We start from the raw sequence: 56,440 nt of genomic DNA, 5'->3' as shown, positions 1-56,440 counted from the left end.
TGATTGACCGGAGATGTTCTGAAAAACCCTCAGACGAGCGCGAGGGCATCCACCGGCAGGCCCCGCAGCGAGAACGGCCCTGCGTGCTCGATGCGAACCTGCACCATCTCGCCGATCCGGGCCGGCGCATCGAGGTGCGTGAGCTTCCCGGTGCGCGTCCGGCCGAACGGCTGCCCGTTCCGGATGCCTTCGACCAGGATCTCCTGCACGGTGCCGACGTAGGCACGGTTCAGCTCCTCGGCGATGCGCGCCTCGAGCTGCTCGACCCGGTGCAGCCGCTCCGACTTCACCGCCGCCGGGACGTCGTCCGGCAGCTTCCGCCACGCGATCGTCCCGGGCCGCGGCGAGTAGGCAGCCACGTGCACCTTGTCGAACCGGACTTCCTCGAGCAGCGACAGCGTCTGCTCGAAGTCCTGCTCCGTCTCGCCCGGGTAGCCCACGATGACATCCGTGGTGATGCCGGCGCCCGGCATCAGCTCGCGCACCTCGCGGATCTTCTCGAGGTACTCCGCCCGGGTGTAGCCCCGGCGCATCGATTCGAGCACGGCATCCGACCCGGCCTGGACCGGGAGCGAAAAGCACTCCATCACCTTCGGCAGCTCGGCTACCGCCTCGAGAATCCGGCGGGTCATGTCCTTCGGGTACGACGTGAGGAAGCGGATGCGCTCCAGCCGTTCCAGCTGCGAGAGCTCCCGCATGAGGTCGCCGAGGTCCGGCTGCCCCGGGAGGTCGTGCCCGTACGCCTCGACCGTCTGCCCCAGCAGCGTCACCTCGCGCACTCCGTGGACGGTGAGGTAGGCCACCTCCCGGACGATTTCATCGATCGGCCGGCTGCGCTCCCGGCCGCGACGGTACGGCACGATGCAGTAGGTGCAGAACTTGTTGCAGCCGTGCACGACCGGCACGTACGCCGTCGGCCCCTCCGGCACCGCATACGTCCGCGGCCAGAACTCGCCGCCGAGGTCTTCCGCCGGCTCTTCGACGAGCGCCATGATCGGCTCGAACTGCTGCGGCCGGGCGAATACGTCGACCTGCGGGAACCGCTTTTCCAGCTCGTCGGTCTTGAGGCCGACCATGCAGCCCATCAGCGCGACTTTGATGTCCGGGCGCTCCGCCTTCAGCTGCCGGATGCGGCCCAGCTTGGAATACGCGCGGTCTTCCGCGTGCTGGCGGACGCTGCAGGTATTCAGGACGATCAGGTCGGCCCGCTCCATCCGGTCGACCTGCCGCAAGCCGAGGCGCAGGAAGCCGGCAGCCAGCTTCTCGCTGTCCGCCTTGTTCATCTGGCAGCCGACCGTCCACAGATAGAAGCGCTGCGCCATGGGCCCGTCGGGGCGGGAGAGTGGCGGAGGGGGAGGGATTCGAACCCTCGACCGAGTTACCCCGGAACCCGCTTAGCAGGCGGGCGCACTAGACCACTATGCGACCCCTCCAGTGCCGCCGGGGTCCATTGTACGGCCGCCCCCGGAGACGGTCACGAGCCGGAGCCCCCGCAGACCGTTGCCCGCGGCAGGCTACACTCCCTTCGTGGCCGTCGCCGTCGTCGTCGTCATCTTCACGGTCCGGCAGGAGCGCCTCAACGTGCTCCTCATCGAACGCGCCGCCGAGCCCTGCAAGGGCCAGTGGGCGCTTCCCGGCGGCCTCCTGCTCCCGGGCGAAACGCTCGACGCTGCCGCCCGCCGCAAACTCGAAGACGAAACCGGCGTGTCCGACGTCTTCCTCGAGCAGCTTTACACGTTCGACCGCCTCGGCGAGGGCCGCGCCGAGGTCGTCGTCTCCTACTTCGCCCTCGTCGATATCGGCCGCACCCGCCTGCGGAGCGAAAGCGAATGGCGGCCCGCATGGCATCCCGTGCACCCGCAGCCGCCGACCGCCTTCGAGAACGACCGGGTCATCGCCTACGCGGAAGAGCGGCTCCGGAACAAGCTCGAATACACTAACGTCGTCTACAGCCTGCTCCCGGAACGGTTCACCCTCACCCGGATGCAGCAGACCTACGAGGCCATCCTCGGCGAACGGCTCGACAAGCGGAACTTTCGCCGCCGCGTGGTGGGCCTCGGCATCGTCCGCCCGACCGGACGCTTCGAAAAGCAGGGCGCGCACCGTCCCGCGATGCTCTACGAGTTCACGAGCCGCGAGCCGATGGTCCTCTAGCGAATAGTCGCATTTCGAGTATCCTGCGCCCATGCCGCGCAAAGCCCGCACCGAACCCGGCGCCCCGGGGTTCAGCCTCCTCGCCGCCCTCCTCGCCGGGCCGGCCCACGGCTACGAACTCGTCGCCCGGCTCGAGCGGCTCGGAGCAAGCGAGGTGTTCCCGCTCGAACCGCCGACCCTCTACGGGCACCTCCACAGCCTCGCCGAATCTGGCATGGTCACCTGGCGCGAAGAACGCCACGGCAGCCGGCCGCCCCGCAAGGTGTTCGAACTCACGCGGTCCGGTCAGGAGGCTGCCGAGGTCTGGCTCGCCGCCCCCGTCCCCCGCCTCCGGCAGGTGCGGCAGGAGTTGCTCCTCAAGCTCGCCCTTCTCGAAGTGCTCGACCGCCCGGCCGACCGGCGCGGCCTCATCGAACGCCAGCTCGAGGTCTGCCGCCTTTACCTCAGCGGCCTCGCCGACCAGCCCGCCGAGACCCCGGTCGGCCGCCTCAACCGCGGGGCCCGCGCATCCGCAGCCGAGGCGACCATCGCCTGGCTCGAATCGCTGCTCGCCCCGTCGGAGGTGCCCGCATGAGGGCCGTCCGCCGGAGCCTCGCTTCTCTCGCCATCCTCGGGGCCGCTGCCGCCTTGGCCGCGTGCGGGAACGGCGGACCCGGCGGCGAACCGCAGGGCTACGTCACCGACGTCCTCGCTGCGGCCGCGCCCGGTGAAGGCATGCGCCCTTCCGTCGCCATCGCCGCAGCGTCCGACCTCCGCCTCGCCCTGGACGCGTATCGCAGCGCACTCGAAACCGCCTGCAGCGCGTCGATCACCGTGACCTACGGCTCGTCCGGCCAGTTCGCGCGCCAGATCATCGCCGGCGCCCCCGTCGATCTCTTTCTCTCCGCGGATGCCCGGTACACCGATGAGGTCGCGCGGGAAGGCCGCGCCGCCCCGGGCGGCATGGCCCGGTACGCGCGCGGGCGCCTCGCCCTCCTCGTTCGCCCGGGCCTCCCCCTGCCCGCAGACCTCGCCAGCGCCGCTTCGCCGGAGTACCGGAGCATCGCCATCGCCAACCCGGAGCACGCCCCATACGGGCGCGCCGCCGAGGAGGCCCTCCGGAACGCCGGCATCTACGAGCAAGTGAAGGGCCGCCTCGTCCTCGCCGAAAACGCCCGCCAGTCCGTTGATTACGTCGACAAAGGGAACGCCGACCTCGGCATCGTCGCCCTGCCGCTGCTGGCCGGCCACGACCCCGCGACGTTCCGCGTGCTGGACGACAACCTCCACCAGCCGGTCGACCAGGCCGGGGCGGTCATCGCCGGCACCGGGACCGAACGCACGGCGCGCTGCGTCCTCCAGCAGCTCCTTTCGCCGGCCGCGCAGCAGCACCTGGCGAACTACGGCTTCGAACCCCCGTCGGCCGATTGACCGATGGACATCCTCGACCCGCTGCGCATCTCGCTCCTCATCGCATCGGCTGGGACGGTCGCCTGCATCGTGCTGGGGACGCCGGTCGCCTGGGCGATCGCGCGCTCCCGCGGCTCCATCGCGGCGATCATCTCCGGGATGTCGCTGCTGCCGCTCGTGCTCCCCCCGACGGCGGTCGGCTACTACCTCCTCTGGCTGCTCGGCCGCGAAAGCCCCACCGGCCGCTTCCTGCTCGATGACCTCGGCATCCAGCTCGTCTTCACCTGGCCGGGTGCCGCGATCGCCGCCGCCGTCGTCTCCATCCCGCTCTACATCCGCACCGCAGCAGCAGGGTTCGAACAGGTCGACGAAGAGGTGCTGATGGCTGCCCGGACCCTCGTGCCGCCCTGGCGCGTGTTCACGTTCGTGGTGGTGCCGCTCGCCTGGCCGTCCCTCGTCGCGGCGTCGCTCATCGCCTTCGCGCGCTGCCTCGGCGAGTTCGGAGCGACGGTCGTCGTCGCAGCGAGCATCCCCGGCAAGACCCGCTCCCTGCCCGCAGCGATTTACGACGCCAACCTCGCCGGAAACGAGACGCTCGCCCACCAGCTTTCCCTCGCTGCACTGGGCATCGGCTTCGTTCTGGTGTCGCTCCTCACGGTCGCCCTGCAGGCTGCTGTCCGCCGGGAGCGCCCATGACCGGCGTCGAAGCCACGCTGGCACTCCAAGCAGGACTATTCCGCCTCGACGTGACGCTCGAAGCGGGGCCGGGTGTCACCGTCCTCTTCGGCCCGTCTGGCTCGGGGAAGTCGCTCACGCTCCGCGCCATCGCCGGCCTGCTCCGCCCGCGCGCAGGCCGCATCGCCGTCGCGGGCCGCGTCGTCTTCGACGCCGCCCGTGGCATCGACCTCCCGGCCCACGCCCGCGGCGTCGGCTACGCCGGGCAGCGGCCGGCGCTCTTCCCCCACCTCAGCGTCGGCGGGAACGTTGCCTTCAGCATCCGGGATGCCGGAGGCGCCGACCGCGCCCGCACCGCCGCCGAGTGGCTCGCCCGGCTGGAGCTGTCGGGATTCGAACACCGCCGGCCCGCTTCCCTCAGCGGCGGGCAGGCGCAGCGGGTCGCTCTCGCCCGCGCCCTCGCGCCGGGTCACCGGGTGCTCCTCCTCGATGAGCCGTTCTCCGCGCTCGACGAAGCGCTCCGGCAGGGCCTCCGCCAGCTCCTCGCCGAACTCGTCCGTGAGCGCGAGCTCGCCATCCTCTTCGTCACCCACGACCTCCGCGAGGCGCATCTGCTCGCCGACCGGCTCGTCGTCATCGACCGCGGCGAGGTGCTGCAGGCCGGCCCCCGCGACGAAGTCTTCCGCGCCCCGCGGCAGCGGCGCGTCGCCGAACTGCTCGGCGGCACCAACATCCTCGCGGGCCGCGTTGTCGAGCGAACCGGCGCCGGGCTCCGACTCGAAATCGAGGGCTGGGAGGCTATCGCCGCGAGCTGGCACGGCGACCCCCGGCCCGGCGATGCGGTCGACGTCGTGATTCGCCCGGAGCGGGTCGTCATCCGCCGCGGCGAACCGGCGGCGGTCAATACCCTGCCGGCCCGGGTCCGCCGGGAGTTCGACTACGGAACGAACCACACGCTCGAGTTCGAACCCCTCGCCGCGGGCCCCTCGCTCGTCGTCGACCTGCCCTCGCGCCCCTACGACGTGCTCGGTATCGCTGCGAAGAAGGAGTGGACGCTCGAGCTGCCGCCCACCGACCTTCACGTCATGCCGGCCGCGCCTCCCCGGCGCGCGACGACGCAGTAGAGGGGGTCGCTGCCCGGTCCGCCGGGCCGAAGCTGGTAGGCGACCGGTTCTTCGAAGCCGCCTGCGTGGGCGAGGTACAGCGCGATGAGCGCAGCATGGTCCCGGTCGTCGAGCGCGCGCCACGCCGCGACGGCCTTCGTCGGAAAGCACCGGTTCGAATAGGCGACCGCGAACACTCCCCCGGGCACCAGCACGCGCCGGACCTCCGCGAACACCTCGACAGGCCGCACCAGATACTGGACCGACACCGTGCACACGGCCGCGTCGAAATGCGCATCAGGCCACGGGAGCGTCGTGTCCCGGTTCAGGTCCTGCACCACCCGCTCGTCGAGCAGCGGGTTCTGTTCGAGTTCGACGCGGTTCATGCCGAGCCCCGCGACGAACGCCGGCGCGAGCTCCGCCGGCAGGTGCGAGACCCAGCTCGACATCAGGTCGAGGATGCGCCCGCCGCGGGGCAGCAGGTCGCCGTAGAACGCCTCGAGGGCGCGGATCGCCCCGTCGTCGATGTGGGTGACCAGCCGCGGCTGCGCGTAGAAGAGCGCGTCGTCCGATTCGTCGTCGCGCGCGAAGTACTCGGGCTTCAGCGGCGGCAGACCGCCGAGGTCAGCCACGGGCGGGCGCGAGCGGTGCGCCCTGCTCGATCACCGCCTCGTAGAAGCGCGCCCGGGGATGGGTGGCGAGGATGCCCTCCGGCATGCCGCCCGCGTGCGCCCGTCTGAACGCGTCCGACTGCGTCCAGTTCACGAACGCCTGACGCGACTCCCAGATGGTGTGCGAGATGTAGTCGCCCGGCTCATCGCCCTTCAGCAGCGCGAAGTGGACGAACCCCGGCACCTCCGAAAGGTAGCTCTCGCGGGTGCGCCACCCGGCTTCGAAATCGGCCTCGCGGCCGGGATTGACTTTGAACTGGTTCATCGCGATGAACACGGTGCACCTCCTCGTGCTCCTAGTGTATCCCGAGGAGCGCGGCGCAGTTCGCCCAGCCGCCTTCGCCGCCGAACCTGCCGCGCACCGTGCGCAGCCAGAGCGCGGTCCGGAGATTCACCACCGGGTCGGACCACCGCCGGAAGTCCTCGCCTGCCCGCTCGAAGTGATACCGCCCGTTCAGCTGGGCGAGACCGAAGCTGCCGCCGTTCGGGTCCTGCGGATTGAACGCTTCGCGATCGAGGTTCGCGGTCTCGCAGAGGATGATGCGCCGCATCTCCGGCCACCAGCCCGGCTCATCGGGCCAGCCGGCCATCGTCGCATACCGGTCGAGCTCGTCGAGCGTCAGGAAGCGCGGCAATACGTCCGTGGCTGTCCCGGGGGCCGCGGCGCCCGTGCGGGCAGCGTCCCGGCTATCCCCGGGTTCCGCCGCGAATGCTGCTGCGAACGCGGCGGCGGCGAGCAGCCCAGCCGCGGCGAAGAATCCCGCGGCGGTGAGCCGGCGCCATCCGGGGCGATGACCCATCGCGGGGAACCTTCGCCCCTGCGCGCCATCCGGGCATCAGGCAGCCGTTACCGGCGCGTCAATTCTTCGTGAACTGCGCGGGCCGCGCGCTGTACGAGATCCCAGTTCCAGTCCCCCTCCGCCATGATCGCCACCACGTACGCGCCCCGGTCCGTCTCGACGATGGCCACGTCGCGCGTCGCGTTCGGCCAGGTGCCCGTCTTGTTGCCCACCCGCCGAACGCCCGGCAGAGCATCCAGCGCCGCCGGGATGCCGGAGCGAATCTCCTGCGCGGCGAGCAGCCCCAGCGCATGGTCGCGCGCTCCCTGCGTCAGCCCGTCGCCCCGCGCGATCGCGGCCATCACCAGCGCGAGGTCGCGCGCCGTCGCCGGCAGGCCGGGGTCGTTCACCGACATCGTTGCGACGCCGATGCCGCGCAGCGCCGCATCGACCTCAGCCGGCCCGAGCAACCTGAGCAGGGCCACCGCCGACGCGTTATCGGAAAACGTCACCATCGCGGTGAGCGCCTCGCCGAGGCTGACCGTCCCGTCGGCCGCGATGGGCAGCCGGTCGATGGTCCCGAGGTCTTCGGCCCGGGCCTCGTCGGTCACCGGCACCCGGTCGTCGTAAGTGAGCGTTCCGGCAGCGACGCGCCGCTCGGCTTCGTAGAGCAGCGCCAGCTTGTACGTGCTGGCAGCGTACCCCGGCAGGTCGAGGTTGATGCCGCCGAGCACGGCGCCATCCAGCGAGACCACAGCGACGCCGGTCGTTTCGAACTCGCCAGCGCTGAGTGCCGCCGCGAGCGCATCCGCGATAGCGCCGGGCGACGTTCCATCGAAACGACGCGGCCCCGGTTGCGCGAGGGCGTCGGCCCCGCCTCCATGGAGCGCGTCCTCGGGAGAGCCTTCTGCGCGTCCAGCGGCGGCGATGCCCGCGAGCACCCATAGCAGGTAGACGAACGCGCCGAGGACCGCCGCAAGAGCGGCCGTGAGCAGCACCGGCTGGGTCGGCGAGCCGCCGCCGTTCGCGCGCCGCAGCGTGAGCGCCATCCGCGCCCCCTTTGCACCCCGCGGCAGCATCGTACCGGCCCCCGGGCGGCGCCGCCAGTGGCCGCGGCCCAGCCGCCGCGGTAGCGTACGGGCATGGGCGCAGACCTGCCGATCACCTTCGCGGACGTCGTGGCAGCCAGCAGCCGCATCGCCGGGCTCGTGCACCGGACCCGCGTGGCGTCGTCGCGCCAGCTCGACAGCCGCACCGGCCTGCGGGTGTTCCTCGCCTGTGAAAACGAGCAGCGAACTGGCTCGTTCAAAATCCGCGGCGCGCTCAACCGGCTCGCGCAGCTCGCCGCCGGCGAACGCGCGCGGGGCGTCGTCGCGGCCTCGAGCGGGAACCACGCGCAGGGTGTCGCGCTGGCAGCCACGATCGTCGGCACCGCGGCGACGATCTTCATGCCATCCGATGCCCCGAAAGCGAAGGTCAACGCCACGCGCGGCTACGGCGCGCGGGTCGAGTTCTACGACCGGGAAACCGCGCTGCCCGCGGACCTCGTCGAGGATTTCAGCCGCAGGACCGGCGCGGTCCCGGTCCCCGCGTTCGACCACCCGGCGATCATGGCCGGGCAGGGCACCGTGGCGCTCGAACTGCTCGCCGAAACCGGGCCGGTCGACGCCGTCGTTGTCCCGCTGGGCGGCGGAGGCCTGCTCTCCGGCGTGGCGACCGTCGTCAAGACGCTCCAGCCGCGCGCAAGAGTCTTCGGGGTCGAACCCGCTGACGGCGACGACTGGGTGCGCAGCCTCGCGGCCGGCCGCCCGGTGCTCATCGACCCGCCGCGGACCATCGCCGACGGCGCGCGGACGCGCCAGCCCGGCGTCCTCACCTACCGGGTCGTCTCGCGGCTCGTCGATGGCGTGGTGACGGTGACCGATGACGACCTCGCCGAGGCGGTGCGGTTCCTCGGCCTGCGGATGAAGCTCGTCGCCGAACCCACCGGTGCGCTCGCGGTGGCGGCACTGCTGGCGGGCCGGGTGCCCGTCGAACCGGGGAGCCGCGTCGCGGCCATCGTGTCCGGCGGCAACGTCGACCCCGGGATGTACGCCCGGCTGCTGACGAACGACGCCCGGGAGACGTCTCCCGGGCGCTGAACTGCATGGTGCGAGGTGGTACCCCCGGCAGGAATCGAACCTGCGCCTTCGGCTCCGGAGGCCGACACTCTATCCGCTGAGCTACGGGGGCCTGTCGGAAATCGTACCGCGTGGGCGCGCACTGCGCACATCCCGCGGATGCCGCATCAGGCGGCCGCGAACGCGATGAGCGCCGCCGCGAGCAGCACCCCCTGCAGGAGCGCGCCGCTCGCGAAGAGCCACAACCCGGCAGCCCGCTCGACGGCGTGCAAACCTGCGCCGACCACTGCGTTCGCCGCGAAAATCCCGGCAGCGAGGTAGGCGATCTCCAGCAGCTCCGAACGGTCACCGATGCGCACGATGCCGCCGAGCGACGGGAACGACAGCTGCACGACCTCCGGCAGCCCCGGGTACGCCGTAAAGACGTAGCCGCAGACGAGCGCGCAAAGCGCGGCGCCGGCCCCGATGGCCCAGAGCGCGACCCGGTCCTGCCAGAGCGGCAGCGCGGCCGGCCCGACGCCCACCGACCGCTGCTCGCCGCGGGTCTCGACGGGCGCGAGCGCCGCCCGCGCCTGGATCGCCTCCGCGAACCGCGCCTGGTCCTCCACCGTGAGGCCGTAGGCCTCCCCGTCCGTGACCACGTACAGGAGCTCCTCCGGGCTCGCGTGCGTCGAGTAGAAGAGCGTGTAGCCGACCCGCTTCACGTCGCCGGCGCCGACGTGGCAGCCCCACCAGTTGATGCCGCCGACTTCGGGCGGGTCGAGCGTCCTGCCGGGCACCAGCCGCTGGATCGAGCCGATGGGGACCAGCACCCGCCGCCAGCCCCAGCGGATTTCGAGCACGTCGGGCCGGACGATGTAGGCCAGCGTGCCCACCGCGCCGGCCCATGCGGCGAAGACCGCCGCCAGCACGAGCGCCGCCGCAGCAATCGACCACGCGAGGAACGTCTTGAATTCCGGCTCGGCGCCCCACGCGATCGACGCCGCAAGGAAGGCGACGACGGCGGCCCACGCCGAAAAGGCGCCGCCGATGATGACGCCCATCGCGCGCGGCGGCCGAAAGACGACGGGGTTCAGTTCGCCACGCGGACGCGTGCCGGCGTGCACCATGCGCGGTACTTCTCGTTCTTGCCCCGGATGCAGTCGTAGTACAGCTCGCTCAGCTTGCGGGTAATCGGCCCGGGTCGACCGTCGCCGACCGGCCGCCGGTCGATCTCGACTACCGGCGTGAGATGGGCAGCCGTGCCCGTCATGAACACCTCGTCGGCGACGTACAGTTCGGTCCGGTCGATTTCCCGCTCGACCAGTTCGATGCCGAGTTCGTTCCGCGCCAGTTCGATCACGCTCCGGGCGGTGATGCCCTCGAGCACGTTGTCCGCCGGCGTCGGCGTGATGAGCCGCCCGTTGCGCACGATGAAGATGTTCTCGCCGCTGCCCTCCGAGACGTGGCCGTTCTCGTTCAGCATGATCGCTTCGTCGAAGCCGTTGGCGTTCGCCTCGGTCTTCGCAAGGGCGCTGTTCACGTAGATGCCGGTCACCTTCGCCCGCGGCGGGATGCCCGTGTCCTGCACCCGGCGCCACGTGCTGGTATGGCACCGCGCGACTTCAGGCAGGTACGCCGGGAACGGCGTCAGGAAGATGAGCGTGTCGCTCTCCAGGTTGTGGAGCCGCACCCCGAGCTGCTCGCTCGAAAGGTACACCATCGGCCGAAGGTAGACGTCCTCGGTGAACCCGCTGCGTTCGACCAGCTCGACGGCGATCTCGCACAGCCGATCGATGCTGTCGTGCATCTGCAGCATGAGAATCTTGGCGCTCTGCTGCAGCCGCTCGAAGTGCTCCCGCACGCGGAAGAGGTAGACCGTCTGGTCCTCGGCGTTCCAGTTGCCCCGGATGCCTTCGAATACCGCCGTGCCGTAGTTGAAGGCGTGCGTCATGACGCCGATCTTGGCCTCGCTCAGCGGCACGATCTTTCCCTGGAAGTAGGCATACGGTGTCGGCATGGGTCTCCTCGTCCCGGCGGTCCGGGGTTTCCGCAAGTATACGCCGGCCGGCAGTTTGGGCGGACTACTCCAGCCCCCGGCTGAAGAACGTCGGCTCGCGGCACTCCGCGATGCTCGGCTCGAGCTGCGCCAGCCGGCGGCGCGGCCCATCGGGCGGCAGCGGCGGCGCCGTCGTCACCACCGAGGTCGGATCCTTCAGCGCGGCATCCAGGTACGCGACGAACTGCCGGTTGTACTCGGTCAGGTCCGGCGGCGGGTTGATGGCCCGCATCGTGTTCGCGAACTCCTCGATAGCCGCCGCGATCTCGTTCGCTGACGATGCGCTCACCAGCGCGTCCGAGACCCGGTCGATGCCGATGCACACCGCGCGGAGGTAGTCGGCATCGTTGCCGGTGCCTCGCTCGGCCTTGTCGCCCCCGCTACAGGCGACCGCGAGCAGCCCGATGAGGGCCGTCGCGGCGATACCGAGGCGCCGGGTTCGCGTCATCGTCCCGATGGTACACCGCCGGCCGCTTGCGCGGGTCCGGACGGCTTGACCTACAGCAGGACGCGACGGGACGCGGCCCTTGGCTCGCGTCGCCAGTTGACGATGAGCGGCCGTTCGATGCCGTCGATCTCGACCCGCTCGATGCGGCAGCGGTCCCGGCGCCCGAGCGCACGCTCGGCCCGGGCGCGCCAGCCCGCGGCGCCCTCCGGCGCTGGCGGCATCGCCGCACTGGTGCCCACGGTCTCCCAGTGGATGAGACCGAGCCGGAACAGCCAGCCGAGCACCAGCTCGGCGAGCCCGAGGTGAAAATCGCGGTCTCCGAAGGTCGCGAGCACCCGCTCGGCGCTCGATTCCGAGGCCGTCACCAGCGCCGTCGCGCCGAAATGCGGCAGGGCGAGGTCACTGGCCTCCCGGTACACGGCGCCGAGCTCGGGCAGACGCGCCAGCGTCTCGGCGGAGCGGAAGGGGTGGAGGTCGAACCGCGCCGCGTGCTGCTCGTGCGCGTCGCCGATGCCGCCGCCGTCGAGCCAGGCCGACCATTCTTCGAGGCCCGATTCCGCGAGCGCCGCGGCCGCGGCTGCGAAATCCGCTGCCGCGCGGGCGAGGACGATGGCCGAGGAGTAGTCCCCCCATTCGAGCGCATGAAGCGCCTGGAGCCGCGCGAGCCACCCGCGCGACCACGGCCCGTAAACAGCGGCGACCGCCCGCGTGCGGAACTTCGCGCCCGCAGCAGCCGACGCTTGCTCGCCTTCGAGGTTGAGGCCCTCAACCACGAGGTCGGCGTCCTCGCCGAGAAGGAAGCCGGTCTGGCGCCAGGCATTCGTGCTGCCAGGCAGCTCCGCCGGCGGCCGTGCGGCGCGGGAAGCCAGCCCGTCGATGCGCGGAGGCGAAATGCGGTGCCCGCTCATCCCGCCTGGTTCATCGCCGCCTGGTAGCGGGCCACCACCGGGTCGTCGAGCCAGCCGCGCAGCTCCTCCGCGCGCCCAGGCAGCGCCCGGCACATGTCCACGACGTGCATCGGGTCGTGCTTGCACCACCCCGCGAGGTACATCCCGAGCGGGATGGTCGCCGGCGGGCGCTTCGCGTCGCCGGCGAACCTGAGCGGACGCTCCAGGTCCTCCGGGGTGAGCGCGAGGAGGTCGCGCTTGAGCGCTTCGCGCTCCCGACGCGCCTCATCCAGCAGCTCCTCCACGGAGCGCGCCCGGCGCTCCTGCACGCGGAGTTCGTTCCAGTCGTCGACGTCGAACCGCGCACCATCCGGCGTCCGGATCCCGCCATCTTCGCCGCGCCGGACCGCACGGAACATCTCAGCGACGGGTCCGTCGATCGTAGCGAGATGCGCGATGAAATCGCGGACGAGCCAGGTCGACTGCGGCACGGGGCGGTCGAGTTCGTCGGCGCTGAGCGACCGGCAGAACGCTTCGAACCGCTCGCGGTGGGCATCGAGTTCGCGGACGATGGCGTCGAGGTCCGGCATGGGACCACCTCCGGGCGTGCTGACCCGAACGTTACCCCGGGCCTTCGCCGCCGTCGACCGCCGCCGGTCCCGGCGGATCAGCCGGCGGCTCCGGGGCCCGCTGCCAGCGGCGCACGACCGCGTCGTCCGCCGCTTCCGGGAACGCGGCGAGGAGCTCCGGCCGGAGAGCCGTGTAGATGCTCGCGGTTCGCCACACCTCGCGGAGCACGTCATCCGAAGGGCGCCGCCCGCCGAGGCTGGCAGCCGCAGCGAAGACGCGCCTGAGCAGGGCCCGGAGCCCGGGCGCCGCATCCTGCGGAGTAGCCGGCGGTGGGCCCGACGCGTTTCCCTCCGGGGAGCCGCCCGCGAGCAGCGCCTCGATGCGCCGGAGCGCTTCCTCCGCCTCCCCGAAAATTTCGGCCGCGCCTTTTCCCGAACCGGGAAGTCTCCGCTCGAGCGCGCCCGGCCCGGCGAGGTCCAGCATATGGAGCGCCACCGCCTGTTCGTACATCAGGCGGTCGACCGCAGCCCGGAGGGCAACGTCCATGTCAGTGCCGGCCGCGGCGACGGTCGCTGCGTGGGCGCGGGCGCGGCTGGGCGGGCTGCTCGCGCGCCGGCGCTGGCCCGAGCTGGCGAATCGCGTTCCAGCCGGCGTATTCAGCCCGGCGGCCGAGCTCCGCCTCGATTTCGAGCAGGCGGTTGTACTTCGCCGTCCGCTCGCTCCGCGCCGGCGCGCCGGTCTTGATCTGCCCTGACCCGGTCGCGACAGCGAGGTCCGCGATGAACGTATCCTCGGTCTCGCCCGAGCGGTGGCTGATGACCGTCGTCCAGCCGGCCCGGTGCGCCGCCTCGACCGCTTCCAGCGTCTCGGTCAGCGTCCCGATCTGGTTGAGCTTGATGAGCACGCTGTTCGCGGACTTCTCCGCGATGCCGCGGCGAATCCGCGCCGGGTTCGTGACGAAGAGGTCGTCGCCGACCAGCTGGCAGCGCTCGCCGAGCCGCGCGTTCAGCAGCTTCCAGCCCTCCCAGTCGTCTTCCGCGAGCCCGTCCTCGAGCGAGCGAATCGGGTACTTGTCGATCCAGGCTGCCCAGTGCGCCACCATCTCTTCGGAGGTCAGCGTCCGCCCCTCCTTGGCGAGCGTGTAGGCGCCGTTCGCGAACAGCTCGTTCGTCGCCGGGTCGAGGGCGAGCACGACGTCCTCGCCGGGCCGGTAGCCGGCGCGCTCGATGGCCTGCATCACGACCTCGACCGCCGCCTCATTCCCCCCGAGCGACGGCGCGAACCCGCCCTCGTCGCCGACGGAGACGATGTGGCCGGCGTCGTGCAGGACGGCCTTGAGCGCGTGGTACACCTCGGCGCCCATCCGCAGCCCCTCCGCGAACGTGGGCGCGCCGACGGGCATCACCATGAATTCCTGGAAGTCGGTGCTGTCAGGCGCATGCTTGCCGCCGTTCAGGATGTTGAACATCGGGACCGGAAGCACGCGCGCCGTCGGCCCGCCGAGGTAGCGGTAGAGCGGCACGCCCCAGGACTCGGCCGCCGCCCGCGCTACGGCCAGCGACACGCCGAGGATGGCGTTCGCGCCGAGGCGCGACTTGTTCGGCGTACCGTCCAGCTCGCACAGCACCCGGTCGATGAGCAGCTGGTCGCTGGCATCGGCCTCGGCCAGCGCCTCGGCGATCGTTTCGTTCACGTTGCGCACGGCCTTCAGGACGCCTTTGCCGCCGTAGCGGGTCCCGCCGTCGCGCAGCTCAACAGCTTCGTACGCCCCGGTCGATGCCCCGGAGGGAACCATCGCCGTCCCGACCGCGCCGTCATCGAGCGCGACGACGACGCGGATGGTCGGATTGCCGCGCGAATCGAGGATTTCGGACGCTTCGATGTGCTCGATGAGCATGGTGCACTCCTCAGCCGCGCACTTCCGGCGCATCGCTCAGCGGGATGAGCGCGTCCGGGCTCGGCAGGTAGTCGATGTACAGGATGCCGTTGATGTGGTCGATTTCGTGCTCGAGCGCCTCGGCCATCAGGTCGTTCTCGGCCTTGATGCGCACGATCTTCCCGGTGTAGGGGTCCGTCCCCTGCGCGACGACACGCACCGACCGCGGGATCTGGCCCCGGAACCCCGGCACCGAAAGACAACCCTCGTCGCAGGTGCGCTGGCCGGACCGCTTCACGATTTCGGGGTTGATGAGCGCAATCGGCTGGTACTTCTCGTCGTGCACGTCGATGACGATGACCCGGAGCGGGATGCCGATCTGCGGCGCCGCCAGCCCGACGCCCGGCGCGTCGTACATCGTCTCCCACATGTCTTCGATGAGCTTGTGGATTGAGCGATCGATCGTGCGGACGCGCCGCGCAGGTTCCCGGAGGACCGGGTCGCCCGCGCGGCGGATGGGGATGATGGCCACCTGGACAGGCTCCGCGATGTGGTGGGCTGGCGCCGGGCGCCAGTGTACCGCGGCCCGCGCCTACGGGCGCATGCCGCCGGGCCTCTGGTAGACTGGCGCTGCCCGGCCCACCGGCCGGGCATTCGTGCGTGAAGAACCGCCCCCGGAGAAGCGACGTGCCCGACGCCCCTGCCCTCGACTTCATCTTCCACCCGCGCTCCATCGCCATCGCCGGCGTCTCTGCAAAGGAGGGCGCCGGCTTCGGCGGCGGCGGGTTCGTCGCGTCGCTGCAGGAGATTGGCTTCCGCGGCCCCATCTACCTCATCCACCCGACGGCGCCAGCCATCCGCGGACTGAAGTGCTACCCCTCGCTTCGGGACATCCCTGACGACATCGATTATGTCATCTCTTCCGTCCCGGCCCGGTTCGTTCCGCAGCTGCTCGAAGACTGCATCGCGAAGAACGTCCGCGTCCTCCACCTGTTCACGGCCGGCTTCACCGAGACCGGCGACGCCGAGCGCGCAAAGATGGAACAGGCGATCGTCGCCCGCGCCCGCGAAGCCGGCATCCGCATCATCGGGCCCAACTGCATGGGTCTCTACGTCCCGGCATCCCGCCTCGCGATGATGCCCGGCCAGCCGCCGGAGCCGGGTCCCGTCGGGATGGTCTCCCAGTCCGGGATGAACGCCGGGGAGTTCGTCCGCTATGCGACGCCGCGCGGGGTGCGCTGCTCGAAGGTCATCAGCTTCGGCAACGGCGCCGACCTCAAGGCAGCCGATTTCCTCGACTACCTGAAAAACGACCCCGAGACGGGGATCATCGTCGCCTATCTCGAAGGCATCCAGGATGGCCCGCGGCTTGCGCGCGTCATCCGCGAGACCGCCGCCCGCAAGCCGCTCGTCATCCTGAAGAGCGGCCGCACCGAAGCCGGCTCGCGCGCCGCGAACTCCCACACGGCGTCGCTCGCCGGGTCGCTGCAGGTCTTCGATGCCCTCTGCCGGCAGGCCGGCGCCATCCGCGTCGAGTCGCTCGAAGAACTCACGGACATGGCGGTCACGTTCCAGTTCGTGAAGCGCCTGGCCGGGCCGAACATCGTGGTCGTCGGGGGCGGCGGCGGCGCCAGCGTGCTCGCCGCCGACGACCTCGCCGCCGCGGGCCTCGCCCTCCCGCCGCTCCTGCCGGAGACGCAGGAGGCGCTCGCAAAGGTCACGCACGAAGCCGGCACGAGCATCCGCAACCCGATCGACACTACCTCGATGTGGGAGGACGAGGGCTTCGAGGCCACCCTCCGGCCCGTCGCCGATGCCCCGAACGTCGACGTCATCCTCTACCACACCAGCTTCGGGTCCGGGCCGATGGCGCGCATCGGCGACGCCCGGAACCGCATGGTCCGTCAGGCCGAGACGCTCGGGCGCATCCAGGGCGCCTCCGGCAAGCCGATCGTCGTGGCCATCCGCCCGGCGACGAACGTCGAGGGCTTTCAGCAGTCGCTCGACTTCCAGGAGCTCTGCTGGCGGGCCGGCATCGCGACCTACCCGTCGATCGCGCGCGCGGGCGTCGCGCTCGGCCACCTGCTCCGCTGGCAGCGGATGCGCGGCGACCTTCCCTCATCCCGCTAAAGTCGATAAACTTCATCGACAATATGCCTGAACCTTCGTGGCTCCCGGACCTCCGCGTCTGCGCCTGGCGCACCGTGTCGCTGGACGCACTCTCCATGCCGGCGCTGACGCGGCACGCGGAATCCGCCCACCCGGCTGACGCCCTCGTGCAGAGCTGCCAGCGGCTCGAAGCGTACGGCTTCGGCCCCTGCGCCTGCGGCGCCCCGCTCAGCCTCCGCGGCCGGGCAGCGCTCGAGCGGCTCGCCGCCGTGACGGCCGGCCTCGATTCGGTGGTCCTCGGCGAAGAGCAGATCGCCGGGCAGGTGCGGACCGCTTTTCGGGAGGCGCGCGGTCCTCTGCGCGCTGCCGCCGACCTCGCGCTCGCCGCCGCGCGCGACGCCCGCGCGGAGTTCCCGGCGCGAAGTCACGCCGGGCATCTGCTCGACCGCGCCCTCGCGCTGCGGGGCATCGCGCGCGAAGGACGCCTGCTCGTCCTCGGCGCGGGCGCGCTCGGCCGGCTGGTCGCACGGCGCGGGGCCGAACTCGGATTCGACGTCCTCGTCGCCGGCCGCCGCGACCCGGGCCAGGGCTTCGCCTTCGTTCCGCTCGCCGGAGCTGCCGACGTGGATGCGGACGTGGTCGCCGGCTGTCTCGGCTCAGGCGCCGGCGCAATCGACCCCCGGGGCTTCCGGCCGGCCCGGCTCTTCATCGACCTCGGCACGCCGCGGAACTTCGTCGACGTTCCGGGCGTCCCGGTCGTGACGCTGGCCGATATGCTCGAGGATGAAGCGCGCCGGCCCCACGCGATGGCGCTCCGGGCGCGCCTGCGCGAATCCGTCGTGGCAGCGCTCGAACGGCGGCTGAGCGCCGCAAGTGAGGACAGCAGCCATCCCATCGGCCGCTTCCGCCTTGCGGCCGAGCACGCCCGCCGCGAAGCGCTCGACCGCGCGCTCGCGCGGCACCCGCGCGCTGACGCCGCAGCGGTCGACCGCGCGCTCCGCTCGGCAGTGAACCGCCTGCTCCATCCGCTGACCGCCGAGCTGCGCCGTTCCGGGAATCTCAGCCTGGCCGACCGCCTGGCGGCGGCCTTCGAGCGCCCGCCTGCCGGGAATCCCGCTCATCGGGAGCCGGCGCCGGCTGGCACCGCGGGCACCAGACGGTGAACCGAATATCGACCCCCTGCCGCGCGCTCCGGAGCGTGGTGCCGCAGCGCCGGCACGGCTGACCGCCGCGCATGTAGGCGTACATCGAGGGGCGCCGCGCAAGACCCCACCGGTTCGGCTTGCCGACGCTCGCGCGGAGCAGGTGCTGCGCGGTTTCGATGAGCTCCAGCAAGGTCGCATCGTCGAGGTCGCGCACGCGGGTCCACGGGTACACCCCGCAGCGGAAGAGCGTCTCGTGCTTCCAGATGTTGCCGACCCCTGCCATCACCCGCTGGTCCATGATGGCGTCGCCGATGGTCATCTCCGCGCGCAGCGGGTCGCGCAGCCGCCGGAGCGCCTCGTTTGCGTCGAAATCGTCGGCGAGGAGGTCCGGGCCGAGTTCCGTAACCGGCGCATGGCGGGCGAGCGCGCGCACCTCGAGGAGTTCGATCACCGGCGCGCTGAAGTTCACCACGACCGCATCCGCGACTTCGAGAACGAGCCGGGCTTCGGCCTCCGGGCGGCTCCAGCGCTCCCCCGGGCGGTACACGTGCCACGTCCCGTACATTCGGAGGTGGCCTCGCAGGGCGAGCCTGTTGTCGAACTCGATGAGCAGGTTCTTCCCCCGGGAAGCGACGCGTTCGCAGCGCGCCCCGACCAGCCGCTCGACCTGCGGGACAGGTCCCGGCCCGTGCGCCCGCGCCGCGAGGATGACTTTCCCCTCGAGCGCATCGCCGACCCGGCCGGCGAACCGGTAGAGTGCGTCGCCCTCAGGCATCGCGGCGCGCCCCCGGGCGGTAGACGAGACCCCGATAGCCGGCCGCGAAGCCGCGCGCCGTAAGCGCCGCCGCCAGCGGCGATTCGGCTGCCGGCCCCCCGTCGATCCGCTCGATGGTCAGTCCCCGGGGCGCGAGCGCAGGAGCTGCCGCCGCCAGCGCGTCGAGCGCGGCCGCCAGCGCACCGTCCGCCTCGTCCGAGAGGGTTCCGAGCCTGACGACCGATTTCCCCCAGCGTTCGAGGAGCAGCACGGGCGCGCCCTCGACGAGGATGACGAAGCTTCCGGCCGCGCGGGCCGGCGAGCGCCGGTTCGCGCCGTCGCCCGTGCCCGGCCACGGCAGGACCTCGCCGTAGGGCTGCGCGGGGTCGACGGCGGCCAGCAGGAGCGCGCGCGGGCGTTCGGCCGGGGCCCGCTCGGCTCGAAGCCGTTCGACAGCACCGGCGAGCGCGAACTGGGCGCCGCCGAGTCCCTCGACGAAGTAGCCCCGCCGGGTCCGGCCCCGCTCCTCCATCTCGCGGAACACGGGATACAGCGCCGAGAAGCCGCCGCGGAGCGCCTCCGCGTTCGCCGCCTCGCGCGTGACGACGCCCCGCCGTTCGAGCAGCGCCCCGGCCCATGCGTGGAGCGACCGCGTCCTGTCGGCGGCGGGCGGGAGCGCAGCCCAGCGGCCGCCCGACTCCGGCGGGAGCCGGTGCAGCCGCCCGCCAGGCACGGGCCGCCGGTCGCCGCCCCGCGCCAGCCAGGCGCGGACCGGCGCATAGGTGTCGTTCGTCACGAGCCCGGCCCACGCGAGGTCCCACAGGGCATCGAGCACCTCCCGGACCGGCGCTCCGATCGCGGCAACGATGTCCGCGAAGAACTGCGCACCCCGCGCCTGGAGGAGTTCGTAGACCGCCCGCGCGGTGCCCTCGCCGGGCGGCGGCTCGCTGCTCACGAAGGCCGGCAGCCGCTCCCGCGCGGCGAGCACGACGCGCCCGTCGTCGTCGCGGATGCGCCCGGCTCCGAACCACACGACTTCGCCGGCAGCGCAGAGGGCGTCGAGCATCGCGGGCGTATACCCTTCGACCCGGGCGGGGAGGATGGCGCGCTCCAGCATCGAAGCCGGCATCGGGTAGCCCTCCAGCCGGGCGATGGCGTCGCGGAGGCCGTCCAGCCCGGCGAGCTTGCCCGGGACCCCGTGCCACGCGGGCAGGAAGCGGGCGAAAGCCGCCCCATCGACTGGCTCGACTTCGCGCCGGTGCCGCGCGATCGACCGCCGCTTGATCAGCCGGAGCACCTCCGGGTGGCACCACTCATCACCGCTCCCGCCGGGGCGAAACTCCCCGCGTACCAGCCGCCCTTCGGCCTCGAGCGCCGCCAGCGCATCGGCCACGATTGCCGGCGGCAGCCGCCACCGCCCGGCGGGGTCCGCCGTCGCGAAGGGCGCACGCGCGCGCGCATACCGCAGGAGCAGCGACCCGAGCGCACCCGGCGCGGCCGGGGCAAACGCGCCCGGCACGCCCTGGGGGATGACCGCGCCCACGGCGTCGCGGTAACGCGCGGCATCCTCGGCCGGGATCCAGCGCTCCTCGCCAGCGATGCGCACAGCGCAGGCGCGGCCGCTCGCCGCCAGCTGCTGGAGCAGCGCCCCCGCCTCGGCCGGGTCCGCCACCCGCGCCGCGACCTCCTCGAGCGTGAGGTCACCCAGCCGCCGGAGCAGGTCGTGCAGGGCGTCCGCGTCGGCCGGCTTTCGGACCCCTGCGAGTCCCTGCAGCTCGAGTTCGACCGCTGCCACCGCCTCGGGGTCGAGCAGCTCCCGCAGGTCCGCTTCGCCGAGGAGGTCGCGGAGCAGCGCCCGGTCGAGCGTCAGCGCCTGGGCTTTTCGCTCGGCGAGCGGCAGATCCCCCTCGTACATGAACGCGGCGACGTATTCCAGGGCCAGCGAGCGGGCGAATGGCGAGGCATCGCGGACGGCTGCTTCGCGGACTTCGATGTCGCGCGCTTCGACCGCGCGCAAGAGCCGCGTCAGCGCCGGCAGATCGAAGACGTCCTGCAAGCACTCCCGATACGTTTCGAGGACGATGGGGAAGGAGCCGTACTTGCTCGCCACCGCGAGCAGGTCCGCCGCGCGCTGCCGCTGGAGCCAGAGCGGCGCGCGGGCGCCGGGCCGCCGCCGGGGGAGCAGCAGCGCGCGCCCCGCGTTCTCGCGGAACCGCCCGGCGAACAGTGCCGTTCCGCCGAGCCGCTCGATCACCAGGTCCTCGACCTCGTCCGCCGGCGGGAAGAGGAGGTCCGTGGGCGGCGGCTCCTCGGCCCCGCCGGCTCGGATAGCGATGCCGTCATCGCCCCAGATGACCTGCGTCTCGCCGAACCCGGCTGCCGCCAGCCGGGCTTCGACAGCCATCGCCCATGGCGCATGGACGCGGCCGCCGTACGGCGAGAGCACCACGATGCGCCAGTCGCCCAGTTCGTCGAGGTAGCGCTCGACCACGATGCGGCGGTCGGTCGGCAGGTAGCCCGTCGCTTCCCGCTCCTCGGCGAGGTACGCGGCGAGGTTCCGCGCGGCGCGGCCCTCGAGGTCGGTTTCCCGCTCCAGCCACGCCGCGGCTTCGTCTGCCCGCCGGCGTTCGAGGGCGCGAACCAGCGCGCCGACGGCCTCCCCGAGTTCGGCCGAGCGGCCGACGCCGTCGCCCCGCCAGAACGGCATCTTCCCCGGCTGGCCCGGGGCCGGCGAGACGATGACGCGGTCCCTGGTGATGCGTTCGACCCGCCACGTCGTCGCCCCGAGCAGAAACGTCTCGCCGGGCCGGCTTTCGTACACCATCTCCTCGTCCAGCTCGCCGACGCGCGGCCCGTCCTCGCCGAGGTACACGCCGTAGAGCCCCCGGTCGGGGATGGTGCCCGCGTTGATGATGGCGAGCGTCTTCGCATCGCGGCGGGTGCTCACCACCCCCGTGTCGGGGTCCCAGGTCACCCGCGGCCGGAGTTCAGCGAACTCGTCCGAGGGGTAGCGGCCGGCGAGCATCCCCAGAACGCCCTCGAGCTGCTCCCGGCCCAGGGTCGCGAAGGGGTAGCTCCGCCGGGCCATCGCGAGGACGTCGTCGACCGTCAGGTCTTCGACCGCGCAGGCCGCGACGATCTGCTGCGCGAGGACGTCGAGGGGGTTCCGCGGCACGTGCGTCGCTTCGATGGCGCCTTCGCGCATCCGGCGCGCGACGACCGCGCATTCGAGCAGATCGGCGCGGTGCTTCGGCAGCAGCCGACCCCGGCTCACACCGTCGACCTGGTGGCCTGCCCGCCCGACCCGCTGCAGGCCGCTCGCGACGCTCTTCGGCGATTCGACCTGGACGACGAGGTCGACCGCACCCATGTCGATGCCGAGCTCCATCGAACTCGTGCAAACGATCCCCGGCAGCTGGCCGGCCTTCAGCTGCTCCTCGATAGCGAACCGCTGCTCGCGCGAGACCGAGCCGTGGTGCGCCCTGAGCAGCGTCTCGCCCGCCAGTTCGTTCACGCGCGCGGCGATGCGCTCGGCGAGCCGGCGGTTGTTCACGAACACCAGCGTCGACCGGTGCGACCGCACGAGCTGAAGAATCTCCTGGTAGAAGGCGGGCCAGACGGAGGTTCGCTGCTCGGGGCTGAGTTCGCTCTCGGGGATGGGGCCCGCGTAGTCGGCCGGCCGCGTCATGTCCTCCAGCGGCACGATGACCTCGAGGTCGAGCGGCCGCGTCGAACCGGCATCGACCACCCGCACCGGCCGGTCGCCGCCGAGGTAGCGCGCCACTTCGTCGAGCGGCCGCTGGGTCGCCGAGAGGCCGATGCGCTGGAATTCGCGGCCGGTGAGCCGCTCCAGCCGCTCCAGCGAAAGCGCGAGGTGCGCCCCGCGCTTGGTCGACGCCATCGTGTGGATCTCGTCGACGATGACGGTCTCCACCGTCGCGAGCGCCTCGCGCGCCTTCGACGTCAACAGCAGGTACAGCGACTCGGGCGTGGTGATGAGGATGTCGGGCGGGTGCCGTCGGAAGTCCTCGCGGTCGCGCGCCGGCGTGTCCCCGGTCCGGACGCCGACGGTGATGTCAGGCTCGGGCAGTCCCTCGCGCAGAGCCGCGATGCGCAGGCCAGCGAGCGGCGCGCGCAGGTTGCGCTCGATGTCGTACGAGAGCGCCTTCAGCGGCGAAACGTAGACCACCGACACGCCGGCCCGGCGCGGCTTGCCATCCCGGCCGTTGGGGAGCGGCGGCCGCTGCACCAGCCGGTCCAGGCACCAGAGGAACGCTGCGAGCGTCTTGCCCGACCCCGTCGGCGCGAGCAACAGCGTGTGCGCCCCTGATGCGATCGCCTCCCAGCCCTTCGCCTGCGCTGGCGTCGGCGCAGGGAACGCCCCGGTGAACCACGACCGAACCGGGCTGCTGAACGGCGCGAGCGGGTCGGCGGCCGGGGATGAGGCAGTCATCGCCGACCATTGTGCCAGAGCCCGGGAGCGGCGAACAGATGTTCGTCAGTCGCTCTTCTGCGCAGCCGGCCGCGCCCGCCCGCGCTGCCCGGCCTGCGCCTGTGCTGGCCGCGTCGCATCGGTCAGGAACCCCAGCCGGTGCCGGCGGACGTCGTGCTCCGGGTGAATCTCGACCCGAAAGATGGTCTGGTAGGGGATGAACACCTGGGTCGGGTGCTCGTGGTCCGGGCTCGACGTCTGGAGCGCGACCCACTGGTCGGCGACGCCGCTGATGCCGTTCACGTAGTGTCGCACGCCGTCGATGGTCGTCAGCTCCACCACCGGCACTTCACAGTTCACCTGCGAACAGAACGCGGCGATCGCCGGCGGCAGCACGTTCTCGAAAAAGTTGCGGTCGAAGGGCGCGCCGTTGTTCGTGACCGGCGCGGCCGGCACTGCGGCGACCCCGGGCGGCAGGTAGATGAGGCGGGAGGGCTGCGTCATCCCGGCAGCGTAGCCCCGGCCCCCCCGGAGGGCAACGGGTGCTCTCCCCGGCCCGCGAACCGGACCCGCCGGCGCGGCGCCTGCCGCTCGCAAGTGGGGCAGTGGTAGACGACGCTCAGCCCGTGGCCGCATTCGCGGTCGACGAGGGCGAGGTCCGCCTCGGCGTACCGCTGGCCCCAGTCCGCCAGCGCCCCGACCACCACGCCGAGCGCGTGGCCCTTCGGCGTCAGCCGGTATTCGAACCGCGCCGGCCTGTCCTGGTAGGCCCGCCGCTCCACCACGCCCGCGCCCTCGAGCGTCCGCAACCGCGCCGCGAGCACCGCCGGCGGGATGCCTTCGACCGACTCCCGGAGCTCGTTGAACCGCCGCCGGCCCCGGAGCAGGTCGCGCACGATGAGCAGCGTCCAGCGGTCCCCGACGAGCTCGAGCGTTGCGGCGACGGGACAGCGCACCTGCTGGGACACGGCTGGCCTCCGGGTATCGGTTGCGTTATGCTACGCGCGCGCAGGGGTAAGTTCAAGAAATGAAGTTACTCCGAAACCCCGCGCCGGGGCGACCCATGCTCACCACCACCCGCGCCACCCTCGACCGCGTCCTCGCCGGCTCGCTGCCCTCTGACGACGAGGCGCTCGCCCTCGCCGACGAAACCGACCTCGAACCGCTCCTCGCCGCTGCGTCGGAACTCCGCGACCGCGCCCACCGGAACCTCATCTCCTACTCCCGCAAGGTCTTCATCCCGCTCACCCAGCTCTGCCGCGACGCCTGCCACTACTGCACGTTCGCGAAACCGCCGAAGCCCGGTCAGCGCGCGTACATGACGCCCGACGAGGTGCTGGAGATCGCCCGCGCCGGAGCGGCGGCAGGCTGCCGCGAAGCCCTCTTCACGCTCGGCGACAAGCCGGAGCTGCGCTACCGCACGGCCCGCCGCGAGCTGGACGAGATGGGCTACCGGACGACCATCGCCTACCTCGCCGCCATGGCCGAACTGGTCTACCGCGAGACCGGCCTCCTGCCGCACGCCAACCCCGGCGTCATGACCGCGGAGGAGATCGCGCTGCTCCGGCGCGTCTCGGTGTCCCAGGGCATCATGCTCGAAAGCGCGGCCGAGCGGCTCTTCACCGAGAAAGGCGCCGTCCACTACGGCTCGCCCGACAAGCGCCCGTCGGTCCGCCTCGCCACCATCGCCGAGGCCGGCCGCCAGCAAGTGCCGTTCACGTCCGGCATCCTCATCGGCATCGGCGAGACCCGCCGCGAACGGATCGAATCGCTCCTCGCCCTCCGGCGGCTGCACGCCGAGTACGGCCACCTCCAGGAGGTCATCGTCCAGAACTTCCGCGCCAAGCCCGGCACGAAGATGGCCGACGCCCCGGAGCCGGACCTCGACGATCTCCTCTGGTCGCTGGCCGTCGCCCGCATCATCTTCGGGCCGGAGATGAACATCCAGGCGCCGCCGAACCTCAGCTACGACGACTACCCGCGGCTCGTCGCCGCCGGCCTCAACGACTGGGGCGGCGTCTCGCCCGTGACCCCGGACCACGTCAACCCGGAGGCGCCCTGGCCGCACCTCGAACAGCTCCGCCGGCGCACGGCCGAGTGCGGCAAGGTGCTCATCGAGCGGCTCCCGGTCTACCCTGCGTATGCCCTCGACTCCGAGCGCTGGCAGGACCCGGCGCTGCGCACCGCCGTCATCCGCGCCATCGACGCCGAGGGCTTCGCCCGCATGGACGACTGGTCGCCCGGCGACGCTGCGGCCGCGCCGCCCCCGGCCGACATCCCCCGGAAGCTCGACCCGGCCCGCCGCATCGACACATCGACCGCCGAGGTCCGCGCCATCCTCGCCGCCCGCGAAGCCGGGGAAGACCTGACCGAAGCACAAATCGAACGGCTCTTCCACGCCCGCGGCGACGACTACCACCTCGTCTGCGAGGCCGCCGACCGCCTCCGCGCCGCGGTCAACGGTGACGTCGTCAGCTACGTCGTCAACCGGAACATCAACTACACCAACATTTGCTACTTCCGCTGCCAGTTCTGCGCCTTCGCCAAGGGCAAGCTGAGCGAAAGCCTCCGCGGCACCCCGTACGACCTCGACACGGGCGAAATCGTCCGCCGCGCCCGCGAAGCGTGGGAGCGCGGGGCGACCGAAGTCTGCATGCAGGGCGGCATCCACCCGGAATACACCGGCGCGACCTACCTGCGCATCCTCCAGGCCGTGAAGCAGGCCGTCCCGGGCCTCCACATCCACGCCTTCTCGCCGCTCGAAGTGGCGCAGGGCGCAGAGACGCTCGGCATCACGGTGCGGGAATTCCTGCTCCGGCTGCGCGAAGCGGGCCTCGGGACGCTCCCGGGCACCGCCGCTGAGGTCCTCGACGACGAAGTCCGCGTCACCCTCTGCCCGGACAAGCTCTCGACCGACCAGTGGCTCCGCGTGGTCGAAGAAGCGCACCGGGTCGGCTTTCGGACGACCTCGACCATCATGTACGGCCACATCGACCATCCCCGGAACTGGGCGCGCCACCTCGTCGCCCTGCGCGACCTCCAGAAGCGAACCGGCGGCATCACCGAGTTCGTCCCGCTCCCGTTCGTCCACATGGAGGCTCCGATCTACCTGAAGGGCCGCGCCCGCCGCGGGCCGACGTTCCGCGAGGCGGTGCTGATGCACGCCGTGGCGCGCCTCGCCCTGCACCCCTACATCACGAACATCCAGGTTTCGTGGGTGAAGATGGGCCCCGAAGGCGTCCGGGCGTGCCTCGATGCCGGCGTCAACGACATGGGCGGGACGTTGATGAACGAGAGCATCTCGCGCGCGGCAGGCGCAGGCTTCGGCCAGGAGCTGCCGCCGGAAGAGATGGAGCGGCTCATCCGCGCGATGGGCCGCACGCCGCGCCAGCGCACGACCACCTACGGCCCGGCGCCCGAAGAGCGCGTCATCGCCTCGTTCGATGCGCCGCCGCTCGCGCCGATCGTCCTCACGCCGGTGCGGAAGTACGAGCGGGCCCCCGAGCGGGCCGCCGCCGCGCCTTAACCCTGGACCGCCGCACCGCGGTCGGCCCCGGTCAGCTCCGCCATCAAGCGGAGCGCCTCGGGCTGCCGCGACTGCACGAGCAGCGTCGTGACGCCGGCGTCCTCCCAGTCGCGGAATCGTTCGCGGATGCGCGCGACCGGCCCGACGAGCGACATCTCGTCGGCCAGCTCATCCGGGACAGCTTCCTCGGCCTCGCGCTTTCGCCCGGCGAGATACAGCTCCTGGATCCGCTTCGCGGCGTCGCCGTAACCGTACTTGATCGCCATTTCGTTATGGAAATTCTTTTCGCGGGCGCCCATCCCGCCGATGTAGAGCGCGAGGAAGGGCTTCTGCGCGGCGAGCAGCGCGCCGACGTCGTCGCCGATTGCGACGGTGCAGCCGGCCGCGATATCGAAGTCTTTCCAGCTCTTGCCGTTGCCGGCCCGCCGGAAGCCCTCTTCGAGGTGCGGCCGGAACATCGGCATCCGCCTGGGCGAGAACCAGATGGGGAGCCAGCCGTCGGCGAGTTCGGCCGTCGTTCGGATGTTGACCGGCCCCATCGTCGCGAGGTACACGGGCAGCTGCCGGCCGTGCAGGATGCTCTTCAGCGGCTTGCCCAGCCCGGTCGCACCCGGGCCGCGGTAAGGCAGCTGACACTCCTCCCCGTCGAAGCTGACCGGCTCATCCCGGGCCCAAATCTTGCGCAGGATCTGCACGTATTCCCGCATCCGGACCGCCGGGCGGCCGTAGGGGACTCCATGCCAGCCTTCGACCACCTGCGGGCCGCTCAGGCCGAGGCCGACCATCACCCGGCCGCCCGAGAGCTGGTCGAGGGTGGACATCGTCATCGCGGTCATCGCGGGCGTGCGCGCCGGGATTTGCATCACGGCGGTGCCGAGGCGGATGCGGCTCGTCAGCGCCGCCAGGTAGGCGAGCGGCGTCACCGCGTCCGAACCGTAAGCCTCGGCAGTCCAGACCGAGTCGTACCCCAGCGATTCGGCGTAACGAATCAGCTCCAGCGGCAGCTCAATGCGCGCGCCGGAGTAGCCGATGTTGAGACCGAGCTTCATGCGCGTGTCACCTCACAGCGTCAGGCGATGAACCGGTAGCCCTTGCCCCGGATCGTCTGGATGGCGTCGCCCGTCCCGAGCACCTCCCGCAGCTTCCGCCGCAGGTTGCTCACGTGGGCGCGCACGAGCGTGCTCGCGCCGGCGGCATCGTGGTACTGCCACACGTCGACGAGCAGATCGCGGGGATGGAGCGTTTCGCCCTCGTGCTCCATCAAGTATGCGAGCAGTGTGGCCTCGATGTTCGTAAGGTGGACTTGCCGTTCGCCGCACCGCAGCGTGTTCGAGGCGAGGTCGAGGTCGAGGCCGCGTTCCCGGTGGTCGCGCCCCGGCAGACCGATGCACTCGCGGAGGGCCTCGCCGAGGGCCTCGAGCGGGAACGGCTTCTTGATGACCGCGCCTTCGATCCGGAAGTGCGGACGGCGCGCGCCCTTGTGGAGCAGGTAGATCATCGATGGCGGCTGCCGGTGCAACGCGAGCGCCAGCCACTGGTTGAACTGGGCAAACGTCGCGCCCGATTCGCCCCGCGGCAACCCCTGCACGTCCACGACCAGCGCATCGAACCAGCGCTCGCCGAGCACCTCCATCGCCTGGTCGTAGCTGCCCGCGGTCGCCGCATCGTACCCGCGGTCGCGGAGGTAGTCGGCGACCGCGGCGCGCATGCGAGGTTCCCGGCTGATGACGAAGACGGATGGCATATGGGCTATTCGATTGGCTGGCCGACTGGCTGGTAAAGGCGTTGGTGCATCTTCGTGACCGGCACCACCGGTGTCAAGCAAAGCAAACCCCCGAAACGGTCCACCGTTCAGCCTCCGTGGTCCCATCGCGCTACGGGTTACTCGGCGCCCGGCGAGGGGGCAGCACCGGCGCCGGACGGCAGCATACCCCGGCCCGGCTGGCCCCGTCCTGCTTGCTTTCGTTAGGGTCGTTCGCTGCCGCTCAGCACGTAGTCGACGTCCTGCAGGCCATGCACGCGCGCCTTGATGACCCGGTGCGGCGCCTCGGCCTCGACCCAGGCGAACTGGGTGATCGTCGAGGTGCTGATGCGAATCTTCCAGGTCCGGAACGTCCCCGCCGGCACCGTCACCTCCTCCTCGCCCTCGACCCGAAGCTTCACGTCGAAGACCGCGCCAGTGGCCGCGGAGACGTTGCGGTAGGTGCCCTGGTAGCCGGTCCGGAGTTCGATGCCGCGGACCAGCCAGAGCATCGTTTCGTCGTCGTAGTAGGCCGGGTCGGGGTTCGATGCCGTCGGCTGCGGCAAGTCGCGCTCGGTCTGCCGCAACTTGCCGTTTTCATCTGCCTGGAATTTCACGATGGGGTACTCGTAGGTCGCGGTGAACGAGATGCGGCGGTTCTTCTCTGCGTCCGTCTGCACCCGGGTCGAGCGCAGCGGCTCCAGCGTCTGGCCGTCCACCTCCGCGGTCCCGTCGTCGCGGTGCGGGCCCGGCTCGTCGCTGCACAGGCGGCTCAGTGTCGTCACGCCCGGCGCGGATTCGACGTCGGTTTCGAGGATGCAGGTGCCGTACGGTTCGCGCCCGCTCGCGAGCAGGTCGTAGGTGTAGCGCTCGTCGCCCGTCCACGGCGGTCCGAGAAAGACCCGCTCCGCCGGGGGCTCCTCCTGCGAGCCGCAGGCGGCGGTGAGCAGCGCGGCGGCCGCAACCGCCGGGACGAGAAGACGAATCGGAATGTTCAACGGTGCCTGGCTCCAACGATGCGTGTGATGCGGGTGAGCGCCTCATCGACGTCAGCACTCCTGACATCGAGGTGCGTCACCATCCGGAATCGGCCCGGCCCGAACGCGACCGCGAGCACGCCCTCCGCGGCGAAGGCGGCAAGCCAGTCGTCGACCCGGCCTTCGAGCACGTCGACGACGACGATGTTCGTCTGCGGCAGAATCGGCCGGAACGGACCGAGGGCCGCAAGCCCTTCCGCCAGTCGGCGGGCGTTCGTGTGGTCTTCGGGCAGGCGTTCGATGTGATTGTCCAGCGCGTAGAGGGCGGCCGCTGCGAGCACGCCCGCCTGCCGCATGCCGCCGCCCAGGAGCTTCCGGAACCGGCGCGCCCGGTCGATGAACTCGCGCTTCCCGCAGAGCACGGACCCGACGGGCGCGCCGAGGCCCTTCGAAAAGCAGAAGGAGATCGAATCGCACGGCGCGGCGAGCTCAGCGGCCGTTACCCCGAGGGCCGCCGCAGCGTTGAAAATCCGCGCCCCGTCGAGGTGGACCGCGAGGCCGCGTCGGCGGGCAATCTCCGCCAGCCCGGCGACGGCCGCAGGCGGCAGTGCTGCGCCGGCGCACCGGTTGTGCGTGTTCTCGAGGCAGAGGAGGCGGCTCCCCGGCGAATGGATCGTTTCCGGCCGGATGGCAGCCCGCAGCTCCTCCGGGTCGAGCGTGCCGTCCGGGCGGTTCGCCAGCGTCCGGGTCACGAGCCCGGCGATTCGCGCCGCGCCGCCCACTTCGTACTGGAAGATGTGCGACTGGTCCCCGAGGATGACCTCGTCGCCCGGGTTCGAATGGGTCAACAGCGCGACGAGATTCGCCATCGTGCCGGAGGGGACGAAGAGCGCGGCCTCTTTGCCGACCGCCTCAGCAGCGCGAGCCTCGAGGCGGTTTACCGTCGGGTCATCGCCGAAGACGTCATCGCCGACCTCCGCAGCGGCCATCGCGGCGCGCATGGCGGGCGTCGGCTTCGTGACCGTGTCGCTGCGGAGGTCGATGACGCGCGTCACCGGGCGGGCCGCTCCCAGAGCGTCTGGTAGTGCGACGCCCCGGTGATGGCGCCGATGACTTCCTTTCGCTCCAGCGACATCAGCTCTTCGAGCGCGCGGGCGCACGCGTCCGTCGTTTCGTCGGAACCGAGCGCGGAGGCGCGGTCCACGAGCCGCTGCCAGGCCCCGCTGGCGAGCAAGACCGGGACGGACCGCGGCCAGTGAAAGGTCAGGACCCGCTCGGGCAGCGGGAACTCGGGCCGCAGCCGCTTGATGGAGCGGAACCGCTCTTCCACCGATTCGGCGCGGGGTACGACCCGGATGAGCGGTTCGACGCCCGGCCGGGTGCGGAAATCGACGAGCAGGCGCCGGTCGATGAAGTGGAACCGCACGACGAGCACCTCGGCGGTATCGATGACCCGGAAGACTTCGTCGAGATCGACACCGTACTCGTCACTCATCTCGTTGCCCCGTAGTGCGGCCCCGGCGGCGGGCGGCCCGGCGAAACCGGATGCCCCGCCGGCTGGATGGTCGGGGTGCCGCGATTCGAACGCGGGACCTCCTGGCCCCAAACCAGGCGCTCTGCCAGGCTGAGCTACACCCCGCTGCGGAACAGGGTACGCCCGCAGGGGGTTCTGCGCGAAAGCCGGGAGACCGGGTGGCGGAGAGGGTGGGATTCGAACCCACGGTGGGTTGCCCCACGACCGTTTTCAAGACGGTTCCCTTCAGCCACTCGGGCACCTCTCCGCCGCCATTCTACCGCCCTCCCGCTTCCCGGTCCCTTAGCACTCTTGACAGGGGAGTGCTAAGCGCCGAATCATGAGTTCACGCCGATCTCATCTCCGAGGTGCACCGTTGCCGACCTACGAGTACCACTGCCCGGCCTGTGACGCGAGGTACGAACTCCGCCAGGGCTTCGATGCGCCGACGACCCACACCTGCGAAGAGTGCGGCAAAGGCACCGCCAAGCGCGTGCTCCATGCGCCGCCTATCGTCTTCAAAGGGAGCGGCTGGTACATCACCGACAGCCGCAACAAGCAGTCCGCGCTGAGCGATTCCGCCGGCTCGGCCTCCGAGTCAGACGCTGCTGCGAGCACGTCGACCGCCAGCGAGTCGACCGGCGAGGCGGCAGCCGCTTCCTGACCCTATTCAACGATTTACTCATCTTCGCCGTCACCCGTGGCGGGGCTATACTTCGCCCATGGCGAACGAGCTCCCACTGGCGCGCGAACCGCGGACCCCGGAGGCCGTCGCCACCCGCAACCGCATTCTGCAAGTCGCCCGCGAGCTTTTCGCCGAGCGCGGCTTCGACGGCACCTCCATCCGGATGATCGCGAACCGGGCTGGCGTCAGCGACCCGGCGGTCCACTACTACTTCCCCGGGAAGTACGACCTCTTTCGCGCCCTCATGGTGCAGCCGGAGTACCGGGTCTCTCCGGTTGCGCGAACCCTCGACGAAGCCGTCGATGTCCTCGCCGCGATGTTCGACTGGTGGGCGGAAAACGCCGCCCTCGTCCGCGCGATGCTCCAGCAGCAGCTCCGCGGCGACCCGGCGTCGGTTGCCTATCTCCGCGACGGCGAAGCGCGCTACCGCGGCGAAGTCGAACGCATCCTCCGGTCCGCGTCCTATGGCGGCGATATCGAGGCGGCGGCCGACCGGCTCTTCCACACACTGTCCGGCATGCTCTGGGACGCCGTCATGACGTACGGCAATACGGCCGGTGATGTCCTCCGCCAGCCGGTCTTCCGCGAGCGGGTCCGGTTCTTCATCCGCTGCGCGATCGGCATGGAGGCGCGCTGTGGCGCGTGACCCGGGGAGCCTCGGGAGCGAATCCACGCGAGGGGACGAGACCCGCGCCCGCATCCTCGCCGTTGCGATGGACGCCTTCGCGCGCGACGGCTTCGATGGCACGTCCGTGCGCTCCATCGCCAGCCGCTGCGGCCTTTCCGATGCCGCCGTCTTCTACTACTTCCCGACCAAGCGGCACCTCCTCGAGGCGCTCTGGTCGGAGGGGCCCTCCGGCGAATTCCCGCGGGCCGAACCCGGCGCTCAGCTGACCCCGGAGCGCATCGCCGACCTCGTCATCGCGACCATGCGCCTTTCCGCGCGGAACTTCTCCTACCTCCGCCTCGTCGCGCGCGAAGTGCTCCGTTCCGATGCGACCGCCACGGCCCTGCGCAACGCCTCCCGCGCCCGCTGGCGGCAGGCGCTCCACGAGCATTTCGCCGCCGCCGGGCCGCGCGCCGCGGCGCTCGTCGACCTCTTCATGGCCGCCGTTACCGGCTACCTCCTCCGGCTCGAAATCGAAACCGGCGACGGCTATCCCGAGGCGGTGCTCGACCCCGCGACGCAGGAGCGAGTCGCGCGCGCCGTGCAGGACCTGATCCCGCTCCCGGCCGCAGCCTCCGCCCCATGAGGGCCGTCGTGCAGCGCGTCTGCCGCGCGGAGGTCCGGGCCGGCGGCAAAACCGTCGCTGCCATCGACCGCGGCCTCCTCGTCCTGCTCGGCGTCACCCACGGCGATACGGCCGAGAGCGCCCGCGCATTCGCGCAGCGGGTCGCAGGCCTCCGCGTCTTCGACGACTCCGATGGCCGCATGAATCTCGACCTCGCCGCAGTCGGCGGCGCCATCCTCTGCGTCAGCCAGTTCACCCTCTACGGCGACGTGCGCCGCGGCCGGCGGCCGTCCTTCGAAGCCGCTGCTCCCGGCCCCGCTGCGCTTCCGGTCTACCGGGCGTTCGTCGAGGCGGTACGGGGCCTCGGCATCCCGTGCGAAGAAGGCGTTTTCGGCGCCGAGATGGAGGTCGAGCTCGTGAACGACGGGCCGGTCACCCTCATCCTCGACACCAACGACCTCGCCCGCCCGCGCCGGGCTTGACCGAAAGGGCGAGCGGCGGCCAACGTTGAGCCTCGACCCACCCGGGAGGATGCCCATGCGCATGCGCCAGCTGCTCGTGAAGACGCTCCGCGAAGCCCCGGCCGAGGCGGAGCTGACGAGCCACCGGCTCCTGCTCCGCGCCGGCCTCGTCGTGCCGCTCGCCGCCGGCCTCTACTGCTTCACGCCCCTCGGCTGGCGCGTGGTCCGCAACATCGAGCGCATCATCCGCGAGGAGATGAACGCCTCCGGGGCGCTCGAAGTCCACCTCCCGGCGCTGCACCCCATCGAGCTCTGGGAGCAGAGCGGCCGCGCCGCTCTCATGGGGCAGACCCTTTTCCGCCTCACGGACCGCAAGGAGCGGGAGTTCGCCCTCGGCCCCACCCACGAAGAGGTCATCTCCTACCTCGCCTCCCGGACGATCCAGAGCTATCGCGACCTCCCCGTCACGCTCTACCAGATTCAGACGAAGTTCCGCGACGAGCCCCGGCCCCGCGGCGGCCTCATCCGGCTGCGCGAATTCACGATGAAGGACGCCTACAGCTTCGATACCGGATGGGACACGCTGGACGCCTCCTACGATGCGGCATTCGCTGCCTACCAGCGCATCTTCCGCAGGGCCGGCGTGCCGGTCGTGCCCGTCGCCGCCGACTCCGGCGCCATCGGCGGCAAAGACAGCCAGGAGTTCGTCTTCCTCACCGACTCCGGCGAGGACACCATCCTGCTCTGCCCCGGCTGCGGCTACGCCGCGAACGCCGAGAAGGCCGAATTCGTCCCGCCGCCGCCGGTCCCGGGCGAGCCCGCCCCGGCCGAGCGCGTCCACACCCCGGGCAAGCGCACCATCGCCGAAGTCGCGGCGTTCCTCGGCGTCGAACCGCGCCAGACGCTCAAGGCCGTCTTCTACCGCGCCGATGGCAAGCCGGTCTTCGTCGCCATCCGGGGCGACCTCGAGGTCAACGAAGTGAAGCTGAAGAACGCCCTCGGCGCGCGCGACGTCGAACCGATGGATGACGCGACCGTGCGGGAGCTGGGCCTCGTGGCGGGGAGCGCCTCCCCGGCCGGTATCAGCGGCATGCCGATCGTCGCGGACACGAGCGCCGTCGAGGCGGTCAACCTCGTCGGCGGCGCGAACGAGCCGGACTACCACCTGCGGAACCTGAATCACGGCCGCGACTGGCAGGCGACCCTCGTCGCCGAGATTGCCCTCGCGCGCGCCGGCGACGCCTGCCGGGCATGCGGGTCGCCGCTCGAAACCCGCCGCGGCATCGAGATGGGCCACGTCTTCAAACTCGGCACGCTCTACGCCGAAAAGATGGGCGTCTACTACCTCGACGAGTCCGGGGAGCGCCGGCCCTGCGTCATGGGCTGCTACGGCATCGGCGTCGAGCGGATGCTCGCCGCCATCATCGAGGCGAACCACGATGCCGACGGGATTGCCTGGCCGTGGGAAGTGGCGCCGTTCGATGCACACGTCGTCTCTATCGGCGCCGGCGAGTCCGTGGTCGCGGAGGCGCTTCGCCAGGTCGAATCATCCCTCGCGGCGCACGGCCTCGAAGCGCTCGTCGACGACCGGGATGATTCGCCGGGCATCAAGTTCAAGGATGCCGACCTTCTCGGTATGCCGGCGCGGGTGACCGTGAGCCCGCGGTCGCTCGAGCGCGGCGGCGTCGAACTGCGGTTCCGCCGGGGCGGCGAAAGCGCCGTCCTGTCGGCGGCCGAAGCGGCGGCTGCGATCGGAAAAGCCCGCGCCGAAGCGCTCGGCGCGGGCCCTGCGTGACGGACTCGAGGAAGCGGGTCAGTCGCCGCCGGCGAGCGCCCGTTCGCGGATGAACTCGTAGTCGGCCGGGTTCGGCTCCCGCGTCTGCTGCCAGTATTCGATGAGGTTGAAGGGCCAGTTCTGGGCAGAGCGGCCCTTCTCGTTCCGATACCAGCTGTTCACGGTCGCCACGCCCCAGACGCGCTCGAGGTTCGCGCGGTCGATCTTCTCGTTGTAGGCGTCGTGCACGTCCTTGCGGACGTCGAGCGCGCGCTCCCCGCGGTCGAAGAGCATCTTCAGGCAGCCCATGACGTACTGCACTTCACACTCGGAGAAGTAGATGATGCTGCCGTTCACGACGATGTTGGTGTTCGGGCCGTAGAGCATGAAGAAGTTGGGGAAGTCGGGCACCGTGATGCCCATGTAGGCGCGGGCGTCGCCGTCCCACTCGCGGTGGAGATCCTTGCCGCCCCGGCCGAGCACGCGCATCGGCGTCAGGAACTTCGAGGCCTGGAACCCGGTGCCGTAGATGAGCACGTCGGACGCGTATTCGGTGCCGTCCTCGGTCACGACGCCCGATTCCGTTACCTCGCGGATCTTCTCCGTGACGAGCTTCACGTTCGGCCGCTTGAGGGTCTGCGCCCAGATGCCGTTGTCGAGGATCAGCCGCTTGGCGGCCGGCGGGTAGTCGGGCATCACCTTCGGCAGGAGGTCGGGGCGATCGGCGAACTGCATCTGCAGGTAGGCCGTGAGCAGGAGCCGCAGGTTTTCGTTCTCCGGGCCCACCGAGCGGCTCTTGTCGGTCCAGTTCGGGTCCACCTTCGCGGCGGCGAGCAGGCCGTCGGTCGTGTTCCAGAACAGCCAGAAGCGATACCAGTGCGCGTAGTGCGGCACGTGGGCGAAGAGCCACTGCAGCCCCGCGGGCACCTCATCGTGGTAGTGCGGCACCGGCACGTACCAGTTCGGGGTTCGCTGGAAGATGACGACCTCGCCGGCGACCTTCGCCACCTCGGGGATGAACTGCGCCGCGCTCGCGCCGGTGCCGATGACCGCGACGCGCTTGCCAGCGAGGTCGACCGAATGGTCCCAGCGCGCGGAGTGGAACTGCGGACCGCGGAACCGCTCGAGCCCGCGGATATCGGGAATCTTGGGCCGGTTCAGCTGGCCGACGGCGCTGATGACGGCGTTCGCCCGCAGCACCTCCTCGCTGCCGTCAGCCCGCCGCACGTGGACGTTCCACTCGGCCCGGTCGTCGTCCCATTCGAGGAGCGTGACTTCCGTGTTGAACTCGACGTGCTCCCGCACGCCGAACTCCCGCGCGCACTCGCGGAAGTAGTCCAGCAGGACCGGCTGGGTCGAGTAGTGCGTCGGCCAGTCGATCTTCTGGGCGAACGAATAGCTGTAGAACGCGTTCGAAACGTCGACACGCGCGCCCGGGTAGGTGTTCTCCAGCCACGTGCCGCCGACGTCGTGGTTCTTCTCGAGGATCGTGAAGGGGATGCCGGCCTGCTTCAGCCGGATGCCGGCGAGGATCCCCGACATCCCGGCGCCGATGATGACGACCTTGAACGGGAGCGCCGGGTCCTTCTGCCACGAGGGCGCGCGCGGGTCCTGCCCCTCCGGCGCCAGCTCTTCGAGCAGCAGCGGAATGTAGTCCTCCGAGGCCGGCGAGCCCGTCATCCACGCCGTGATGCGGAGCAGCGCCTCCTCGATCGGAAGCGAGTTCGGCGAGATCTCCCCGTCGCGGAGCTTCTTCAGCGCCTCGAACGCCACTTCGCGCGCCTCCGCCTGCTGGGTCGGCGTCATCCCGCCCTGCTGCACACCCGGCGCGACCCCGGGCGGCCGGAGCGATTCGCGCAGGATCGAGAAATCGCCAGTGGCCTGGGCGAGCGCCGGCAGGAGCGCCGGCAGGAACGCGTCCTCGAGCGCTTTGCGGAGCTCCTCGTCGGTTGCGGCGAGCGGTTCGATGGGGCGGCTGATCGGCATCGGTGCTGTCTCCTCCATGCGGCCGGGTCGGCCGCGGTGCTTCCGGGCAAAGGTTAGCGTGTTCCGAAGCATCGCGCGCGCATCACGGCCGATCGTCCGCCGACCCGGGAGCCGAGCGGCCGTTTTGCGGCGCTTTAGGCAGGGCGCGCTGGTGGGCCCGCCAGGATTCGAACCCGGGACCGATCGGTTATGAGCCGACTGCTCTCACCGCTGAGCTACGGGCCCCCGGCCGCATCATACCAGCGGGGGACGCCGGGGCTCGCGCAGAAGCCGGATTACCAGCGGCGGCCTTTGCCGCCGCCCTTCCGGTCGTTCCAGCCGCGGCCGCCGCGGCCGCCGCCGCGCTCCATCGGCTCGAAGTCGCCCCAGCTGCTGAACCCGCCGCTGCGCGGCTCGCGGCCCGCCGGCCGGCCGGCCGTGTGGCTCAGGCCGCGCGGCTGCGGCTGGAAGCAGTCGCTGCAGTAGACCGGCCGACCGCTCCGCGGCTCGAACGGCACCTTGGCCGGCTTCCCGCACGAGGCGCAGACCGCGTCGTAGAGCTGGCGCGGCGGCCGCGAATCGGCCCCCGGTGCGCCGCCGCCCTGCACGCCCTTCCTGGCCCGCCGGCAGGACGGGCAGCGCCGCGGCTCCTGCGTGAACCCTTTCGAAGCGTGGAACTCCTGCTCGCCTGCGGTGAAGGTGAAGGACTCGCTGCAATCGACACAGACGAGCGTTTTATCCGCGAAGGACACTCGATGACCCTCCAAGAATTCGTGGAACCTGCGGTCATCGAGCGTTTCCGGGACTGGCGAGATGACCTCTCCGTGAGGCCGATGGAACCTGGTTACCGGTTCGAGAGTAACAGGTTCGCCCGCGCGCTGTCATTAACCGGCGACGATGATTCCCGCGTCGCATGCGCACGGGACCGGCCCGGGGCCTTCGGCGGGCGCGGAACTGCGGGCCGGGGGTATACTTGGCATTGGCCATCTCGTTCAGCGCCGATCCGGGCCCAACGGTCTCCTCCTCCCCGGGGAGAAGTCGCGGAACTCGGCCGGATGGTTCCCCGGCTCCCGTCCGGGAAAGGGCCCAAGTACCGCCACATGTGTGGAAGGAGGCTTGGGACATGGGCACCGGTCCGCCGTTTTCCTCCAGGTAGCCGCGCGCCGCACCGCCGGCCGCGCCAACCGTAATCACCCCGTCACTCGCCCTGGAGGTTTCGATGGCTCACCCCAATTCGTTCGGCGCTCGGCGCGTCCTTTCCGCCGGGGGCGCCACCTACACGTACTTCGCGCTCGATGCCCTTCGCGAACGCGGCTTCACCGGCGTCGACCGGCTCCCGTTTTCGCTCAAGATCCTGCTCGAAAACCTGCTCCGCCTCGAAGACGGCCGCGCCGTGACGGCCGATGACATCGCCGCCCTCGCAGGCTGGGTGCCCAATTCCGGCAACGACCGCGAGATCGCCTTCACCCCGGCCCGCGTGCTCCTGCAGGACTTCACCGGTGTCCCTGTCGTCGTCGACCTGGCTTCGATGCGCGACGCCATCGTGGCGCTCGGCGGCGACCCCGGGCGGATCAATCCCCTCCAGCGCGTCGACCTCGTCATCGACCACTCGGTGCAGGTCGACCGCTACGCGACCCCGGACGCGTTCGAGAAGAACGTCGAAATCGAGTTCGAACGGAACCGCGAGCGCTACCAGTTCCTCCGCTGGGGCCAGCAGGCCTTCCGGAACTTCCGCGTCGTGCCGCCCGGCACAGGCATCGTCCACCAGGTCAACCTCGAGTACCTGGCCTCGGTCGTCTTCACGAACGAGGTCGACGGCGAGCTGCAGGCCTACCCGGACACGCTCGTCGGCACCGACTCCCACACCACGATGGTGAACGGCCTCGGCGTCCTCGGCTGGGGCGTCGGCGGCATCGAAGCCGAGGCCGCGATGCTCGGCCAGCCGGTCGCCATGCTCATCCCCGAAGTCGTCGGCTTCCGGCTGACCGGCAAGCTCCGGGAAGGTGCGACCGGCACCGACCTCGTCCTGCGCGTCACCCAGATGCTCCGCGAGCGCGGCGTCGTCGGGAAGTTCGTCGAGTTCTACGGCACCGGTCTCACCGGCCTTCCCCTCGCCGCCCGCGCCACCATCGCGAACATGGCGCCCGAATACGGCGCGACCATGGGCTTCTTCCCGGTCGACGAGGAGACGCTCGCGTATCTCCGCTTCACCGGCCGCGATGAGCACCTCGTCCAGCTCGTCGAGGCCTACTGCAAGGCGCAAGGCCTCTTCCGCACCGACGATACGCCGGACCCCGTCTTCTCCGACACCCTCGAACTCGACCTCGGCGACGTCGAACCCTCCATCGCCGGCCCCCGCCGGCCGCAGGACCGCGTGCCGCTGCGCGAGGCGAAGGCCGACTGGGAGCGGAACCTCGCCGCGATGGTGCCGCCCGAGAAGCTCACCGCGACCGCGACGGTGCACGACGGCGCCACCTTCGAACTCCGCCACGGCTCCGTCGTCATCGCGGCGATCACGAGCTGCACCAACACTTCCAACCCGGAGGTGATGCTCGGCGCCGGGCTCCTCGCGAAGAAGGCGGTCGAGCGCGGCCTTACGACCCCGCCGTGGGTGAAGACGAGCCTCGCGCCCGGCTCGCAGGTCGTCACCGAATACCTCGCGGAGGCCGGTCTGACGCCCTTCCTCGACCGGCTCGGCTTCAACCTCGTCGGCTACGGCTGCACGACCTGCATCGGCAACTCCGGCCCGCTCGACCCCCACATCAGCGACGCCATCCGGCAAAACGACCTCGTCGCCGTGGCCGTACTCTCCGGCAACCGGAACTTCGAAGGGCGCGTCAACCCCGACACGCGCGCCAACTACCTCGCCTCGCCGCCGCTCGTCGTCGCCTACGCCCTCGCCGGCCGGATGGACATCGATTTCGCCACCGAACCGATCGCCACGGGGAGCGACGGGAAGCCCGTCTACCTCGCCGACATCTGGCCCTCGCAGGCCGAGGTCGAAGCCGCCATCCGCACGTCGGTCCGTTCCGAGATGTTCCGGCGGAAGTACGCGGACGTCTTCAAAGGAGACGAGCGCTGGCGGAACCTCCCGACGCCCTCCGGCGACCTGTTCGCATGGGACCCGCGCTCGACCTACATCAAGAAGGCGCCCTACTTCGACAACCTCTCTATGACGCCGCCGCCGCTCACCGACATCGAAGGCGCGCGGGTGCTCGTCATGGTGGGCGATTCCGTCACCACCGACCACATCTCGCCCGCCGGCAACATCAGCCCCAACAGCCCGGCCGGCGCATGGCTCCGCGAGATGGGCGTTGCCCGCGAAGACTTCAACCAGTACGGCGCCCGCCGCGGGCATGACGAGGTGATGGTCCGCGGCACGTTCGCGAACATCCGCCTCCGCAACCTGCTCGCTCCCGGCACCGAAGGCGGCGTGACCCGCCACCTGCCCGACGGCGAGGAGATGACCATCTTCGACGCCTCGGTGAAGTACCGGCAGGAGGGCGTGCCCCTGCTCGTCATCGCCGGGAAGGAGTACGGCACCGGCTCCTCGCGCGACTGGGCGGCAAAGGGCGTCAAGCTCCTCGGCGTCCGCGCCGTCATCGCCGAATCGTACGAGCGCATCCACCGCAGCAACCTCGTCGGCATGGGCGTGCTGCCGCTCCAGTTCCTCCCCGGCGAGAACCGCGAATCGCTCGGCCTGGCCGGCACCGAGGTGTTCACCATCCGCGGCATCGCCGACGGCCTCGCGCCTCGCGCCATCCTCGAAGTCACCGCCCGCCGCGACGACGGTTCGACGGTCACCTTCAAGACGCTGTGCCGGATCGACACCCCGGTCGAACTCGATTACTACCGGCACGACGGCATCCTGCCCTACGTGCTCCGCCAAATCGCCGCCCAGCCGGGCGCCTGACCGAGGAGGTCCAAGCCATGCAGAAAATCACGGTCAAGAACCCGGTCGTCGAACTCGACGGCGATGAGATGACCCGGATCATCTGGCACTTCATCAAAGAGAAGCTCATCCTCCCGTACCTCGATATCCAGCTCGAGTACTACGACCTGGGCATCGAACACCGCGACGCCACCAACGACCAGGTGACCGTCGATGCCGCCTACGCCATCAAGAAGCACGGCGTCGGCGTGAAGTGCGCCACCATCACCCCCGATGAGGCGCGGGTCAAAGAGTTCAACCTCAAGCAGATGTGGAAGTCGCCGAACGGCACCATTCGCAACATCCTCGGCGGCGTCGTCTTCCGCGAACCCATCATCTGCCGCAACATCCCGCGTCTCGTCCCCGGCTGGACGAAGCCGATCGTCATCGGCCGCCACGCCCACGGCGACCAGTACCGGGCGGCTGACTTCCGCGTGCCCGGCCCCGGCAAGGTCACCATCAGCTGGGTGCCCGAAGGCGGCGGCGAGCCGATCGAACTCGAAGTCGCCAGGTTCGACGGCCCCGGCATCGCCATGGGCATGTACAACTTCGACGACTCGATCCGGGATTTCGCCCGCGCCTCGTTCCGCTACGGCCTCGAGCGGAACTACCCGGTCTACCTCTCCACGAAGAACACCATCCTGAAAGCCTACGACGGCCGCTTCAAGGACATCTTCCAGGAGGTGTTCGATGCCGAGTTCGCCGAGGAGTTCCGCGCCCGCGGCCTGACCTACGAACACCGGCTCATCGACGACATGGTCGCGTCGTCGCTCAAGTGGGAAGGCGGCTACGTCTGGGCCTGCAAGAACTACGACGGCGACGTCCAGTCCGACGCCGTGGCGCAGGGCTTCGGCTCGCTCGGCCTGATGACCTCGGTCCTGCTGACACCTGACGGGAAGACCTGCGAAGCCGAGGCCGCGCACGGGACCGTCACCCGCCACTACCGGGCGCATCAGCGGGGCGAAAAGACCTCCACGAATCCCATCGCGTCGATCTTCGCCTGGACCCGCGGGCTCGCGTTCCGCGCGAAGCTCGACGGCACCCCGGAGGTCGCCCGCTTCGCGGAGACACTGGAACAGGTCTGCGTCGAAACGGTCGAAAGCGGGAAGATGACGAAGGACCTCGCCATCCTCATCTCGCCCGACACCCCCTGGCTGACGACGGAGGAGTTCCTCGACGAGCTCGACCGGAACCTCCGGGCGAAGATGGCGGCCTGGGCGAACGCCTAGCCCCGGAACTCCCGCACGAACCAGATGCCGCCTTCCGGCCCCTCCCCGTGGAGGGGCCGGAAGCCCATCCGAATCCAGAAGTACACCGAAAGTCCGTACTCGGGGTGGGCGCGCGCCCGCAGGCCCGCCCACCCGGCCGCCTTCGCGGCCCCCGCCAGCAGGCGCGCAGCCTCCGAGCCGGCGCCGTAACCGCGGTGCTCCCGTTCGATGCACAGCTCCCAGATCAGGAGCTCGCCGGGGACCAGCCCCTCACGCACCTCGACGCGGCCGACGGGTGCTCCTGAGCCGGCCCGCACGACCGCCAGTCGTTCGGCGCCATCGGGGACGAGGTGTACCCGTTCGCCCCGTGACGCCAGCGGCCCCGCGATGCCGCTCACCGGTCCAGCCACGCCTCGATGGCCGCCGCGACCTCGCGCGTCGAGCCCTTGAAGCGGGTGCACGGCGGGAGCGAGTCGATGAACTGACGCCCGTACCGCTTCTCCCACAGGCGCCGGTCGAATACGGCGACGACGCCCCGGTCGCGCCGGTCGCGGATGAGCCGGCCGAAGCCCTGCCGGAAGCGGAGGATCGCCGCCGGCACCTGGTACTGGTTGAACGGGTCGTCGTACTGCTCGGCGCGCGCCCGCGCCACGGGGTCGGTCGGCACATCGAACGGCAGTCGCGTGATCATCACGAGCGACAGCGCCTCACCCCGGATGTCCACCCCCTCCCAGAAGCTGGCGCTGCCGAGCACGAGGGTCTCGTGGTTCTCCCGGAGCTGCTCGGTGATCCAGCGCGGCGTCCCGTCGATGCCCTGCGCGAGCACGACGATGCCGGCGGGCTCAACCACGGGCCGGACCAGCTCGGAGACCTGCCGGAGCAGCGCGTTGGAGGTGAAGAGCGCCATCGCCCGGCCGCGCGACGCCCGCGCCAGCTGGCCGATGGCCGCCGCCAGCCGGGCCGGGAAGTCCGGGTGGTTCGGCTCCGGGAGGTCATCCACCGCCGCGAGCAGCGCCGCCCGCTCGTAATCGAACGGCGAACCGAGCTCGAGCGTCTCCGGGTCCTGCAGCCCGAGCCGCTGGGCGGCGAAGCTCATGTCGTGGTTGGCGCTGAGCGTGGCACTCGTCGCGACCACCGCCCGGCGCGGCTCGAACACCTGCTCCCAGAGGATGGGGCCGACATCGATCGGCGCCATGTGGAGCGAGCCGACGCCCTCCCGGGTGCGCTCCGCCCACGTGATCATCTCAGCGCCAGCGGGGTTCACGATCTGCCCGCCCAGCCGGCGGAGGTCGGCCAGCCGCCGGAAAGGCGCGAGGAACTCGCCGGCCAGCTCCGAGGCAGCCTCCACCGGGGCGTTTCCGAGCAGCCGTCCGGCCTCTTCCCCGGCGCGCTCGACCCGCTCGAGCTGCGCGGCCAGCGCCTCCCAGAGCGCTTCGACCCGCTCCCACGCCGGCTCCCGCCGGGCGACAGAACTCAGCAGCAGGCGCTCGCCCTCACCATCGCGGCCCGGCAGCGACCCGACGGCCTCGAAGAACGGCCGCGCCGCCTCGCGCGCCGCGCCGGCCAGTCCGAGCAGGGCCCGGGCCGCGCCGGCGTACGGCTCGCCTTCGAAGGAGCGCAGCAGCAGGACCGCGCCCCCTTCCCGGTGGTCGCGCGTCCCCGGCCGGTGGATGCCGTCGAGCGCTTCGCCGAGCGCCCGCGCCGTCAGCGCCCCGCCGAACTGTTGAGTCGCGACGTCCTCCAGGTTGTGCGCCTCGTCGACGATGAGATGGTCGAACGACGGGATGGCGCTGCCGCCCGAAGCGATGTCGGCCAGCAGCAGCGCGTGGTTGACGATGAGCAGGTGCGCGGATTCCGCCGTTTTCCGCGCGCGCCAGAGGAAGCAGTTCCCCTCGCGGACGTGCCGGTGCTGGCGCGACAGGCAGTCCGCATCGGCCGCCGAGAGCCGCGCCCAGGTCATCCAGTCCTCCGGCCCCAGCCGGAGCTCGGCCCGGTCGCCGGTGCGGGTTTGCTCGATCCAGAGCAGGATGTTCGCGCTCAGCCGGGCCACATCCGGGTCGCGGGCACCGGAGACGTAGCTCGCCAGCCAGCGCGCATAGCAGAGATAGTTGCCGCGCCCCTTCAGCAGCGAAACGCGGAGGTCTTCCTCCCGCCGGATCACCCCGGCGCGGACGAGCGCCTCGCGCAGCACGGGGATGTCCTTCTGCAGCAGCTGCTCCTGCAGCGCGATCGTGTTCGTGCTGACGACCGCCCGCCGCCCGTTGCGCACGGCATCGAGCGCGGCCGGCACCAGGTAGGCGAGCGACTTCCCGACCCCCGTCCCGGCCTCCACCATCAGGTGGCCGCCGTGGTCGAACGCCCGGCGCACGGCCTCCGCCATAGCCATCTGCTCATCGCGCTGCTCGAACCCCGGCAGCCCGGCGGCGAGGGCGCGGAACACGGCCTCCACGTCGCCGCGCGCGACCCGGACCGGCGGGTTCCGCGGCGTCAGCGGCGGGGGCGCCTCGAACGGCAGCGGCACCGGGAGGACGGCGGGCCGCGGCTCGGGCGGCCGGCCGTCCTCGGCGAGCACCCGGGCCAGCGCCGGCGCGTCGCCGGCGACGAGCGCCGCGAGCGTCGCCCGCCGGTCCGGCTCGAGTTCGCGCGCGAGACGGAGCAGCCTGGTGAACACCCGCGCTGCGAGCCGCGCATCGGAGAGCGCGCGGTGCCGGCTATCCGGCTCGAGGCCGAGTGCCCCGGCGACATCCGCCAGCCCGTGGTTCTTCAAGTCCGGCAGCAGCAGCCGCGCCAGCGCCGCCGTATCGACGGCATCACCCGCCTCCGCGACACCGGCCGCGCGCAGGAACTCGAGGTCGAATTCGATGTTGTGCCCGACGATGGTGTGGCCCCGGACGAACCGCCGAAGCTCCTCGGCGATGCGCTCGAGCGGCGGCGCTGCCGCGACATCCCGGTTGGTGATGCCGGTGAGCCGCTCGATGAACGGCGAAAGGCGCCGTCCCGGGTTCACGAGGCTCGAGAACTCCGCCTCCTCGCCGGCCTCCGTGAAGCGGATCGCGCCCACCTCGATGATCCGGTCGCGTGCCGGGTCCAGGCCGGTCGTTTCGAGGTCGAGCGCAATGTAGGCGGTCATGGTTCGAACATCCGTACGGGACGCGTCTCCGAGTCTATCCGGGGCGCGTCACTCTGGCGACCTGCGGGCATCGTCCATCGCCGAGGCGACAGGTGAAGACGCGTGCCCGCCGATTGAGACGCAGATCGCGCCTGCGTAGACTACGGGCCACTTCGCAGGTCGAAGGAGGTCGATGTCGATGAAGGTGTATCCCACCGAAGCTATCCGTAATGTGGTCCTGGTGGGCCACGGCAGCGTCGGGAAAACCAGCCTCGCCGAGGCGGCCCTGTACGAGAGCGGCGCCATCACGCGCCTGGGCTCCATCCAGGACCAGAACACCGTCACCGACTACGACGAAGACGAGCACCGCCGCAAGTTCAGCCTCAACCTCGCCCTCGCGCCCATCGAATGGGAAGACCGGAAGATCAACCTCATCGATACGCCGGGCTACGCCGACTTCGTCTCCGAAGTCATCTGCGGCGCCCACGCCGCCGATATGGCGGTGGTCGTCGTCGATGCCGTTTCCGGTCCTGAGGTCGGGACCGACCGCGCGTGGCAGATCGCCGAGCGCCTCGGTCTGCCGCGGATGATCGTCGTCAACCGGATGGACCGCGAGAATGCGAACTTCGCCGCGGTCCTCGCAGCCCTGCAGGAGCGGTGGGGCCACCGGGTCATGCCGCTTCAGCTGCCCATCGGAGCGCACGAATCGTTCAGCGGCGTCGTCGATCTGCTCCACATGAAGGCCTACATCGGCGAGCAGGCCGAAGAAGTCGACATCCCGGCCGACCTGCGCGAGGAGGCGGAGCGGCTGCGCGCCCAGCTCATCGAAGGCATCGTCGAAACCGACGAGGAGCTGATGAACAAATACTTCGCCGACGAGGAGCTGAGCGAGGACGAGCTGCGGCGCGTCCTCCACGGCGGGCTCGACCACAACCTCATCTTCCCCGTCGCGTGCGCGTCGGCGACGAAGCTCATCGGCGTGCGCCAGCTGCTCCACAACATCGCCTTCAGCGGCCCCTCTCCCGCGGACCGCGACCCCTTCCGCGCGGGAGAGGTCGAACTGACCGCTGACCCGGCCGCGCCGCCCGTCGCCCTCGTCTTCAAGACGGCCGCCGACCCCTTCGTCGGCCGCCTCAGCTACCTCCGGGTCATCTCCGGCAAAATCGCCTCCGATTCGCACCTCTGGAACGCGAACCGCCAGGCCGACGAGCGGCTCGGCACGCTCTACGTCCAGCGCGGCAAGGAGCAGATCGCGGTGCCCGAACTCGCCGCTGGCGACATCGGGGTCGTCGCCAAGCTCGCCCACACCGCCACCGGCGACACCCTCGGCAGCCGCGAGCGCCCGGTCACGCTCCCGCCGATGGAGTTCCCCGCGCCGGTCTTCAGCATGGCGGTCCGCCCGGTCGGCAAGGGCGCGGTCGACAAACTCGGCCCGAGCCTCCAGCGGCTCGTCGAAGAAGACCCGGGGCTCCGCCTCGACCGCGACCCGGGCACCGGCGAAATCATCCTCTCCGGCCTCGGCGACGCGCATCTCGAGGTGACCGTCGAACGCCTCAAGCGCAAATTCAACGTCGAAGTCGAACTCGCGCTGCCGCGCGTACCTTACCGGGAGACGGTCACGAAGAAGGCCTCCGCCGAGTACACCCACAAGAAGCAAACCGGCGGCCACGGCCAGTACGGCCGTGTCGTGCTCGAAATCGAACCCCTGCCGCGCGGCTCCGGCATCCAGTTCGCGGAGCGGGTCGTCGGCGGCGCCGTGCCCAAGGAGTTCATCCCTGCGGTCGAGAAAGGCGTCATGGAGACGGCAGCCGGCGGCATCATCGCCGGCTACGAGCTGACCGACTGCCAGGTCACGCTCGTCGACGGCAAGCACCACCCCGTCGACTCGAACGAAATGTCGTTCAAGCTCGCCGCGTCGCAGGCGCTCAAAGAGGCGGTCCAGGCCGCCGGGCCGATCCTCCTCGAGCCGATCATGCTCATCCGCGTCCGCGTCCCCGAAGCGTTCGCCGGCGACATCGTGGGCGACCTGAACACCAAGCGGGCCCGCATCCACGGCATCAACCCCGACGGCGGCGTGAGCCTGATCGAGGCCGAAGTGCCGCTCGCGGAGGTGCAGCGCTACGCCTCCGACCTCCGCTCGCTCACCCAGGGCCGCGGCGTCTTCGAGCTGGCGTTCGACCACTACGGCGAAGTGCCCGCCAACATCGCCCAGCGCGTCATCGCCGACCACAAGAAGGAGCTCGAGGCGGCCCACGCCCACTGACCCGCCGGCACCGGGCGCCGCCTGGCTGTCGTCCGTCCCGTCAGGGGCTGCCCTCCGCCGTCACGTTCGGAAGGATACGCTTGAACGGGAACTGCGGCGGCCCGCTGGCCGAGCCCGAGCGCTGCACCGTAACGGTGATGGTGACGGGCTGGAGATTCCCGAGCAGCGGTTCGATGAGCACCGTCCCGGAGGTCGCATTCGGCGGCAGCGTGCTCGGGTCGATGCGGATTTCGAGCACCGAGTCGGCACCGGCCTGCGTCGCTCTCGGGCTCGTTGACACGACCACGGGCAGGTCCTTGCCGATCGCCACGCCGCCGTCGACGACCCGGCCCGGCGGGTCGCTCGGGTGCCGCACGATGAGCCACGCCGCCGACGTGCGCACCCGGAACGGCCCGATGCCGCTGCCGGTGTTCCGCACCGTGATCGACGCCGCCGTCGAACTGCTGGCCGTGACCTGCAGCGTCACCGCCCGCTCGCCGATGACCTGGAGCTGCGGCGCGCCCAGGTAAGCGGCCGCCCTCGACGCCGATACCGGCGCCGCCGTATCGCGGTGGGTCGTGATGCCGAGCTCGGGCACCGTCGTGGGGAAGTCCATCGCCGCGCACTCTGCAGCCGTCCTCGCGCAGGCGTCGTAGGCTGCCGGGGCGAAGGCAGCGGCAACGGCCGGCACGGCAAGCGAGGGCATCGTGACCACCTGGGGCGGCCACATCCTGCCCGCCGGGTTCACCGGCGCGTCAGGCGCGGGCTGCTGGACCTTGACGAGGTACTGCCCGGCCGACCAGCCGCTCACCTGCCCGGCGGACACCTGCCACCAGGTCACGCCGTTCACCTCTTGCGGGCCGCCGATGATCGTGACGAGCGTGCCCTCCGGCAGGCAGGTGATCGGCGGGTTGCCGCCCGGCGTCGGCCGGACGTTGAGGCACTGCCCGTCGACCCGGACGACCGCCGTATCGCCCACAGCGAGGCCGGAGGAAGCCGGCGGCTGGTTCGGCGAGCCGCCGGAGAGCGGCGGCGGGTAGCTCTGGCCTTTCGGCACCGGCGGATAGCGCAGGCAGCCGTACACCTTCTCCTGGTAGGTGTAGTCGCCCCAGCCGAACGAGCCGAAGCCCGGGGCGTTCGGGTCGTTGCAGTGCCAGGTTTCGCCCCGCAGCGGGTTCTTCCTCGGGTCCTGCGGGTGGTTGACGAACGCGAACCCGTTGTAGCTCCAGACCGCGTAGTACCAGTCCTCGAGCGCCGCGGGGTCGCCAGTGCCTGCGACCGGCCGGAGCTCGGGCGCCGAATTCCACTTGTCGGCGAAGATCCGGATGCCCTCAGCGAGGTTGAACAGCGGGTGCGTCCCGATGATCGCTTGCCGCGCCGACGGCACGCGGATGTCGAGCGCCGGGGGCGACGCGAGATGCCCCATGCCGGTCGTGATCTGGCCGAGCCCGTAGCCGCAGTCGATCGCGGTGATGACCGGCCCGACACCCCCGTACGGCACCGACCCGGCGGCGTGCGCCCAGCCGGATTCGATCCAGACCATCGCCTTGTAGAGGCTGGGCGGGACGGTGGCCGACCGGTCGCGCGGCTGGCGCGCTCCGCGGGGGCCGGTTTCCAGCCCCGGGTAGCTGAGGTCGATCCACTCGCCGGAAGGAAGCTGATACGGCGGCGGCACCGCGACCCCGGCCGAGACCAGGTCGATCATCTCGTTGTAGACGCCGACGTAGTCCTCGTACTCGTAGGTGTCGAATCCGAAGCCGTAGTTCGGGACGTGGCACGGATAGTGGTCCGCATGCGCCGGCCGGCGGTCCAGCGTGACCGCCAGGACGAGGGCCCCGAGGAGCCCTCCGACCGCGAGCGACCTCAGCGCCGCACCCATCCGTAGAACCCCCGGTAACCGGGAATCTCAGCGCGCTCGCTGCCCCGGACGAGCTGCAGTGTCGGCGTGCCGGGCGCCTCGAACCCCGTTCCGTCCCAGTGCACCACCGCGAGCGCCTCGCCGTCCGGGCTGTAGGCGAGCGGCACATCGAACCCGGCGGCGCGGAGCGCCTGGGCGCTCGCATCGCCAGATGGCGCAGCGGCGCCGGCAGCCCGCGGCACCGCGCCGAAGGCGGGCACGCCGTTCGGACCCCACGCAGCGCCGAGTGTTGCGGCGCCGCTGGCCGTCAGCGCCTGCGTGCTGCCCGTCGCCTCGCCATCGAGCCGCACGACGCGCGGGGTGTACCCCGCTTCGGTCCCCGGGGTCACCTCGATGAATGCCAGCGCCCTGCCGTCGGGCGAAAGCGCCCAGTCGCGCGTGAAGCCGCTCGAAAGGCGGGCGACGTCCTGCCCTTCGGCCTGGAGCGTCGAACCGCGCGCATCGATCGCCACGGAAAGCACGCGGCCTTCGCGCCAGCCGACCGGGTAAACGCCCAGCGCATCCTGCGTCCACCGCAGGCGAACCGCGCCGTCGAGCGCGACTTCGAGCACGTCGATGACCTGCCGGTCACCATCCTGCCGCGCGCGGGTCACGATGACGCCGGACGAATCAGCCTTCCAGAGCGGCGTCTGCGATGGTTCGATGCCGGCGAGCAGCCGCTCCGCCGTTCCCCGTTCGAGGTCGACCAGCACCAGCGACGCGGCCGGCGCCAGCGGCGTCCCGCCGTCGACCGCGGCGAGCGCGACGTACCGGCCCCGGTCATCGACCGAACCGGTGGTCGTGAACCCGTCGATATGCGGCACCCGGGCGACTTCGATGACGTTGTCCGGCTGGTCGGCCCGGACGACGCCGATGATGTCGACGGAGCCCTCGGTCCGGCCGACGACGGCGTAGGTGCCCGGCGGCGCCGATGCGAACGCGCTGGCGGCGCCGCTCCCGGCCCCGGCACCCGTCACGATGCCCCAGGCGATGGGGCCGAGCGCCAGCACGCCGACGAGGCCGGTCACGAACAGGATGAGGCGGCCGAGGCGGCCGGTCGCCGGCTGGGCCTGGCGGGATTTCCAGCGCTTTCCGTGGTGAATCGCCGTCATTCAGCCTCCCTTACCCAGCCCGCGAAGGATGCTGCCGGCACGTCGGTCAGCAGCTCCCGCGCGTCGGGGGTCGCAATCCAGAGTGTCGCTGCCGGCCGCGCCTCGGACCCCGCAGCAGCCGATACCGTCGACACCACGAGGTAGTCACCGAGGGGCGCGTATCCGTGGGGGACGACCCATGCAGCATCGGGGCTCGGATCCTCCAGCTTCAGCGAGCCCCCCGGCCCACCGAACACCGGCAGCGGGTTGCCGGGCTGCCACGTCGCCCCGACCTGGTTCCGGCCGGACTGAAGCGTCGTCACGGCGCCCGTCGCGATGACCAGCGTCTTTCCGACGTACGTCCGCGAGGACGCGCTCAGGATGTCGATGAACGCGACCCGCGAGCCGTCCGGGCTGAGCGCCCAGTCGCGCGTGCGGCCGGGCGAAAGTTCTGCCACCCGCTCGACCCCGGTGTCGCGGACTGCCCACAGGTTCGAACCCGACTGGTCGATGACGACCACGAACAGGCGGCCCCCATCGAGGCTGTAGCCGAGCGGAGCGACCTGGAAGGCGGCGGTGAAGCTGGCGCGCTCAGCCACCGCGAGCGTGGCGGTATCGACCTCCAGGACCCGCAGCACGCCCGGCTCGCCGCTCGCGAGGACCGCCAGCCGCGCACCGTCGGCCGTCCACGCCAGCGGCGAAAGGTACTCGAAGTTGCCGTCGACCGGCCGGACCATGCCGTCGAGGCCCACGAGCGAGAGCGACGCGGCGCTCCCGCGCCGGCCGTCGACGGAAAGAACGGCGATGCGGTCGCCGGTCGGCGCTGCCGAGGCGCGTGCGTGCAGCCCGGTGAAGGTATACGGGAACACCGCCAGCTCCTGCGGGGCGCTGCCCGGGGCCGCAGAGCGGACCAGCAGCCGGTCGACCCGGGCTCCCGGGTCCGGCTCGAGATACGCAACCGAGCGAATCAGTTCGGCAGGAATGGCTGGCGCAGCGACGCCGTCGGTCGAAACCGGCGACGACGACGAAACCGCCCACGCCGCAATCGCAACGGCGACGCCGAGGATGGCGAGGACGAACGGAGTGAGCGGACGCCACGGGAGAACGCCTCGACGGATCCCGGGAGCGAGCACGCGGCAACCTCGCGCTTGCGGGCGGAGCATCCGCCCTGGTCTTGCACCGGGCCTCGACAATCCCGGCGCATGGCCACCTGGCAAGGCGGTCGGTACCCCCGCAGTACCGCCGGGGACGCCCCGGACGGGGCGTGCCAGCAACCTCCCACGGGGAGGTTCGTGGGGCCGAACGTAACAAGGGGACCGGGTCCCGTCAATCCGGGTTTACGGTCTCCTTCCCTGCCCGTTCCCCGCCGTAAGGCGCCGCTGTGCTAGCGTTCGCCCGATGATCTGGTATCTCTCGGCGCTACAGGAGAACCCGGCGGTCTTTTTCGTCTATATCGCGGCCTGGCTCGTGGCCATCCTGACCGGGCTGGCGTTCCACGAGTTCTGCCACGCCTGGACCGCGTACCAGCTCGGCGACGACACCGCCCAGCGGAACGGCCGGCTGACGCTGAATCCGCTCGCGCACCTCGACCCCATCGGCTCGACGCTGCTGCTGCTCTTCGGCTTCGGCTGGGCGAAACCGACCCCGGTCAACCCGTGGCGGCTGAAGACCGGCCCCCGGCAGGGGTTCGCGATGGTCGCCGCGGCCGGGCCGCTCTCGAACTTCTTTTTCGCCGCGCTCGCCGCCATCCCCATCCGCCTCGGGCACGTGCAGACGTCGCTCCCAACCGTCGAAGCGGTCATCCGCCGCGGCTCCGGCGAGGATTATGTCTGGCTATTCCTCTCGTTCATCATCACCCTGAACATCATCCTCGGCATCTTCAACCTCATCCCGATCCCGCCGCTCGACGGCTTCAAGGTGGTGACCGGCATCGCGCCGCGCGAGGTTGCCCGCGCGCTCGAACAGCTCGCCCCGTGGGGGCCCGGCATCCTGATGACGCTCATCGCCATCGGCTTCGTCACCGGCTTCAGCCCGCTCGGCTGGCTCATCGGCCTCGTCTACGACGACGTGCTCCGCATCATCGTCGGCACCTGACACCGCCCGCCATGCGCCGGGGAGCGTTTCCGCCGGTGTGGTAGCCTTTCCCCTATGCAGCGGGCTCACGCCCGCGTTCCCGGGTGGGTTCCATGGCAGACAATCGCATCGCCATCATCGGCACCGGTCTCATCGGGACATCGATCGGCCTCGGGCTCGCCGCCCGCCCGAACCGCAACTATGAACTCGTCGGCATCGACCGCGACCGCGCCGCGGCCCGCACCGCAAAAAAACTCGGGGCCCTCGACCGCGAAGTCGGCTCGCTCGAAGAGGCCGTCGAACGCGCCGGGCTCGTCATCATCGCGACGCCGGTGATGGCGGCCCGCCGCATCCTCGAAGACCTCGGCCGGTTCCTCATGCCGGGGGCCGTCGTCACCGACGTGTGCAGCACGAAGGCCGAGGTGATGCGCTGGGCCGCCGAATACCTGCCCGAAACGGCGCACTTCGTCGGCGGCCACCCGATGGCCGGCAAAGAAAAGAGCGGCCCGGAGGCCGCCTCGGCCAGCCTCTTCGAAGGCGCGACGTGGGCGGTCACGCCGTCGCCCCGCGCCGATGAGCGCGCCGTCCAGGCCGTCCTCAGCCTCGTCGAAACGCTGGGCGCCATTCCGCTCTACATCGACCCCGCGGAACACGACCAGTACGCGGCCGCCGTCAGCCACGTCCCGCTCATCGCCTCGGTGGCCCTGTTCCGGATGGTCCGCGACAGCCAGGGCTGGGAAGATGCGGCCCTGCTCGCCGGGCCCGGCTTCCGGGATGTCACCCGGCTCGCCAGCGGCGACCCCACCATGGCGCGCGACATCATGCTCACCAACCGGGAGGCCGTGCTCCACTGGATCGGCCGGCTCGAGGCCGAGCTCGAGACGATCCGGAAAGCGCTCGAATCGGGCGCCGAACCGGTCTACGACCTCTTCTATTCGACCCAGCTCGACCGGGACACGTTCATCCAGAACCCGCCCCAGCGCCGCCGGCCCGAAGGCGCCGAACCGCCATCGGCACGCGACGCCATCGGCCGGATGTTCGTCGGCGGCCTCTACGACAGGATCAAGGAGGCGTCCGACCGGCTGCCGGCCGCTCCGCGCGACGACCGGGAGCTGAAGCGGAAACTGGGCATCGAGGACGAGCGGCCGTGAAGGTTTCGCGCCCGGCCTCCGTCCGCGCCGTCATCGACGTTCCCCCGGATAAGTCCATCTCCCACCGCGCGCTCATCTTCAACGCCATCGCCGATGGCACGGCCGTGGTCGAGGGCATCCTCGATGCCGAGGACGTGCGCTCCACGGCGCGCTGCCTCGCCGCCCTCGGCGTCCCCATCGAATGGCCCGAGGGGGCCGCGACGGCGCGCGTGACCGGGCAGGGCCTCCACGGCCTGTTCGAAAGCGACGACGTGCTCGATTGCGGCAACAGCGGCACCACGATGCGCCTCCTGCTCGGTCTGCTCGCCGGCCACCCGCTGCTCTCGGTGCTCACCGGCGACGCCTCGCTCCGCTCCCGGCCCATGGCGCGCGTCATCCAGCCGCTGCGCGAGATGGGCGCCGCCCTCATGGCACGCAAAGGCGATACCCTCGCGCCGGTCGTGGTGAAAGGCGGCCGGCTCCGCGGCATCCGCTACGCGAGCCCCGTCGCGAGCGCGCAGGTCAAATCCGCCATCCTGCTCGCCGGCCTCTACGCCGAGGGTGAGACCGCCATCAGCGAGCCGGGCCGCTCCCGCGACCACACCGAACGGATGCTGGCCGCCATGGGCGCGCCTATCGCCGCGGACGGCGCCACCGTACGCATCCAGCCGGCCGAGCGCCTCGCGGCGCTCCCCCTCCGCGTCCCGGGCGACATCTCCAGCGCGGCGCCGTGGCTCGTCCTCGGCGCCTGCCATCCCGACGCCGAAATCGTCCTCCGCGGCGTCAACGTCAACCCGACGCGCACCGGGCTGCTCGATATCCTGCGGGCCATGGGCGCCGACCTCGAACTGCTCGAAGCGCGGGAGACCGGCGGCGAACCGGTCGCGGACATCGTCGTCCGCTCCAGCAGCCTCCGCGCCACGACCGTTTCCGGCGAGCTCGTGCCCCGCGCCATCGACGAACTGCCGCTGGTCGCGCTCGCGGCGTGCTTCGCCGACGGCACGACCGTCGTCCGCGATGCCGCCGAGCTGCGCGTCAAGGAATCCGACCGGGTGCGCGCCGTCGTGGAGACGCTCTCCCGCATGGGCGCCGACATCCGCGAACTCCCCGACGGCTTCGAAGTGCGCGGACCGGTCCGGCTGACCGGCACCCGGCTGAGCGGGCGCGGCGACCACCGCATCGGCATGCTCGCCGCCATCGCCGGCAGCCTCGCGGACGGCGAGACGACCGTCACCGACGACGCGGTCGCCGTGTCCTACCGCGAGTTCTGGGAGCACCTCGCGCAGGCTGCCCCGGGCGGGGTCGCCGCCCGGTGAGCGGGAAGCCGCTGGTCATCGTGCTCCACGGCCCCTCCGGCGTGGGCAAGGATTCGGTCATCGACCGCCTCCGCGAACGGCTCGGCATCCACCGCGCCACGAGTTCGACCACCCGCCCTCCCCGCCCCGGCGAAATCGACGGCGTCCACTACCACTTCCTCACCGAAACCGAATTCCGGAGGAAGATCGAAGCCGGCGAATTTGCGGAATGGGCCGATGTATACGGCGACCTCAAGGGCGTCGAGCGCCGCGAAATCGAACCGTTCCTCGCCTCGGGGCAGGACGTCATCATCCGCACCGACGTGCAGGGCGCGCGCACGTGGCGACGCAAGCTCGAAGGGGCCGTGTTCATCTTCCTCACGGCCGAGGACCGGGAAGTGCTCCGCGCCCGCCTCGCCGCCCGCGGCAGCGAAGACCCCCAAAGCCTCGCGCGGCGGCTCGCCGAGCTCGAAGAGGAGCTCGCCGACATCCCGAACAACGACTACGTGGTCATCAACCGCCACGGCCAGCTCGAACAGGCGGTCGACGAGATCGCCGGCATCATCGCGCGCGAGCGCTGCAACCCCGACCGTCCGCCCGCCCGCCTCATCGCATAGCGCTCCCGCCGGTCCGTCCCTAAGATGCGCGCAACCCCTGCACTCGGAGATCGCGCGTGGATCCTTCGCTCGCCCGGATGTTCAGCCTCGACGGCAAAGTCGCCCTCGTCACCGGCGCTTCGAGCGGGCTCGGCGTCGCGTTCGCGCGCGGCCTCGCGCGCGCCGGGGCGAACGTCGTCGTCACCGCCCGGCGGCAGGAGCTGATCGAGCAGACCGCATCCATGCTGCGCGAATTCGGTGTCGAGGCCGAAGCCTACCCCGCGGACATCACCGACGAGGAGCAGTTCGAGCAGCTCTTCGCACGCACCGTGGAGCGCTTCGGCCGGCTCGACATCATGGTCAACAACGCCGGCTACACCGACCGGTCCGGCCTGCGCCACGACCTCGGGAGCTTCAAACGGATGCGCTCGGTCGTCGAGCTCGACCTCCTTGCGACCATCAACGGCTGCCGGCTCGCCGCGCGGCAGATGCTCGCCCAGGGCACCGGCGGCGTCATCATCAACATCAGCTCCATCCTCGGCCGGGTCGGCAGCGAGTTCCGCGCCGCCTCCTACCACGCAGCGAAAGGCGGCGTCGACGCCCTGACTCGCGTTCTCGCGCTCGAATACGCCCGCGAGGGCATCCGGGTGAACGCCATCGCTCCGTCATACTTCGACGGCACCGAGCTGATGGGCAAGGTGTTCGAATCGACGCCGGGGACGCGCGTCCAGGCCGAATCCCGGACGCCGATGGGACGGCTCGGCCAGCCCGAGGATCTCGAAGGGGCGATCATCTACCTCGCTTCCGACGCCGCGAAGTTCGTGACCGGCCACATCCTCTACGT

General features: G+C 71.0%; 51 protein-coding genes and 5 tRNA genes. 22 read left to right on the top strand and 34 right to left on the bottom strand.

The window, feature by feature from the left end; all coding sequences use genetic code 11:
- Positions 1-29 precede the first annotated feature (29 nt).
- Positions 30-1,322: a tRNA (N6-isopentenyl adenosine(37)-C2)-methylthiotransferase MiaB gene (miaB, locus tag N2041_RS02645; RefSeq protein WP_297675537.1), complete on the bottom strand. Its 1,293-nt coding sequence runs from the start codon at positions 1,320-1,322 to the stop codon at positions 30-32.
- Positions 1,323-1,343: 21 nt separating this feature from the next.
- Positions 1,344-1,433, bottom strand: a tRNA-Ser gene (locus tag N2041_RS02640).
- Between the two features lie 94 nt (positions 1,434-1,527).
- Here N2041_RS02640 and N2041_RS02635 point away from each other — a divergent pair.
- Genes N2041_RS02635 through N2041_RS02615 form a run of 5 tightly spaced genes read left to right on the top strand, consistent with a single transcriptional unit; the run spans position 1,528 to position 5,342 of the window.
- Positions 1,528-2,154, top strand: coding sequence for an NUDIX domain-containing protein (locus tag N2041_RS02635; protein ID WP_297675535.1), 627 nt, complete (start codon positions 1,528-1,530; stop codon positions 2,152-2,154).
- Between the two features lie 31 nt (positions 2,155-2,185).
- On the top strand, positions 2,186-2,728 hold the full coding sequence (locus tag N2041_RS02630) for a PadR family transcriptional regulator (RefSeq protein ID WP_297675533.1): 543 nt from the start codon (positions 2,186-2,188) through the stop codon (positions 2,726-2,728).
- Positions 2,725-3,564 carry a molybdate ABC transporter substrate-binding protein gene (gene modA / locus N2041_RS02625; RefSeq protein WP_297675531.1) on the top strand — a complete coding sequence of 280 codons (840 nt, stop codon included), beginning with the start codon at positions 2,725-2,727 and terminating at the stop codon, positions 3,562-3,564. The genes N2041_RS02630 and modA overlap by 4 nt, the downstream gene beginning before the upstream one ends.
- Before the next feature lie 3 nt (positions 3,565-3,567).
- The gene (gene modB, locus N2041_RS02620; RefSeq protein WP_297675529.1) at positions 3,568-4,239 is read left to right on the top strand and encodes a molybdate ABC transporter permease subunit; all 672 of its coding nucleotides are present in this window, start codon (positions 3,568-3,570) and stop codon (positions 4,237-4,239) included.
- Positions 4,236-5,342, top strand: coding sequence for an ABC transporter ATP-binding protein (locus N2041_RS02615; protein WP_297675527.1), 1,107 nt, complete (start codon positions 4,236-4,238; stop codon positions 5,340-5,342). Before modB ends, N2041_RS02615 begins: the two co-directional genes overlap by 4 nt.
- Here the strand turns inward: N2041_RS02615 and N2041_RS02610 are convergent.
- The 4 genes from N2041_RS02610 to N2041_RS02595 form a co-directional block, all read right to left on the bottom strand.
- Complete coding sequence (locus N2041_RS02610) at positions 5,297-5,953, bottom strand: class I SAM-dependent methyltransferase (RefSeq protein WP_297675524.1); 657 nt, start codon at positions 5,951-5,953, stop codon at positions 5,297-5,299. The genes N2041_RS02615 and N2041_RS02610 overlap by 46 nt on opposite strands.
- A complete protein-coding gene (locus N2041_RS02605; RefSeq protein WP_297675522.1) occupies positions 5,946-6,269 on the bottom strand; it encodes an antibiotic biosynthesis monooxygenase in 324 nt (107 codons plus the stop codon). The genes N2041_RS02610 and N2041_RS02605 overlap by 8 nt, the downstream gene beginning before the upstream one ends.
- Positions 6,270-6,288: 19 nt before the next feature.
- Entirely contained in the window at positions 6,289-6,627 is a 339-nt protein-coding gene (locus tag N2041_RS02600) for a hypothetical protein (protein ID WP_297675520.1), read from the bottom strand.
- 212 nt (positions 6,628-6,839) lie between these two features.
- Positions 6,840-7,820: a serine hydrolase gene (locus tag N2041_RS02595; protein WP_297675518.1), complete on the bottom strand. Its 981-nt coding sequence runs from the start codon at positions 7,818-7,820 to the stop codon at positions 6,840-6,842.
- Between the two features lie 93 nt (positions 7,821-7,913).
- Between N2041_RS02595 and N2041_RS02590 the strand changes: the two genes are divergently transcribed.
- Positions 7,914-8,912: a threonine/serine dehydratase gene (locus N2041_RS02590; RefSeq protein ID WP_297675516.1), complete on the top strand. Its 999-nt coding sequence runs from the start codon at positions 7,914-7,916 to the stop codon at positions 8,910-8,912.
- A gap of 16 nt (positions 8,913-8,928) precedes the next feature.
- On the opposite strand, the gene N2041_RS02585 is transcribed toward N2041_RS02590, so the two are convergent.
- From N2041_RS02585 to def, 9 genes are all read right to left on the bottom strand, one after another.
- Positions 8,929-9,003 (bottom strand) — tRNA-Arg (locus N2041_RS02585).
- 55 nt (positions 9,004-9,058) lie between these two features.
- Positions 9,059-10,000, bottom strand: coding sequence for a PH domain-containing protein (locus N2041_RS02580; RefSeq protein ID WP_297675514.1), 942 nt, complete (start codon positions 9,998-10,000; stop codon positions 9,059-9,061).
- Positions 9,964-10,890: a branched-chain amino acid transaminase gene (locus tag N2041_RS02575; RefSeq protein ID WP_297675513.1), complete on the bottom strand. Its 927-nt coding sequence runs from the start codon at positions 10,888-10,890 to the stop codon at positions 9,964-9,966. Before N2041_RS02575 ends, N2041_RS02580 begins: the two co-directional genes overlap by 37 nt.
- 64 nt (positions 10,891-10,954) lie before the next feature.
- Entirely contained in the window at positions 10,955-11,377 is a 423-nt protein-coding gene (locus tag N2041_RS02570) for a hypothetical protein (RefSeq protein ID WP_297675511.1), read from the bottom strand.
- 50 nt (positions 11,378-11,427) lie between these two features.
- On the bottom strand, positions 11,428-12,285 hold the full coding sequence (locus N2041_RS02565) for a hypothetical protein (protein WP_297675509.1): 858 nt from the start codon (positions 12,283-12,285) through the stop codon (positions 11,428-11,430).
- Complete coding sequence (locus N2041_RS02560) at positions 12,282-12,854, bottom strand: maleylpyruvate isomerase N-terminal domain-containing protein (RefSeq protein WP_297675507.1); 573 nt, start codon at positions 12,852-12,854, stop codon at positions 12,282-12,284. The genes N2041_RS02565 and N2041_RS02560 overlap by 4 nt, the downstream gene beginning before the upstream one ends.
- Positions 12,855-12,885: 31 nt before the next feature.
- Positions 12,886-13,380 (bottom strand): hypothetical protein, encoded by a 495-nt coding sequence (locus N2041_RS02555; protein ID WP_297675505.1) that lies wholly within the window; start codon positions 13,378-13,380, stop codon positions 12,886-12,888.
- A 1-nt stretch (position 13,381) separates the two neighbouring features.
- A complete protein-coding gene (gene eno, locus N2041_RS02550; protein WP_367187676.1) occupies positions 13,382-14,731 on the bottom strand; it encodes a phosphopyruvate hydratase in 1,350 nt (449 codons plus the stop codon).
- A 10-nt stretch (positions 14,732-14,741) separates the two neighbouring features.
- Positions 14,742-15,242 carry a peptide deformylase gene (gene def / locus N2041_RS02545; protein WP_297675503.1) on the bottom strand — a complete coding sequence of 167 codons (501 nt, stop codon included), beginning with the start codon at positions 15,240-15,242 and terminating at the stop codon, positions 14,742-14,744.
- Positions 15,243-15,397: 155 nt separating this feature from the next.
- Between def and N2041_RS02540 the strand changes: the two genes are divergently transcribed.
- Together N2041_RS02540 and N2041_RS02535 are read left to right on the top strand one after the other, a co-directional pair.
- On the top strand, positions 15,398-16,840 hold the full coding sequence (locus tag N2041_RS02540) for a CoA-binding protein (protein WP_297675501.1): 1,443 nt from the start codon (positions 15,398-15,400) through the stop codon (positions 16,838-16,840).
- Positions 16,841-16,863: 23 nt separating this feature from the next.
- On the top strand, positions 16,864-17,982 hold the full coding sequence (locus tag N2041_RS02535; RefSeq protein WP_297675499.1) for a hypothetical protein: 1,119 nt from the start codon (positions 16,864-16,866) through the stop codon (positions 17,980-17,982).
- On the opposite strand, the gene N2041_RS02530 is transcribed toward N2041_RS02535, so the two are convergent.
- From N2041_RS02530 to N2041_RS02515, 4 genes are read right to left on the bottom strand one after another with little or no spacing between them, the layout of a single operon-like run.
- Complete coding sequence (locus N2041_RS02530; RefSeq protein WP_297675497.1) at positions 17,879-18,739, bottom strand: DNA-formamidopyrimidine glycosylase family protein; 861 nt, start codon at positions 18,737-18,739, stop codon at positions 17,879-17,881. The genes N2041_RS02535 and N2041_RS02530 overlap by 104 nt on opposite strands.
- Positions 18,732-23,171, bottom strand: coding sequence for a DEAD/DEAH box helicase (locus tag N2041_RS02525; RefSeq protein WP_297675495.1), 4,440 nt, complete (start codon positions 23,169-23,171; stop codon positions 18,732-18,734). Before N2041_RS02525 ends, N2041_RS02530 begins: the two co-directional genes overlap by 8 nt.
- 45 nt (positions 23,172-23,216) lie before the next feature.
- Entirely contained in the window at positions 23,217-23,654 is a 438-nt protein-coding gene (locus N2041_RS02520) for a hypothetical protein (RefSeq protein ID WP_297675493.1), read from the bottom strand.
- The gene (locus N2041_RS02515; protein ID WP_297675491.1) at positions 23,651-24,118 is read right to left on the bottom strand and encodes a helix-turn-helix domain-containing protein; all 468 of its coding nucleotides are present in this window, start codon (positions 24,116-24,118) and stop codon (positions 23,651-23,653) included. Before N2041_RS02515 ends, N2041_RS02520 begins: the two co-directional genes overlap by 4 nt.
- A 95-nt stretch (positions 24,119-24,213) precedes the next feature.
- Between N2041_RS02515 and cofH the strand changes: the two genes are divergently transcribed.
- Complete coding sequence (gene cofH / locus N2041_RS02510) at positions 24,214-26,676, top strand: 5-amino-6-(D-ribitylamino)uracil--L-tyrosine 4-hydroxyphenyl transferase CofH (RefSeq protein WP_297675489.1); 2,463 nt, start codon at positions 24,214-24,216, stop codon at positions 26,674-26,676.
- On the opposite strand, the gene N2041_RS02505 is transcribed toward cofH, so the two are convergent.
- The 7 genes from N2041_RS02505 to N2041_RS02475 form a co-directional block, all read right to left on the bottom strand.
- Positions 26,673-27,725 carry an LLM class F420-dependent oxidoreductase gene (locus N2041_RS02505; protein ID WP_297675487.1) on the bottom strand — a complete coding sequence of 351 codons (1,053 nt, stop codon included), beginning with the start codon at positions 27,723-27,725 and terminating at the stop codon, positions 26,673-26,675. The two genes, cofH and N2041_RS02505, sit on opposite strands and share 4 nt — an antisense overlap.
- A gap of 20 nt (positions 27,726-27,745) precedes the next feature.
- Positions 27,746-28,420: a response regulator transcription factor gene (locus tag N2041_RS02500; protein WP_297675485.1), complete on the bottom strand. Its 675-nt coding sequence runs from the start codon at positions 28,418-28,420 to the stop codon at positions 27,746-27,748.
- Between the two features lie 221 nt (positions 28,421-28,641).
- The gene (locus N2041_RS02495; protein ID WP_297675483.1) at positions 28,642-29,415 is read right to left on the bottom strand and encodes a DUF3108 domain-containing protein; all 774 of its coding nucleotides are present in this window, start codon (positions 29,413-29,415) and stop codon (positions 28,642-28,644) included.
- Entirely contained in the window at positions 29,412-30,449 is a 1,038-nt protein-coding gene (ltaE, locus tag N2041_RS02490) for a low-specificity L-threonine aldolase (RefSeq protein WP_297675481.1), read from the bottom strand. Before ltaE ends, N2041_RS02495 begins: the two co-directional genes overlap by 4 nt.
- Positions 30,446-30,889, bottom strand: coding sequence for a hypothetical protein (locus N2041_RS02485; RefSeq protein WP_297675479.1), 444 nt, complete (start codon positions 30,887-30,889; stop codon positions 30,446-30,448). Before N2041_RS02485 ends, ltaE begins: the two co-directional genes overlap by 4 nt.
- A 67-nt stretch (positions 30,890-30,956) precedes the next feature.
- A tRNA-Pro gene (locus N2041_RS02480) sits at positions 30,957-31,033 on the bottom strand.
- 54 nt (positions 31,034-31,087) lie between these two features.
- A tRNA-Ser gene (locus tag N2041_RS02475) sits at positions 31,088-31,175 on the bottom strand.
- A 108-nt stretch (positions 31,176-31,283) separates the two neighbouring features.
- On the opposite strand from N2041_RS02475, the gene N2041_RS02470 reads away from it, so the two are divergent.
- The 5 genes from N2041_RS02470 to N2041_RS02450 are packed head-to-tail and all read left to right on the top strand — an operon-like array spanning position 31,284 to position 35,080.
- Positions 31,284-31,571, top strand: coding sequence for an FmdB family zinc ribbon protein (locus N2041_RS02470; RefSeq protein ID WP_297675477.1), 288 nt, complete (start codon positions 31,284-31,286; stop codon positions 31,569-31,571).
- 58 nt (positions 31,572-31,629) lie between these two features.
- Positions 31,630-32,238 carry a TetR/AcrR family transcriptional regulator gene (locus tag N2041_RS02465; protein WP_297675475.1) on the top strand — a complete coding sequence of 203 codons (609 nt, stop codon included), beginning with the start codon at positions 31,630-31,632 and terminating at the stop codon, positions 32,236-32,238.
- Positions 32,228-32,845: a TetR/AcrR family transcriptional regulator gene (locus N2041_RS02460; RefSeq protein ID WP_297675473.1), complete on the top strand. Its 618-nt coding sequence runs from the start codon at positions 32,228-32,230 to the stop codon at positions 32,843-32,845. The genes N2041_RS02465 and N2041_RS02460 overlap by 11 nt, the downstream gene beginning before the upstream one ends.
- Positions 32,842-33,306, top strand: coding sequence for a D-aminoacyl-tRNA deacylase (dtd, locus tag N2041_RS02455; protein ID WP_297675471.1), 465 nt, complete (start codon positions 32,842-32,844; stop codon positions 33,304-33,306). The genes N2041_RS02460 and dtd overlap by 4 nt, the downstream gene beginning before the upstream one ends.
- A 55-nt stretch (positions 33,307-33,361) precedes the next feature.
- Entirely contained in the window at positions 33,362-35,080 is a 1,719-nt protein-coding gene (locus tag N2041_RS02450; RefSeq protein WP_297675469.1) for a proline--tRNA ligase, read from the top strand.
- A gap of 18 nt (positions 35,081-35,098) precedes the next feature.
- Here the strand turns inward: N2041_RS02450 and N2041_RS02445 are convergent, their stop codons facing one another.
- The 3 genes from N2041_RS02445 to N2041_RS02435 all read right to left on the bottom strand — a co-directional run bounded on the left by N2041_RS02445 (position 35,099) and on the right by N2041_RS02435 (position 37,776).
- Positions 35,099-37,045 (bottom strand): NAD(P)/FAD-dependent oxidoreductase, encoded by a 1,947-nt coding sequence (locus N2041_RS02445; protein WP_297675467.1) that lies wholly within the window; start codon positions 37,043-37,045, stop codon positions 35,099-35,101.
- 149 nt (positions 37,046-37,194) lie between these two features.
- Positions 37,195-37,270 (bottom strand) — tRNA-Ile (locus tag N2041_RS02440).
- A 50-nt stretch (positions 37,271-37,320) separates the two neighbouring features.
- Positions 37,321-37,776, bottom strand: coding sequence for a zinc-ribbon domain containing protein (locus tag N2041_RS02435; protein WP_297675465.1), 456 nt, complete (start codon positions 37,774-37,776; stop codon positions 37,321-37,323).
- 467 nt (positions 37,777-38,243) lie between these two features.
- Here N2041_RS02435 and acnA point away from each other — a divergent pair, with 467 nt between their 5' ends.
- Together acnA and N2041_RS02425 are read left to right on the top strand one after the other, a co-directional pair.
- Entirely contained in the window at positions 38,244-40,937 is a 2,694-nt protein-coding gene (gene acnA / locus N2041_RS02430) for an aconitate hydratase AcnA (protein ID WP_297675463.1), read from the top strand.
- A 17-nt stretch (positions 40,938-40,954) separates the two neighbouring features.
- Complete coding sequence (locus N2041_RS02425; protein ID WP_297675461.1) at positions 40,955-42,184, top strand: NADP-dependent isocitrate dehydrogenase; 1,230 nt, start codon at positions 40,955-40,957, stop codon at positions 42,182-42,184.
- Here the strand turns inward: N2041_RS02425 and N2041_RS02420 are convergent.
- Complete coding sequence (locus N2041_RS02420; protein ID WP_297675459.1) at positions 42,181-42,573, bottom strand: hypothetical protein; 393 nt, start codon at positions 42,571-42,573, stop codon at positions 42,181-42,183. The two genes, N2041_RS02425 and N2041_RS02420, sit on opposite strands and share 4 nt — an antisense overlap.
- Positions 42,558-45,293 (bottom strand): helicase C-terminal domain-containing protein, encoded by a 2,736-nt coding sequence (locus tag N2041_RS02415; protein WP_297675457.1) that lies wholly within the window; start codon positions 45,291-45,293, stop codon positions 42,558-42,560. The genes N2041_RS02420 and N2041_RS02415 overlap by 16 nt, the downstream gene beginning before the upstream one ends.
- A gap of 172 nt (positions 45,294-45,465) precedes the next feature.
- Between N2041_RS02415 and fusA the strand changes: the two genes are divergently transcribed.
- Entirely contained in the window at positions 45,466-47,535 is a 2,070-nt protein-coding gene (gene fusA / locus N2041_RS02410) for an elongation factor G (RefSeq protein ID WP_297675455.1), read from the top strand.
- Between the two features lie 40 nt (positions 47,536-47,575).
- Here the strand turns inward: fusA and N2041_RS02405 are convergent, their stop codons facing one another.
- From N2041_RS02405 to N2041_RS02395, 3 genes are read right to left on the bottom strand one after another with little or no spacing between them, the layout of a single operon-like run.
- On the bottom strand, positions 47,576-49,393 hold the full coding sequence (locus N2041_RS02405) for a hypothetical protein (RefSeq protein ID WP_297675454.1): 1,818 nt from the start codon (positions 49,391-49,393) through the stop codon (positions 47,576-47,578).
- The gene (locus tag N2041_RS02400; RefSeq protein WP_297675452.1) at positions 49,378-50,523 is read right to left on the bottom strand and encodes a hypothetical protein; all 1,146 of its coding nucleotides are present in this window, start codon (positions 50,521-50,523) and stop codon (positions 49,378-49,380) included. The genes N2041_RS02405 and N2041_RS02400 overlap by 16 nt, the downstream gene beginning before the upstream one ends.
- Positions 50,520-51,635 (bottom strand): hypothetical protein, encoded by a 1,116-nt coding sequence (locus tag N2041_RS02395; RefSeq protein ID WP_297675451.1) that lies wholly within the window; start codon positions 51,633-51,635, stop codon positions 50,520-50,522. The genes N2041_RS02400 and N2041_RS02395 overlap by 4 nt, the downstream gene beginning before the upstream one ends.
- 265 nt (positions 51,636-51,900) lie before the next feature.
- Between N2041_RS02395 and N2041_RS02390 the strand changes: the two genes are divergently transcribed.
- The 5 genes from N2041_RS02390 to N2041_RS02370 form a co-directional block, all read left to right on the top strand.
- Entirely contained in the window at positions 51,901-52,596 is a 696-nt protein-coding gene (locus N2041_RS02390; RefSeq protein ID WP_297675450.1) for a site-2 protease family protein, read from the top strand.
- A gap of 92 nt (positions 52,597-52,688) precedes the next feature.
- Positions 52,689-53,726, top strand: coding sequence for a prephenate dehydrogenase/arogenate dehydrogenase family protein (locus N2041_RS02385; protein WP_297675447.1), 1,038 nt, complete (start codon positions 52,689-52,691; stop codon positions 53,724-53,726).
- The gene (gene aroA / locus N2041_RS02380) at positions 53,723-55,021 is read left to right on the top strand and encodes a 3-phosphoshikimate 1-carboxyvinyltransferase (RefSeq protein ID WP_297675445.1); all 1,299 of its coding nucleotides are present in this window, start codon (positions 53,723-53,725) and stop codon (positions 55,019-55,021) included. The genes N2041_RS02385 and aroA overlap by 4 nt, the downstream gene beginning before the upstream one ends.
- Positions 55,018-55,617, top strand: a complete 600-nt coding sequence (gene gmk, locus N2041_RS02375) for a guanylate kinase (RefSeq protein WP_297675443.1) — start codon at positions 55,018-55,020, stop codon at positions 55,615-55,617. Before aroA ends, gmk begins: the two co-directional genes overlap by 4 nt.
- A 77-nt stretch (positions 55,618-55,694) precedes the next feature.
- A partial coding sequence (locus N2041_RS02370) for an SDR family NAD(P)-dependent oxidoreductase (RefSeq protein ID WP_297675441.1) occupies positions 55,695-56,440 on the top strand: 746 nt, incomplete at its 3' end.

Source organism: Tepidiforma sp., assembly GCF_026419595.1.
GTDB lineage: Bacteria > Chloroflexota > Dehalococcoidia > Tepidiformales > Tepidiformaceae > Tepidiforma.
The sequence above is the reverse complement of the archived record's forward strand: the minus strand, read 5'-3'. Positions and strand labels throughout refer to the sequence as shown.

Excerpts from the sequence above, each read along its gene's own strand:
- miaB (WP_297675537.1), bottom strand. The coding sequence starts at position 1,322 with ATGGCGCAGCGCTTCTATCTGTGGACGGTCGGCTGCCAGATGAACAAG.
- N2041_RS02630 (WP_297675533.1), top strand. The coding sequence starts at position 2,186 with ATGCCGCGCAAAGCCCGCACCGAACCCGGCGCCCCGGGGTTCAGCCTC.
- modA (WP_297675531.1), top strand. The coding sequence starts at position 2,725 with ATGAGGGCCGTCCGCCGGAGCCTCGCTTCTCTCGCCATCCTCGGGGCC.
- modB (WP_297675529.1), top strand. The coding sequence starts at position 3,568 with ATGGACATCCTCGACCCGCTGCGCATCTCGCTCCTCATCGCATCGGCT.
- N2041_RS02615 (WP_297675527.1), top strand. The coding sequence starts at position 4,236 with ATGACCGGCGTCGAAGCCACGCTGGCACTCCAAGCAGGACTATTCCGC.
- N2041_RS02595 (WP_297675518.1), bottom strand. The coding sequence starts at position 7,820 with ATGGCGCTCACGCTGCGGCGCGCGAACGGCGGCGGCTCGCCGACCCAG.
- N2041_RS02590 (WP_297675516.1), top strand. The coding sequence starts at position 7,914 with ATGGGCGCAGACCTGCCGATCACCTTCGCGGACGTCGTGGCAGCCAGC.
- N2041_RS02580 (WP_297675514.1), bottom strand. The coding sequence starts at position 10,000 with ATGGTGCACGCCGGCACGCGTCCGCGTGGCGAACTGAACCCCGTCGTC.
- N2041_RS02575 (WP_297675513.1), bottom strand. The coding sequence starts at position 10,890 with ATGCCGACACCGTATGCCTACTTCCAGGGAAAGATCGTGCCGCTGAGC.
- N2041_RS02570 (WP_297675511.1), bottom strand. The coding sequence starts at position 11,377 with ATGACGCGAACCCGGCGCCTCGGTATCGCCGCGACGGCCCTCATCGGG.
- N2041_RS02565 (WP_297675509.1), bottom strand. The coding sequence starts at position 12,285 with ATGAGCGGGCACCGCATTTCGCCTCCGCGCATCGACGGGCTGGCTTCC.
- N2041_RS02560 (WP_297675507.1), bottom strand. The coding sequence starts at position 12,854 with ATGCCGGACCTCGACGCCATCGTCCGCGAACTCGATGCCCACCGCGAG.
- N2041_RS02555 (WP_297675505.1), bottom strand. The coding sequence starts at position 13,380 with ATGGACGTTGCCCTCCGGGCTGCGGTCGACCGCCTGATGTACGAACAG.
- eno (WP_367187676.1), bottom strand. The coding sequence starts at position 14,731 with ATGCTCATCGAGCACATCGAAGCGTCCGAAATCCTCGATTCGCGCGGC.
- N2041_RS02535 (WP_297675499.1), top strand. The coding sequence starts at position 16,864 with ATGCCTGAACCTTCGTGGCTCCCGGACCTCCGCGTCTGCGCCTGGCGC.
- N2041_RS02530 (WP_297675497.1), bottom strand. The coding sequence starts at position 18,739 with ATGCCTGAGGGCGACGCACTCTACCGGTTCGCCGGCCGGGTCGGCGAT.
- N2041_RS02525 (WP_297675495.1), bottom strand. The coding sequence starts at position 23,171 with ATGACTGCCTCATCCCCGGCCGCCGACCCGCTCGCGCCGTTCAGCAGC.
- N2041_RS02520 (WP_297675493.1), bottom strand. The coding sequence starts at position 23,654 with ATGACGCAGCCCTCCCGCCTCATCTACCTGCCGCCCGGGGTCGCCGCA.
- cofH (WP_297675489.1), top strand. The coding sequence starts at position 24,214 with ATGCTCACCACCACCCGCGCCACCCTCGACCGCGTCCTCGCCGGCTCG.
- N2041_RS02505 (WP_297675487.1), bottom strand. The coding sequence starts at position 27,725 with ATGAAGCTCGGTCTCAACATCGGCTACTCCGGCGCGCGCATTGAGCTG.
- N2041_RS02500 (WP_297675485.1), bottom strand. The coding sequence starts at position 28,420 with ATGCCATCCGTCTTCGTCATCAGCCGGGAACCTCGCATGCGCGCCGCG.
- N2041_RS02485 (WP_297675479.1), bottom strand. The coding sequence starts at position 30,889 with ATGAGTGACGAGTACGGTGTCGATCTCGACGAAGTCTTCCGGGTCATC.
- N2041_RS02465 (WP_297675475.1), top strand. The coding sequence starts at position 31,630 with ATGGCGAACGAGCTCCCACTGGCGCGCGAACCGCGGACCCCGGAGGCC.
- dtd (WP_297675471.1), top strand. The coding sequence starts at position 32,842 with ATGAGGGCCGTCGTGCAGCGCGTCTGCCGCGCGGAGGTCCGGGCCGGC.
- N2041_RS02450 (WP_297675469.1), top strand. The coding sequence starts at position 33,362 with ATGCGCATGCGCCAGCTGCTCGTGAAGACGCTCCGCGAAGCCCCGGCC.
- N2041_RS02445 (WP_297675467.1), bottom strand. The coding sequence starts at position 37,045 with ATGCCGATCAGCCGCCCCATCGAACCGCTCGCCGCAACCGACGAGGAG.
- acnA (WP_297675463.1), top strand. The coding sequence starts at position 38,244 with ATGGCTCACCCCAATTCGTTCGGCGCTCGGCGCGTCCTTTCCGCCGGG.
- N2041_RS02425 (WP_297675461.1), top strand. The coding sequence starts at position 40,955 with ATGCAGAAAATCACGGTCAAGAACCCGGTCGTCGAACTCGACGGCGAT.
- N2041_RS02415 (WP_297675457.1), bottom strand. The coding sequence starts at position 45,293 with ATGACCGCCTACATTGCGCTCGACCTCGAAACGACCGGCCTGGACCCG.
- fusA (WP_297675455.1), top strand. The coding sequence starts at position 45,466 with ATGTCGATGAAGGTGTATCCCACCGAAGCTATCCGTAATGTGGTCCTG.
- N2041_RS02405 (WP_297675454.1), bottom strand. The coding sequence starts at position 49,393 with ATGGGTGCGGCGCTGAGGTCGCTCGCGGTCGGAGGGCTCCTCGGGGCC.
- N2041_RS02400 (WP_297675452.1), bottom strand. The coding sequence starts at position 50,523 with ATGACGGCGATTCACCACGGAAAGCGCTGGAAATCCCGCCAGGCCCAG.
- N2041_RS02390 (WP_297675450.1), top strand. The coding sequence starts at position 51,901 with ATGATCTGGTATCTCTCGGCGCTACAGGAGAACCCGGCGGTCTTTTTC.
- N2041_RS02385 (WP_297675447.1), top strand. The coding sequence starts at position 52,689 with ATGGCAGACAATCGCATCGCCATCATCGGCACCGGTCTCATCGGGACA.